The organism is Pseudomonas sp. NPDC089752, assembly GCF_044748725.1.
GTDB lineage: Bacteria > Pseudomonadota > Gammaproteobacteria > Pseudomonadales > Pseudomonadaceae > Aquipseudomonas.
The window spans coordinates 1-57,671 of record NZ_JBIVGP010000008.1; the positions used below are offsets into that span (position 1 = coordinate 1).

33 protein-coding genes and 1 pseudogene (1 of these 34 running past the window's edge) are annotated in these 57,671 nt (G+C 62.7%); 20 read left to right on the plus strand and 14 right to left on the minus strand.

The features are described from left to right. The 4 genes from ACIPZF_RS14920 to ACIPZF_RS14935 form a co-directional block, all read right to left on the minus strand. Positions 1-851, minus strand: an 851-nt coding sequence (locus ACIPZF_RS14920; protein ID WP_400800608.1) for a T6SS effector BTH_I2691 family protein, incomplete at its 3' end; no start/stop codon positions are given. A gap of 162 nt (positions 852-1,013) precedes the next feature. Beyond that, a complete protein-coding gene (galE, locus tag ACIPZF_RS14925; protein ID WP_400800611.1) occupies positions 1,014-2,006 on the minus strand; it encodes a UDP-glucose 4-epimerase GalE in 993 nt (330 codons plus the stop codon). A 75-nt stretch (positions 2,007-2,081) separates the two neighbouring features. Then, positions 2,082-4,682, minus strand: a complete 2,601-nt coding sequence (locus ACIPZF_RS14930) for a glycosyl hydrolase family 5 (RefSeq protein ID WP_400800614.1) — start codon at positions 4,680-4,682, stop codon at positions 2,082-2,084. A gap of 4 nt (positions 4,683-4,686) precedes the next feature. Beyond that, entirely contained in the window at positions 4,687-6,213 is a 1,527-nt protein-coding gene (locus ACIPZF_RS14935) for an O-antigen ligase family protein (protein ID WP_400800617.1), read from the minus strand. A 94-nt stretch (positions 6,214-6,307) separates the two neighbouring features. Here ACIPZF_RS14935 and ACIPZF_RS14940 point away from each other — a divergent pair, with 94 nt between their 5' ends. The 12 genes from ACIPZF_RS14940 to ACIPZF_RS14995 all read left to right on the plus strand — a co-directional run bounded on the left by ACIPZF_RS14940 (position 6,308) and on the right by ACIPZF_RS14995 (position 20,148). Then, entirely contained in the window at positions 6,308-7,684 is a 1,377-nt protein-coding gene (locus tag ACIPZF_RS14940; RefSeq protein WP_400800620.1) for an oligosaccharide flippase family protein, read from the plus strand. Between the two features lie 259 nt (positions 7,685-7,943). Beyond that, positions 7,944-9,410, plus strand: coding sequence for an FAD-dependent oxidoreductase (locus ACIPZF_RS14945; protein ID WP_400800623.1), 1,467 nt, complete (start codon positions 7,944-7,946; stop codon positions 9,408-9,410). Between the two features lie 110 nt (positions 9,411-9,520). After that, positions 9,521-10,138: an acyltransferase gene (locus ACIPZF_RS14950; protein WP_400800625.1), complete on the plus strand. Its 618-nt coding sequence runs from the start codon at positions 9,521-9,523 to the stop codon at positions 10,136-10,138. Then, the gene (locus tag ACIPZF_RS14955) at positions 10,131-11,087 is read left to right on the plus strand and encodes a glycosyltransferase family 2 protein (protein ID WP_400800627.1); all 957 of its coding nucleotides are present in this window, start codon (positions 10,131-10,133) and stop codon (positions 11,085-11,087) included. The genes ACIPZF_RS14950 and ACIPZF_RS14955 overlap by 8 nt, the downstream gene beginning before the upstream one ends. An 8-nt stretch (positions 11,088-11,095) precedes the next feature. Beyond that, positions 11,096-11,620 (plus strand): serine O-acetyltransferase, encoded by a 525-nt coding sequence (locus ACIPZF_RS14960; RefSeq protein ID WP_400800630.1) that lies wholly within the window; start codon positions 11,096-11,098, stop codon positions 11,618-11,620. A 62-nt stretch (positions 11,621-11,682) separates the two neighbouring features. Next, entirely contained in the window at positions 11,683-12,660 is a 978-nt protein-coding gene (locus tag ACIPZF_RS14965) for a glycosyltransferase family 2 protein (RefSeq protein ID WP_400800632.1), read from the plus strand. Positions 12,661-12,670: 10 nt separating this feature from the next. Beyond that, positions 12,671-13,651 carry a DUF535 family protein gene (locus tag ACIPZF_RS14970; RefSeq protein ID WP_400800635.1) on the plus strand — a complete coding sequence of 327 codons (981 nt, stop codon included), beginning with the start codon at positions 12,671-12,673 and terminating at the stop codon, positions 13,649-13,651. Between the two features lie 33 nt (positions 13,652-13,684). After that, positions 13,685-14,887, plus strand: coding sequence for a glycosyltransferase (locus ACIPZF_RS14975; protein ID WP_400800637.1), 1,203 nt, complete (start codon positions 13,685-13,687; stop codon positions 14,885-14,887). Then, positions 14,884-16,071 carry a glycosyltransferase family 2 protein gene (locus ACIPZF_RS14980; protein ID WP_400800640.1) on the plus strand — a complete coding sequence of 396 codons (1,188 nt, stop codon included), beginning with the start codon at positions 14,884-14,886 and terminating at the stop codon, positions 16,069-16,071. The genes ACIPZF_RS14975 and ACIPZF_RS14980 overlap by 4 nt, the downstream gene beginning before the upstream one ends. Further along, entirely contained in the window at positions 16,071-16,841 is a 771-nt protein-coding gene (locus ACIPZF_RS14985) for a WecB/TagA/CpsF family glycosyltransferase (RefSeq protein ID WP_400800643.1), read from the plus strand. Before ACIPZF_RS14980 ends, ACIPZF_RS14985 begins: the two co-directional genes overlap by 1 nt. A gap of 186 nt (positions 16,842-17,027) precedes the next feature. Next, positions 17,028-18,443, plus strand: a complete 1,416-nt coding sequence (locus ACIPZF_RS14990; RefSeq protein ID WP_400800646.1) for an undecaprenyl-phosphate glucose phosphotransferase — start codon at positions 17,028-17,030, stop codon at positions 18,441-18,443. Positions 18,444-18,486: 43 nt separating this feature from the next. Next, on the plus strand, positions 18,487-20,148 hold the full coding sequence (locus ACIPZF_RS14995; RefSeq protein ID WP_400800649.1) for a phosphoethanolamine transferase: 1,662 nt from the start codon (positions 18,487-18,489) through the stop codon (positions 20,146-20,148). Here the strand turns inward: ACIPZF_RS14995 and ACIPZF_RS15000 are convergent. After that, positions 20,126-21,097 carry a LysR substrate-binding domain-containing protein gene (locus tag ACIPZF_RS15000; RefSeq protein WP_400800651.1) on the minus strand — a complete coding sequence of 324 codons (972 nt, stop codon included), beginning with the start codon at positions 21,095-21,097 and terminating at the stop codon, positions 20,126-20,128. The two genes, ACIPZF_RS14995 and ACIPZF_RS15000, sit on opposite strands and share 23 nt — an antisense overlap. 146 nt (positions 21,098-21,243) lie before the next feature. Between ACIPZF_RS15000 and ACIPZF_RS15005 the strand changes: the two genes are divergently transcribed. Beyond that, positions 21,244-22,620: an L-serine ammonia-lyase gene (locus tag ACIPZF_RS15005; protein ID WP_400800653.1), complete on the plus strand. Its 1,377-nt coding sequence runs from the start codon at positions 21,244-21,246 to the stop codon at positions 22,618-22,620. A gap of 45 nt (positions 22,621-22,665) precedes the next feature. On the opposite strand, the gene ACIPZF_RS15010 is transcribed toward ACIPZF_RS15005, so the two are convergent. After that, positions 22,666-23,121, minus strand: coding sequence for a DUF1842 domain-containing protein (locus ACIPZF_RS15010; RefSeq protein ID WP_400800655.1), 456 nt, complete (start codon positions 23,119-23,121; stop codon positions 22,666-22,668). An 18-nt stretch (positions 23,122-23,139) separates the two neighbouring features. Further along, positions 23,140-23,733 carry a DUF1842 domain-containing protein gene (locus tag ACIPZF_RS15015; protein WP_400800658.1) on the minus strand — a complete coding sequence of 198 codons (594 nt, stop codon included), beginning with the start codon at positions 23,731-23,733 and terminating at the stop codon, positions 23,140-23,142. A gap of 316 nt (positions 23,734-24,049) precedes the next feature. Between ACIPZF_RS15015 and ACIPZF_RS15020 the strand changes: the two are divergent. Further along, positions 24,050-24,157: pseudogene (locus ACIPZF_RS15020) on the plus strand (helix-turn-helix domain-containing protein); the annotation flags it as partial. A 126-nt stretch (positions 24,158-24,283) separates the two neighbouring features. Here the strand turns inward: ACIPZF_RS15020 and ACIPZF_RS15025 are convergent. The 3 genes from ACIPZF_RS15025 to ACIPZF_RS15035 form a co-directional block, all read right to left on the minus strand. Further along, positions 24,284-25,579: an NAD(P)/FAD-dependent oxidoreductase gene (locus ACIPZF_RS15025; protein ID WP_400800660.1), complete on the minus strand. Its 1,296-nt coding sequence runs from the start codon at positions 25,577-25,579 to the stop codon at positions 24,284-24,286. 14 nt (positions 25,580-25,593) lie between these two features. After that, positions 25,594-26,682, minus strand: a complete 1,089-nt coding sequence (locus ACIPZF_RS15030; protein WP_400800663.1) for a polyamine ABC transporter substrate-binding protein — start codon at positions 26,680-26,682, stop codon at positions 25,594-25,596. 66 nt (positions 26,683-26,748) lie between these two features. Further along, a complete protein-coding gene (locus ACIPZF_RS15035) occupies positions 26,749-28,107 on the minus strand; it encodes a glutamine synthetase family protein (protein ID WP_400800666.1) in 1,359 nt (452 codons plus the stop codon). Between the two features lie 184 nt (positions 28,108-28,291). On the opposite strand from ACIPZF_RS15035, the gene ACIPZF_RS15040 reads away from it, so the two are divergent. After that, the gene (locus ACIPZF_RS15040) at positions 28,292-29,191 is read left to right on the plus strand and encodes a helix-turn-helix domain-containing protein (protein ID WP_400800669.1); all 900 of its coding nucleotides are present in this window, start codon (positions 28,292-28,294) and stop codon (positions 29,189-29,191) included. A gap of 40 nt (positions 29,192-29,231) precedes the next feature. Next, positions 29,232-31,139, plus strand: a complete 1,908-nt coding sequence (locus tag ACIPZF_RS15045; RefSeq protein ID WP_400800672.1) for a hypothetical protein — start codon at positions 29,232-29,234, stop codon at positions 31,137-31,139. Between the two features lie 36 nt (positions 31,140-31,175). Here ACIPZF_RS15045 and ACIPZF_RS15050 read toward each other — a convergent pair whose 3' ends face one another. Beyond that, positions 31,176-32,561, minus strand: a complete 1,386-nt coding sequence (locus ACIPZF_RS15050) for an aldehyde dehydrogenase family protein (protein ID WP_400800673.1) — start codon at positions 32,559-32,561, stop codon at positions 31,176-31,178. Between the two features lie 105 nt (positions 32,562-32,666). Here ACIPZF_RS15050 and ACIPZF_RS15055 point away from each other — a divergent pair, with 105 nt between their 5' ends. Further along, the gene (locus ACIPZF_RS15055) at positions 32,667-33,533 is read left to right on the plus strand and encodes a LysR family transcriptional regulator (RefSeq protein ID WP_400801242.1); all 867 of its coding nucleotides are present in this window, start codon (positions 32,667-32,669) and stop codon (positions 33,531-33,533) included. A 442-nt stretch (positions 33,534-33,975) separates the two neighbouring features. Then, entirely contained in the window at positions 33,976-34,497 is a 522-nt protein-coding gene (locus ACIPZF_RS15060) for an acyloxyacyl hydrolase (RefSeq protein ID WP_400800676.1), read from the plus strand. Positions 34,498-34,566: 69 nt separating this feature from the next. On the opposite strand, the gene ACIPZF_RS15065 is transcribed toward ACIPZF_RS15060, so the two are convergent. The 3 genes from ACIPZF_RS15065 to ACIPZF_RS15075 all read right to left on the minus strand — a co-directional run bounded on the left by ACIPZF_RS15065 (position 34,567) and on the right by ACIPZF_RS15075 (position 37,746). After that, positions 34,567-35,457, minus strand: coding sequence for a universal stress protein (locus ACIPZF_RS15065; RefSeq protein WP_400800678.1), 891 nt, complete (start codon positions 35,455-35,457; stop codon positions 34,567-34,569). 91 nt (positions 35,458-35,548) lie between these two features. Next, entirely contained in the window at positions 35,549-36,964 is a 1,416-nt protein-coding gene (locus tag ACIPZF_RS15070) for an efflux transporter outer membrane subunit (RefSeq protein WP_400800680.1), read from the minus strand. Between the two features lie 17 nt (positions 36,965-36,981). After that, positions 36,982-37,746: a helix-turn-helix transcriptional regulator gene (locus ACIPZF_RS15075; protein ID WP_400800682.1), complete on the minus strand. Its 765-nt coding sequence runs from the start codon at positions 37,744-37,746 to the stop codon at positions 36,982-36,984. Between the two features lie 390 nt (positions 37,747-38,136). Here ACIPZF_RS15075 and ACIPZF_RS15080 point away from each other — a divergent pair, with 390 nt between their 5' ends. Together ACIPZF_RS15080 and ACIPZF_RS15085 are read left to right on the plus strand one after the other, a co-directional pair. Continuing rightward, positions 38,137-44,514 carry an amino acid adenylation domain-containing protein gene (locus ACIPZF_RS15080; protein ID WP_400800685.1) on the plus strand — a complete coding sequence of 2,126 codons (6,378 nt, stop codon included), beginning with the start codon at positions 38,137-38,139 and terminating at the stop codon, positions 44,512-44,514. Positions 44,515-44,867: 353 nt separating this feature from the next. Continuing rightward, on the plus strand, positions 44,868-57,671 hold the 5' portion of the coding sequence (locus ACIPZF_RS15085) for a non-ribosomal peptide synthase/polyketide synthase (protein WP_400800688.1). 9,459 nt of this gene lie beyond the right edge of the window; 12,804 of the gene's 22,263 nt are visible here — the first part of the coding sequence; its start codon is at positions 44,868-44,870; the stop codon falls past the right edge of the window.

Genomic DNA, 57,671 nt, shown 5'->3' on the forward strand with positions numbered 1-57,671 from the left:
GAGGTGAAATAGTCGAAGTGGCGCTGGGGTTCGGCGCGCCATTCCTGCAGGGCCTGGAACCAGGCCGTGCGTTGCGCATTGCACTCCATGACCATACCGACCGGGTCCGGCAGGGTCAGGGCGAGTACGCCCTTGGGCAACTGCTCCTGGGCGATGATGGCGCGCACATGCGTGTGGGTGACGAACAAACGGCTGATGCGCGGGTAGAAGCCGTGCACGCTGGAATACTTGCCGGGGTAATGGCTGGCATATTCGAGGACGTCGTCGAGGCCCAGGTCAGCATCGGTCATGGCGATGCCGACGCTGGCGGGGTCGTTGCGGGCGACGTTGAGGTCCAGCTCGACGAAACGGCCGCTGCAGTCTGGCGTATTGCTGGCAATCCCGTCGCGGTAGAAGTCCAGCACCTCACGCGGCCAAGGGTCGTTGGCGAAGGCGATCCAGGCCTTGCTGTAGAGCAGGGTGTTGATGTTGATGAAGGCGGCGATCACGTCGTGGCACTGCGTGGCGCAATGCTCAGGCAGCGGTTTGCCCGGTGACAGCGGCGGTTGTAGCGGTGAGAACTGGCGCAGTGCGCCTTCAGGCGTGACCTGGTAGGCCTGCCAGATCTGCTGGTCGAGCAGGACGTAGATATAGCCCTGGCGCAGGGTGCGCAACTGCTCGGTGCGCATGGGCAGGTGAGTGATTTCGCTGTCGACGGCCAGGCGGTAGGACTGGGTTTTGCTCGGGTGCGGCGCGTAGGCGGTTCGCAACAGCAGAATGGGCAGGCCGGAGCGTCGGCAGGTGTTGCAGGTCAGCTGTGGATTGGGGATGGCCTGGCGCGTGGCGAGGTCGATGGCGCTGCGGATGCTCATGTGTGAATATCCTCGCTACCCGTTGGCGCTTTCAGGCCAGCGAGTGGTTCTAGGTGTCAGATACACAGTCAGCTACTTGCTTCGGCTGTGGTCCTGAACACTAGCGAGGAACCAATTCTCGGGGGAGGTTGCAGTTTCCTAAAACAATGTGGGAATTTTCTACTATCGTTCCATTTGAAGCGCTTTCACGACTTGACGCCAGGGATATTTGAGCTCCCATTCCCAAGCATGCCGCACAATCTGCTCCAACGAATCAAACCGCGGCTCCCACCCCAACACCAACCTGGCCCTGGCAGCATCCGCCACCAACCTGGCCGGATCACCATCGCGTCGGGCTGCTTCGATCACTTCAATCTTTCGCCCTGTCACAACGCGTGCGGTATCGATCACTTCCTGCACCGAAAACCCCAGCCCATTACCCAGGTTGAAGGCCGTAGTGGCGCCGCCCTTCATCAAATACTCCACCGCCAACTCATGCGCCGACGCCAGGTCGGCAACATGCACGTAATCCCGAATACAACTGCCATCCGGCGTATCGTAATCGTGGCCAAAGACCGTGATGGCTTCACGTCTCCCAGAAGCGGCCTGGAGGATCAACGGAATCAGGTGGGTTTCCGGCTCATGACACTCACCCAACGAACCCTCGGGGTCGGCGCCCGCCGCATTGAAGTAACGCAGGCACACTGACTTCAACCCATAGGCTCGGTCGAAGTCCTGGAGGATCTGTTCGACCATCCACTTGCTACGGCCATAGGGGTTGATCGGCACCTTGGGATGCTGCTCATCGATAGGCACGTATTGCGGATCGCCATAAACGGCAGCGGTGGAGGAGAAGATCAGATGCCTGATCCCGGCCCGCACCATCGCGTTCAACAGGGTCAGCGTGGCCGCGACGTTGTTCTGGTAGTACTTGCCAGGGTCGGTGACCGACTCAGCCACCTGAATGAAAGAGGCAAAATGAAAGACTGCATCGAAGTGGCATTCGCTGAACAACGTATCCAGCGCGTGGCCGTTGGCGATATCCAACTCGACCCATTCGATCTCCGGCCCAGCGGCGGCGGTATCCGCCACCACCACCTCATGCCCGGCGCGCATCAGGTGCTTGACCATGTGCGAACCGATATACCCTGAACCCCCGACCACCAAGTACTTCATCCAATCCTCCTGGAACAGACGCAGCGTCGAATGCCTGGAATTCAGGTCTGAATTGACTCTAGATGGCGATATGCCCTATTTCAAGAAAAGCCAGTTGGTCATGGTCTGGCCGTCGAATGTGATCTGGTAGCGGCCATCCTTGTAGCTAGAAACCAAAGTCTTTTCCTGGCCGTCGCTGCTGCGGCTGTAGAGCTTCAACCCTGCAGGTGCCTTGATGCTCAACGTGCCTTCGAGTGGTTCGACGTGGAACGGCGTCATGTCGTCAGGCCGCGGTACGGCGCGGGTGCCCAATGAGATCAGCAGGCTGCGCGACTGAGTAAGCGGTTTGGCATCGAGGCTTTGCACCGCGACGCTGGCATACGCGGTTTTCAGTTGCAGCTTCAAGTCACCCATCTCCAGTGATTGGCCTCCCAGCCAGCCGGTCGCGGCCTGGGTCAATGGCGTGTCGATGGTGTAAACGCCCTGTTGCCAGTTGCGGCGCAGTTCACCGGTATCGGTGGTCGATTCGCTGGCGTTGGCATCCAGCAAGGATTGATCGGGATCGTGCAGCACTTGGGCATCGGCAGGAATGGCGCCGGCCTGCAGCCAAGGCAATTGGGTCGTTTGGGGGAGGGCGATCTGCAGCCTGCCTTTTTCCAAAGCGGTGCGCAGCAGCACCGAGGTGTTGGGTGTGATCTGTTTGTTGAACAAGGTGTCGGGCGTAGGCGCGAACACGTAGCGGGTTTTGGCCAGCTGCACGTCTTCACGGCGGTAGAGCAGGGCGGCAGCGGGCATAGTGGCCATCAGCCCGGGGTCGTTGTAGGCATTCCAGTTATCGGCACGGCGCCATTGGCTGAGGAACGCCTGCTGGCTGTAGGCATACTGCATGATCGCGTCCCAGCCCTGGTGGCTGGCGGTGGCGGCCACATACAAAGGCAGCGAGTGGCGATCGGGCAGCGGGAAGGGTTCGGCGTTCCACTCGGTGACGGTCATCGGCAAACCCAGCACCTGGGCAGCGCCAAGCCAGTTGATCATGCCGTCGCTGGTCAGTGGGTTCTTCTCCAGCTGGCCGATGCCGCCATAGCTGTGGGCGTCGATCACGTCACCTGTGGTCAGCGAGGGCAGTGAGGACAGGCCGTTGCCACCCCAGGTGCTGGTGGTGGCGATAGGTACCTTGACCCCGAGGTCGCGCAGGTCCTTGATCATGTCGACAAAGACGCGATGCTCCAGGTCGTTAAGGAACAGTTTCGAAGGGCCTTGCTCCCAGGCGCGCCAGGTTTTGTCCGCCGGCAGGTCCTGGCGAGCGGCAAATGCCCTGGCTTCATCCATGAACAGCTTGCTGTGTTTGGGCACGCCTTTGTCCGGCAACAGGGCGTTGCCAAAGTGGTGGGTGATATCGTTCTCGTTGGTGATCAGGATGGCCGCGATGGCCGGGTCGTCCTTGTAAGCCAGCCCGGTATAGGTGTTGACGTGGCTCATGTACTGCTGGGCGAACCGCTTCATGGCCTGCTGCAGGGTGACGTTGACGTAGGCATAGCCCTTGAGGCCGGCGACATCATGCTCCTTGGGCAACTCATCGAAGCCATAAATGTTGTCGTTGGCGGTCAGTACCCGCGACACATTCATGTCCAGCCACACATAGATGCCTTCGTCCTTGAGGCACTTGATCCACCAGTCGATCTTCTTCAGCGCTTCGGCGTCTAGTCGCTGGGTATCCTTCAGCTGGGTCAGGTCGCCGAAGACATTCGGGCTCACCCAGGGTGAGTCATGGTGGTGCAGCCTGACCAGGTTGAAGCCCAGGGCGGAAAGCCGCTTGGCCTGCGCCTTGATCTCCTCGTCGGGTGTTTTGAACAGGGCATAAGCCGACAGGTTGGTGCCCCAGAAACGTACCGGGGTGTTGTCGGCGAACACCAGCTGTTCACCGGCAGCCTTGACGAAGCCGCGCTTGCCTGCGGGCTTTTCCGCGGCATTGAGGAACGACAAGTCCACCGGCGACGCGCGCCAGTCGAGCTTGTCATCCGGCCATTGCATGGGGTCGGCAAGGCCGAAGCGTTCGCTCGGGGTTGGGCCGAGGGTGATGTCGCCGGTGACATTCAGCACGGCCTTGATCTGTTTGCGACCAGGGCGGATCGGATCGGTAAAGAAGAACGTGCGGATCTGCCGGGTGTCGCCCCGTTCGAAATAGACCTTGGCCAACGGCGGGTCGAAACGCATTTCCACGCGTGGCCCTTGCGCGTTCTTGCCCCATGCCCAGCCGCGATTGTCTGGCAGCAGCACCGGGTCTCCCATCTCCCCGGCGATCAGCGCCGGGTCGAAGTCCCAGACGATACCGCCCCCCATGACGTCGGCCTGCTTGCTATGGGCTTGCAGGTCGAAATTCCAGGTCAAGGTTTGTGCCTGATCCTTGTTGATATCAGCTTTGAGATCGAAGTCCAGGTCCTTGTTCTGGCCTGTCAGGGTGTAGTGGTAAGGGCCTTCGACCTTGAGCGTCGGATAAAAGCCGGTCCAACTCCAGTTATCCCCCCAGAAGTTGAAACTGGACGCCATCGCCGGGCCGCCGCCGCGGGTCAGGCCTGGCAAGCCATTCTGCTCATTGACGCTAAGCACCCATTCCGAGGCCCAGGCCGCCAGCGGCAGTGTCAGCAGGCCAAAGAGCGCCGTTGCCCAGGTGAAAGGGCTGAGGACTTTACGCAGCATCGGATTACCTCGGTTGCAGGCTGGCGTTGGCGGGTTGTGTGGCATCGACATGGGCGAGCCTGCGGACCATCTGGATGTAGGCAATCCCCAGCCCACCGATCGACCAGTAGATCACCGGGATCACCGTGATGCTGCTGACCGTGAATATGGTCACCAGGATGCCGATCAAGGTGGCCAGCAGCACCCGACCGAGTTCGCGATACGGGTCATCCCTGTCGGTGAAGGTACGCAGGGTTTTGCGGATGCCCAGCAACACGCAGGCGAAGAACCCCACGAACAGCGACAGCCCGACCAGGCCGATGCGCAGCGCCAGGTTGATGTAGGTATTGACGATGTCGATGATGCCCTCGCCCTGGATCATCGATTGCATTTCCGGGGTATTGCGGAAGTCGAACGAACCGAACAGTGGGTAGCGCTGAATGACGATCCACGAGTTGTCCAGCAGGCGCTCGCGGTAGGTGATGTTCTCGTTGTCGACGCTGCCGATGAACGGCAGCAGGTCAAGCACTTTTTCGCCACCGGGCATGATGCTCAGCAAGGGAATGCTCAGCAGCCCGGCCAGGCCCAGCAAGGCCAGGCGGCTGACCGCGCGCCGGCCCATGGCGATGTACACGACGATCAGTACCACAGCGCCCACCCAAGGGCCACGGGACAGCGGCGCGAACAGCCCGGCGGCCAACAGCAAGGCGCCGAGGTAGCGTTGCATCTTGTTGCGCACGAAACCCTGGACGAACAGGAACAACCCGATGGCCACTGTGATGACATAGCCCAGGGCAATGGCCTGGCCGGTGGTGACACTGGCGCGCAGTGCACCGCCGCGGCTCAGGTAGCTTTTCATGCTCCATTCCACGCCGAGGGCATCGAGCAGGGCGTTGTACAGCAGCCAGTGGCGCACATATTCGGCCACCGCCAGCAGCGACAGCACGAACGCGGCAATGACGAAAGCCAGCATGACATCCTTGAAATCGCTGATTTCCCGTATTCCCCGGCTGGCGACGTAATACGGCAGGAACACGTCGACATACAGGTAGACGCCTTGGCGCAGGGTGTCAGTGACCGTGGTTTCGCGTAGATACAGCAGGGCCATCAAGATCAGGCTGGCGGCCAGCAGCTTGTCGGCCAAAAGGCGGCCGAAGCGCAAGGTGTCGGTTTGCTTGCTCAGTACCAGCGCTGCGGGCAGCAGCACGCACAGGGCCAGAATGCGCTGATGATTCAATTCGATCAGGTAATTGACCACACCAAACCCGGGCACTTCGATCGATGCCGGCGGGATGACGAACAACAGCATGAAGAACAACGCCATTGGATTGCGCTCGCGGCGCCTGGCCGTGAGCAGGATGACGGCGGCGACTGCGCTGTAGATCCAGTAGCTGTGGGCAAAGAACGCCACGAGGGTCAGGGCGAACCACAAATTGCGCCGGCGCTTGTAGTCACCCTCGGGAATCAGGTCGGTTGCTGGGCTGCGGACCATGAAAAACACCACGCAGGCCACAAACAGAATGACGATCAGCGCACGAATATGTTCTGGCATCGAGGAGGTCACCTGTCCCTGTGTGGGTGGGCACTAGCATCATGGCTAATTGAAACTATAGTGACTTCTAGCCAATCAGTCAGAGATTGAAGTCATGCCGTCGATTGATGTGCAAGCCTCTTCCAGTCTGCGCAAGCGCGCCTTGGGTGCCGGGGCATGGAACCTGGTCTCGCTGGTCGCCTCGCAGGTGCTGCGCCTTGGCGGCAACCTGATCATGGCCCGATTGCTGCTGCCGGAAATGTTCGGCGTGATGGTCATCGCCACCACCGTTTCAGTGCTGCTTCACCTGTTGTCCGATGTTGGCTTGCGCCAGAACATCATTCAGAGCCACCGTGGCGACGATCCGCTGTTTCTCAATACCGCCTGGACCGTGCAGATCGTGCGCGGTTTCACGCTGTTTGCCTTGACGCTGTTGTTGGCCTTTGGCGCCTGGGTCGCGCAAGTGGCTGATCTGTGGCCAGCGCATTCCACCTACGCAGCGCCCGAGCTGCCGATGGTGCTGGCGGTGACCGGCCTGTCGGCGATCATCTGGGGCTTCCAATCGACCAAGATAGACGTCGCGGTACGAACTTTCCAACAGAAGCGCGTGGTTTTGGTGGACATTGCCTCGCAGGTCGTCGGTTTGATCACGATGCTGCTGATTGGCTATTTCACCCGGTCCATCTGGTCACTGGTGATCGCCGGGCTGACCTCTGCCCTGGCCGGCACACTGCTGGGGCACCTGGCCCTGCAAGGGCCGCGCAACCGCCTGCAATGGGACCGTGAGGCGCTGACCGAACTGATTGTCTTCGGCCGCTGGATCCTGCTGTCGTCGATGGTCGGCGTGCTGGCCATGTACGGCGACCGCATCTGGTTCGGCGGCACCATGACGGTGGCGCAACTGGGCGTGTATTCGATTGCCGTGCTGATTCTGAGCTCGCTGCAGACCGGCCTGCTGAAACTGTTCGGCTCTGTGGCGCTGCCGGCGTTCAGCGAAGCGGCGAGGAGTGGTGACAAAGCCCGCCTGCAAAGGCTCTACTTCCACTTCAAGTTGATTGTGGACCTGGTGATGCTGTTCCTGTGTGGCGGATTCCTGACGGGCAGCCCGCTGCTGATCGGCTGGTTGTACGACGCGCGTTATGCCGACGCGGGCCCGATGTTGGCTATCCTGTCGTTATCGTTCTTCACCTTGCGCTACACCCTGTCGCACCAACTGTGGATCGCCCTGGGCCATACCAAGTACCAGGCGATGGACAACATTATCCGGCTCATCTCGTTGTGGAGCCTGATCCCGCTGTTGCTGGCCATTGGCGGGGTGAAGTATGCGATCTGGGGCGCTGCGCTGCATACCTTCCCAACGCTGATCCTGATCATTTACGTCAATTGCAAGCTAGACATATTCAGTGTGAAACGTGAACTAGTGGTACTGCCGATGATGGCGGTCGGCGCGCTGTGCGGGTATTTGCTCACGCGTTTGTTCGCCTGGCTTTGAAGCCCTCTCGGTAGGTTGCGCATAACTATAACGGGCTCAATACAATCAATGGCATAGGTCTTGTGATCATGGGGAAGCTGCAGTTTTTTACTCGGCAGTCGGGTCGTAGGGGCTTTCTTCGCAATTGTGTCTTGTTGGGTGCTGGTGTTGCCGTGTTCGGGGGCGCGTACACGGTAGCGCGCAAAGCTGCGCCGACCGGCGAATTTGTCGTGATCAATGGTTGGGTGTTGCCTTCCGAGTACTTCAAGGACGGGCGAGCATGATCAAGGACTATGAGTCTGAGAAAACGCTACGAAAGGCGTACGACGTCTGTATCGTGGGCGCTGGCCCGGCCGGAATCACCCTGGCCTTGCGCCTGGCCGAAGCGGGCTGGAGCGTGGTATTGCTCGAGGCCGGCGGGCATGAATATACGCCACGCTCTCAAGCATTCTACACATGCACCTCGACCGGCCTTGAGTTGTATGCAGAAGAAACGCGGCTGCGCTACCTGGGGGGCACTTCCAATCACTGGGCGGGTCGCTGCCGCCCATTCACGGCATCCGATTTCTCGGTTGCGCCACCTGTGGACTTGCCCGGCTGGCCCATTACCTATGCCGAAGTCGAGCATTACCTGCCGGCGGCCATGGAAATCGTCGATTTGCCGCAGGGCGCCGACTTCAGGGCAATGAACACGGGGCTCGGCGGCGGCGATTTCGACGCTGACTGTTTTTTGCTCAGCCCGCCCACGCGCTTTGCGCAGAAGTACGCCGCCGCGCTCAAGGACACGGCCGGGCTTGAGGTCTTCATCAACTGCAACTGCGTCGACTTGGAGTTCGATCAGGCTTCCGGCCAGTTGAAAGCCGTGGTGGTGTCCGACTACGACCATCACCGTGATCGCGTCAGGGCCAGGCAGTACATATTGGCAACCGGTGCCATTGAGAATGCCCGGCAGTTACTCAACAGCACTTCACTGGTAGCGGCGGGGGTTGTGAAGAAGGATGGCCTTACCGGGCGTTGCCTGATGGAGCACCTGAACATCGACATGGGCACGTTCATCTTGAAAGATGGGCAGGGTATCGAGCCACGCCAGTACTACACCACCGATGCCTTTGTCGCCGATTACCGAGCCGGTAAAGGCAATGTGTCCGCAACAGTGCTTTCCGATGTCCAGACCTACGGAAGGACGGCGGAGGTGAAGCACTTTCTGGAAAACCTCGCCTGCGACATGGGGTGGGCCAGCAAGATTGATTTCGTGGCCAAATTCAGTTGCCCGGGAGATGGCGTCATCAGCACGATGATCGAGCAGTTTCCCAATGCACAGAGCCGCATTTCATTGATCGATGAAAAAGATGAACTCGGCGTTGCCAAAGTCAACGTCAATTGGGCGCTGACGGCCACCGACCGGCATACCATCAAGTGCATCGGTGCTGAACTGGCTAAGCAGTTTGCCGAGTCGGGGCTTGGTTTCGTCAAATTGAACGATTACGTCTACGACAGCGAACTGCCCCTGAAGATGTCGCCTCATGCGCATCACATGGGCACCACGCGGATGGCGGCGTCAGCCGAGTTCGGTGTGGTCGATGTCGATTGCAAGGTTTTTGGCACGGACAACTTGTTCGTCGCCGGCAGCAGCATCTTTGCCACAGGAGGCGCCTCGAATCCAACGATGCCGCTGTTGCAGTTCGCGCTCCGGCTGGCCGACCACCTCGACACAAAGTTGAAGGCGGCCAGTGGTGCGCGGGTTTGAAGGAATGAAATAACGAATAAAGGGTTGAGAGCGTTGCGGTCAGCACATAGAAGAACGAGACCGGTTCGCCTCAGGGACAGTCCAGGAGTTTGACGTGCGAGGCTAGCAGTATGAAGGGATGGATACGGAACGCCATGACGCAGTACTTTCACTCGACGGGGCGAGGCAGCTCGGCCTACAAGAAGTTTTGCAATCCAACGCCCTTGGAGTGGGGCACTTACCTGGCGCGATGGGGCAAGTTTCATTCGGTGGGCAGTAATGTCTACATCAACTGCGGTTGCAATGTGACAGACCCGACATTGGTGCGCATCGGCAGCAATGTCGGCCTGTCGGACTGCACACTGATCGGCCACGATGGTGTGGTGGCGTTGATCGAGATCTGTTACGGCAAACACCTGGATTCGGTCGGCTACATTGATATCAAGGACAACAGCTTTGTCGGGCATGGCGCGATCGTCATGCCGCGGGTAACCATCGGGCCGGACTCGATCGTCGCTGCTGGCGCTGTGGTCACCAAGGATGTGCCACCCGGTACCGTGGTCGGCGGCAACCCGGCCAAATTCATCTGCACCACGGAAGATTTGATCAAGCGGGTCGAGGAGCGCTGCAACGCCTATCCTTGGATCGAGACGGTGAAAAACCGCAAGGGCGCCTACGACCCCACGGTTGAGCCCGCGCTGGCTCGTCAGCGCAGCGAGTATTTTTTCGGGGACGGTAGCCATGGATAGAAAACCCGTCGATGTGATGGTGGTCAACTTCAATACCGCATCGTTGCTGCAGCCGATGTTCGATGCGCTGCGCCAGGCCGGCAGCGAACGGCTGGCCAGCTACCTGGTAGTGGATAACGCCTCCGTCGACGACTCGGTGCAGCGGATGGCCGAGGTCTGCCCCGAAGCGGTCTTGCTCAGCAACAAGCTCAATGTGGGTTTTGGCCGTGCCAACAACCAGCTGTTGGCGCATCTGCAGGGCAAATATGCACTGCTGCTCAATACCGACGCCTTCGTCGCCGAGGACAGCCTGCAAAAAACCGTCGAATACATGGACGCGCACCCGGAATGCGGCATCCTCGGCGTGCGTCTGGTGGGGCGCGATGGTGACCTGCAACCCAGTTGCCGGTATTTCCCGACACCGTTGAACGTGTTCGTCGCACGGACCGGGCTCGGGCGCTTTTTCCCCGGTTTGAAGATGGTCGACGAGATGAACTGGGACCATGGCTCGGTGCGTGAATGTGACTGGTTGCCCGGCTGCTTTTACCTGGTGCGCCGAGAAGTGCTCGACCAGGTGGGGCTGTTCGACCCGCGTTACTTCCTTTATTACGAGGAGGTCGACCATTGCAAGCGGGTCAAGCAGGCCGGCTGGAAAGTGGTGTTCTACCCGCATACGACCGTCGTGCATATCGGCGGTGAAAGCTCCAAGTCGGTCGCCGAGCTGGAAGCGGCGAGCCGGCAGATCTCCAGCTACCAGATCGAAAGCGAGCTGCTGTACTTTCGCAAGCATCACGGTGTGTCGGGGTTGATCCTGCACATGCTGCTGGTGAGCCTGGGTGACCTGGTGCTTGCACTCAAGGCGCTGCTCAAGGGGCGCGGTTGGGGTGCGATAAAGGCCTGCTGGCGGCACACCCAGGCCACCTGGTCGCTGCTGTTCAAGACCCAGTTCGCAAGCCAACCCACACGTTAGGTGAAGCCATGTTCGATAACATTCGCGCGGACTTGCGTGCACACGGTGGCGATTGGGGCGCTCAGGGTTTCTGGGTGCTGGTGGTGTACCGCTTTGGCCGTTGGCGTTATGGCGTGCGACCTGCTTTTTTGCGCAAGATCCTGTCGTTTGTCTACAAGGTGCTCTTCAAGTTCGTGCAGATCATTACCGGCGTCGAGTTGCCTTGCGAAGTGGTGATAGGTCGCAACTTCGTCATCGATCATTTCGGCGGCATCGTCATCAGCGGCTATGCTCGATTCGGCGATGACTGCCGGATTCGCAACGGCGTGGTGGTCGGCCTGAAGAACGTCGACGAACCGATTGCGCCGGTGTTTGGCAACAACGTCGATATTGGCGCGGGCGCCAAGGTGCTGGGCAACATCCGCATTGGCAACAATGTTGCGATCGGCTCCAACGCCGTGGTGTTGATCGATGTGCCGGACAATTCATTGGCCGTCGGCGTGCCTGCGACCATCAAGGCCAGAAAGCACAGCGAAGCGATGGAGTGCACGTGATCCAGCCAATGAGTGGCCGCGGAAAAAAGGTGGTTCCGTTCAGCGCTGTCGAGTGAGGCCCCATGGTGACAGGCATTGGAGTTGTGGTTATCGGCCGTAATGAGGGCCTACGCCTTGAGCGTTGCCTGGCGTCGTTGGCCGGGCGCGCGGACAAGGTGGTCTACGTCGATTCGGGCTCCACTGACGGTTCGCTGGCGCGGGCCGCTGCGCTCGGCGTCGAAGTGCTGGCCCTGGACATGACCCTTCCGTTCACGGCCGCACGCGCCCGCAACGAAGGGTTTGCCTGCCTGCAACAACACCTGCCCTCGGTCCGCCACGTACAGTTCGTCGATGGCGACTGCGAGGTGAATGCCGACTGGCTGGCCAAGGCGCAAGTGTTTCTCGATGCGCACCCGCAGGTGGCGGTGGTCTGCGGGCGACGCCGCGAGCGCTTCCCCCAGCACTCGGTCTATAACTTGCTGTGTGATCTGGAATGGGATACGCCGTTGGGCGAAGCCAAGGCCTGCGGCGGTGACGCACTGATGCGGGTCGATGCCTTCGTGGCGGTGGCCGGTTATCGCCCCGAACTCATTGCCGGTGAGGAGCCCGAACTGTGTGTTCGGCTGCGAGCGGCTGGCTGGAAGGTCTGGCGCCTGGGCGCTGAGATGACCTTGCACGATGCCGCCATGACCCGCTTCGGCCAGTGGTGGCGGCGCAGCCTGCGTGCAGGCTATGCCTATGCCGAAGGCGCATCGTTGCACGGGGCGCCACCTGAACGGCATTGGCTGCGCGAATCGCGGCGTGCCTGGTTGTGGGGTTTGGGCATCCCGCTGTCTATCGTTCTGGCGGCCGTGCTCCTGGGGCCGTGGTGGCTGCTGTTGCTGTTGATCTACCCACTGCAGGCTGCGCGTCTGGCGCGGCGCGGCAGCCGATCGGCGCGTGAGAACTGGTTGCAGGCGGTATTTCTGGTACTGGGCAAATTTCCTGAAATGTTCGGCCAGGTGAAATTCCTGCTGAACAAATTCGCGGCCGGCAAGCCGGTGCTGATCGAGTACAAATGAGATGCCCAAGATGCTTGGATCATTAGCCAAAAGTGTGCTCATCCTGCAACCCGGCTACTCGTTGCGCGCATTGAACAACAAGCGCAAGTTGGCGCTTGCGATGTACCAGCAGTGGCCGGACCTGCGCGGGTTCATTCAACGCATGTCGAGTGCCTTGGGCCAGGAACGCTTTGCCAGGTTGGGGGTGGACTGCATCGGTATGGTGCAGTGGCCCTACATCAGCAAGGTCTGGGATGCCCCTGAGCGGTTCGAGGTGGTGGCTTCGCATTACGAAGTGGTCGCCAGAGACTACCCCACGTTGTTGCTGTTTGGGCGTGATGAAAGCCGGGTGGTCTGCGACCTCGCCACGTATTCCAAAGGCTGCACCCTGGTGCTGGATCGCCCCATCTGGTTCAAGCGCGAAGGGGAGTTGGTGCTCAACCTGTTCCAGGGCGACCTGCGCGTGGCGTCCATAGCATTCACGCTGGCTCGCAGCAAAGGCGAACTGGAGCTGTTCATCGGGGCGGTGCAGGGCATTCACAAGGGCATCGACAGCGAGACGTCGTTGAACATCTATCGCGATCTGACCAAGGATTTCGAAGGGCTACGCCCAAGAAGCTTCCTGATCGAGGCCCTCAAGTGTATTGCCAGAGCGATTGGCGTGGCACGCATCTATGCTGTCAGTGACGCGTGTCGGCACCACCGCCACCCCTATTTTGGCGTCGACAAGGCCCAGGACCTGGCCGCCAACTATGATGTGATATGGCAGGAGAATGGCGCTGATGCCTCGTTGCGTGAAGATTTCTTCGCGCTTGGGCTGGCGCCGGCAAAGCGGACCCTGGAGGAGGTCGCGCCGAAGAAGCGCGCCATGTACCGCAGGCGTAATGAACTGCTGGACGCTGTATTTGCCCAGATAGAAGCAGCATTGCCTGGCACCGCTGGGCAACAAGAGCTGCCGCTGCAGCCAGTGACGAACAGCAAGAAGGGTCAGGGCATCGCGGAGTCGACTTGACCATTGAGTAAACGGACTTCGATTTGGGGGCGTATGCGCATTGCTTATTTCATCAATCAGTATCCGAAGGTCAGTCACAGCTTCATACGGCGTGAAATCCTTGCGTTGGAACGCCAGGGCATCGAGGTTCAGCGCATCGCCCTGCGTGGTTGGGATGCCGAGCTGCAGGACAGCGACGATCTGACTGAGCGAGGTAGAACGCGGTATGTGCTGCAAGACGGGGTCAGGGGGCTGCTCAAGCCCGTGGTGCAAGTACTGCGCGCCCAGCCACGAAGGTTTTTCGCCGCGCTGAGCCTGGCGCTGCGCATGGGCCTGCGGGCCGATCGGGCCTGGCCCTATCATCTGGTCTATCTGGCCGAAGCGTGCCGCGTCGTGCAGTGGCTGGAAGCTTTTGGCGCCGAACACGTCCATGCACATTTCGGCACCAACTCAACCGAAGTGGTGATGCTGGCCAACGCGCTCGGCGGGCCGAGCTACAGCTTCACGGTGCATGGGCCGGAAGAATTCGATAAACCACAGTTCCTGCACATGGGGGAAAAGGTCCGCCGCGCCGCCTTCGTCGCGGCGGTCAGTTCGTACGGGCGCAGCCAGTTGTTTCGTTGGGTCGCCCATGAGCATTGGGTAAAGGTCAAGGTAGTGCATTGTGGGTTGGAGCGGGGCTTTCACGAGGGCGCCGCGGTTGCGCCACCGGCTGCGCCGAGGCTGGTTTGCGTGGGACGCTTGTGTGAACAGAAGGGGCAGCTGCTACTGCTTGAAGCCGCGCGGATCCTGATGGCCCAGGGCATCGCGTTCGAAATGGTGCTGGCCGGTGACGGTGAAATGCGCGAGCAGATCGACGCGCTGATTGCCCGCCATGGCTTGCAAGCCCAGATACGCGTCACCGGCTGGATCAGCAGTGCCCAGGTGCGCGAAGAAATCCTCGCCGCCCGTGCGCTGGTATTACCCAGCTTCGCTGAAGGATTGCCCGTGGTGATCATGGAAGCGATGGCCCTGCGTCGCCCTGTGCTCACCACCTATGTCGCCGGTATCCCCGAACTGGTTCGTCAGGGCGAAAACGGCTGGCTATTCCCGGCAGGCGCCGTCGAAGAGCTGGCGGCGGCGATGGCCGACTGCCTGGCGCAACCTGCCGATGCCCTGCAGCGAATGGGTGATGCTGCCTATGAGCGCGTGTTGCAGCGCCACGACATCGACACCGAAGCGGCCAGGCTGGTCGGCTATTTCAAGGCAATTGCATGATGACTTTACTGAGTTGGCTACTGGGCACATTGGCATTGCTGGTGCTGTTGCCGGTGCTGGTGTTGTTGATCCAAGTGCTGCTGGCGTGCCTGCCGGCGCGGCCCGCGCCGATGCTCAAAGGCGCAAGACCACGGGTGGCGGTGTTGGTACCCGCGCACAACGAGGCATCGGTGATTGCCTCGGCGCTGGCCACCATCCGACCGCAGTTGGTCGAGGGCGATCGGCTGTTGGTGGTGGCGGACAACTGCAGCGACGACACCGCTGTATTGGCACGCGCCGCCGGTGCAGAGGTGATCGAGCGGCAAGATGCGCATCTGCGCGGCAAGGGTTATGCGCTGGATCATGGCGTGAAGCATCTGGCCGCAGACCCGCCCCAGGTGGTGCTGATCATCGATGCGGATTGCCAGGTGTCAGCGGGTGCGATTGAACGCCTGGCCCACTGCTGTATCGAGTCTGGGCGGCCTGTCCAGTCGCTCTACCTGATGCACGCGCCGGCAGGTGCGGGGCTGAAGGTACAGGTCGCCGAGTTTGCCTGGCGCGTGAAGAACCTGGTGCGTCCACGCGGTTGGACGAGGGCCGGCCTGCCGTGCCAGTTGATGGGGGCAGGCATGGCGTTCAGTTGGCAGGACGTGACCGCCGCCAATTTGGCGACAGGCCACCTGGTCGAGGACATCAAGCTTGGCCTGGAGCTCTGCCGTGACGGCAAGCCTGCTTTGTTCTGCCCGGCGGCGCAGGTCACCAGCCAGTTCCCGACCAGCCAGGAGGGCCTGAGCAGCCAGCGCAAACGCTGGGAACATGGGCATTTGGGCCTGGTGCTGGCAGAGGGGCCGGGCTTGATCGGCCGTGCGCTGAAGCAGGGCAACTGGCCCTTGCTGGCCATGACCATCGACCTGCTGGTACCACCGCTGGCGTTGCTATCGTTGGCCATGATGGTGGTTTTCGCCCTGGCCTGGTCGGCGTTTCTGTTATTTGGCGTTCTGACGCCCGCGTTGATTGCCACAGCCAACCTGGCCTTGCTGGGCGCTGCCGTCCTGCTAGCCTGGTGGCGTTTTTCGCGCGAGCTGATCCCGTTTTCTGTCTTGCTGTATGCCCCTTTTTACGCGGCGAAGAAGATTCCCCTGTACCTCGGTTTTCTGCTCAAGCGCCAAGTGGAATGGGTGCGCTCGAAACGGGATGACAACTAATGGACGACTGGGCTTGGCTGAAGCGCTGGAAGGCGATCATCGGCAAATTGCGCGTGGTCAGTGACCCTGCTGACGAACAGAAAGTGCTGCAGGCTCTGTGCGCACCACAGGCGGCGACTGTGCTGGGTTTCGTCAATGCCCATGCCATGAACCTGGTGGCCGCCGACGCTCATTACGGCGAGGCCCTGGCCGCCGCTGACGTACTGCTGCGTGATGGTTCCGGTATCGCGATACTGTACCGCCGTCTCGGGCTGGCACCTGGGCTGAACATGAATGGCACCGACTTCATTCCCGAGCTGCTGGCCGCCTTCAGCGGCAGGCGGGTGGCATTCTGGGGCACCCAGGAGCCGTATCTGAGCCAGGCAGCGCAACGCAGTGAAGCCCTTTACGGGGTGCAAGTCGTGTCGGTGCGCGATGGTTTTGCTGATGTCGACACCTACATCGAGCTTGCTCGGCAATTGCAGCCAGAACTGATCGTGCTGGGCATGGGCATGCCCAAGCAGGAAACCGTCGCGGCGAGACTGGCCGAGGTTGGCAGGCCCTGCCTGATCGTCTGCGGCGGGGCCATTTTGGATTTCATCGGCGGCAAAGTCACGCGCGCGCCGAACTGGTTACGTCGGCTGGGGGGGGAGTGGGTCTACAGGCTGCTCAGAGAACCCAAGCGCTTGTTCGTGCGCTATGTGGTGGGCAATCCCCTGTTTCTGCTTCGCGCCATGCTGTGCACGAAGACGACGCTTGCGCAGGCTTCGAGCAAGCGGCCGGCAGGGTGATTGCGCCAGAACGGACGGCGGGACGGAATCACGGCCGCACTGCTGGCCGGGTGCTGCTACAGTTAAGCTAACGGCGTGGGGTGCCGGGGTCGAAACTTAATGATTTTGTATTAAATCTAAGGTTGGTTTTATCGCATTGGTGTAATGGATATGCGTTCGTCGCGCATTTATAAATGAGGCCTCATAATGGTATTCGAGCCTAGAAGTAGCCGTTCCCTGCTGCAGCGCAGAAGTAGCGTGAGTAACGCCATTCAGGCGGGCCTGGACGGGGTGGCTGTCACCGGAGTGGCGTGGTACCTGATTTATGACCGGTTTGGTTACATTACATCAGACTATGTAATCATGCTGTTGCTGTTGATCGGTGCACTGGCTGTCATTTACGACCATTACGCAATTTATCGGAGTAACGTCGGGCTTTCCGTAAAAGCCTTCAGGCTATTCAAGGCGTGGTCGGCAACATTCTGTTTTCTCGTGGTTATTGCCTTTGTGACCAAGCAAAGTGAAACGTACTCGCGCTTGTTGGTCGGGCAGTTATTTGTGATCGGTTATATTGTTCAGTTGACGCTGCATATCGTCATGCGTGAACTGCAAAAGCGTTTTACCGCTCGCGCGCGCCTGGACAACGCCTTGATTATTGGTGGGGGCGACCTGGCCAACTTCCTCTATCAGAAAATAAGCAACAACCCTTGGTTCGGCGAACGGGTGATGGGTTGCGTATTGATCGATGAAGCGGAGGGGCCGGATGCGGCAGGTGCGAAACTTAGGTTGCCTGTTCTGGGCCGCATCGGCGACCTGGATGAGATCATCGCCAAACAGGCGATCCGTACGGTGTATATCGTGACGCCGCTCGGTGGCTCGGAACTGATCAACGATGTCTACCTGAGGCTGCTGGACAAATGCATCGCGGTCAACTGGGTGCCGGATATCTTCTCCCTGCGCCTGATCAACCACAGCGTTCGTGAAATTGCCGGTATTCCGGTCCTGACCTTGTCCGAAACACCGCTGACTGGCATGAGCCTGTTCCTGAAAAACCTCGAAGACCGCGTGCTGGCGGCGTTCATCCTGCTGTGCGCTTCTCCGGTATTGCTGGTGGTCGCTGCGGTCATCAAGTTCGACAGCCCGGGGCCAGTGTTCTTCCGCCAGGAACGCACGGGCTGGACCGGTGAGTCGTTCCGTATCTGGAAGTTTCGCAGCATGCGCGTGCACCAGCCTGAAAGTGGCGTCGTGCAACAAGCGCAGAAGAACGACCCAAGGCTGACCCGAGTCGGCGCCTTCATCCGCCGCACCAGCCTGGATGAACTGCCGCAGCTGTTCAATGTGCTGACGGGCGAAATGTCCTTGGTCGGCCCGCGCCCGCATGCGCTGCAGCACGACACGCTGTATTCCCAGGACATCGTCGATTACTTCGCTCGCCACAATATCAAGCCTGGCATGACCGGCTTGGCACAAGTGCGCGGTCACCGCGGTGAAACCAAGGACATCGAGCAGATGATCCAGCGGGTGAACTCGGACATCGAGTACATCAACAACTGGTCGCTCTGGCTCGACTTCGTGATCCTGGTGCGGACCCTCAATGCCTTCACCGGCAAGCAGGCCTACTAGCGGATTGCGTTTGACCTGGCACTCAGACGAGAGTCATAAAATAATGAAAACCATGTCCTGGCTGGGTGAGGGTGCGTCAAAGGTTGCGAAAGCAGAGTGGCCGACCCTGCTGTTGTGGTCATTTCTGCTGTCGCCATTGATGGTCAGGTTGCTCGCTGACTGCCGGTGTTCGAAAACAGATTTGCTGGTTTTTTACACCCTCGCCATCTCATTGTTATGGCTGGTGGCGCTACGTTTCGTGTCTGCCAATCAGTTCAAGGTTCATGTGTTTTTACTGCCGTTCTATCTGGCAGCCAGCATTGATCTGTTTCTGGTGCTCAATTTCGGCTCACGGTTGACTGCGGCCTATCTTTTTATTGGTTTGACCAACTACAAGGAAGCCGGGGACTTCCTGGTGACCTATTGGCATTCAATCGCCATAGTGCTGCTGGTGTTTGCGCTGTGTTACGGTCTTGGCTTGGCCGGCCTTTACGGACGCCGACTTTACAAAAATAAAGCCGTGTTCTGTTTGGCCGTGGCGGCGTTGTTTGTGGGGTATGGTGCGTACTTTTACAAGACCGTTAAACTTAATTCGTTTGGAAAAAGCGCGGTCCTGGATCTTGTTGCCAAAGACCAAAGCACACCAATGGGCTACTTGTCACAAATCGGTCTGACGCTGAGCTTGTACACGGAATCGAAAATCTACATAAAGCAACGCCTGGAATCCGAAGTAAAAATAACCGCGATATCTAAAGATGCCGAATTAGAAACCTTGGTATTCGTGATCGGTGAATCATCACGTCCGCATAATTGGTCGCTGTTCGGTTACCACAATGAAACCACACCGAATCTTGACAAGGCGTCAGGCGTGTTCAAGTTCAACAGCATGTGCACGACTGCGCCTTATACGTCGGTTGCAGTGCCCTCACTGCTCAGCCTGGAGCCCATCAAAAACTGGGACCTGATCGCCTCGACCAAGTCCCTGGTGGGTATCTATCGCGCGGCCGGCTACAAGACCTACTGGTTGTCATCGCAGGAGGTCGACAGCTTTGGCGGGATCATTCCGCAAATGGCGGCAGAGGCGGAAAATCGTCAGTACTTCGAGCGCAGCTACGATGGCGCACTGATCTCGGAGTACGAAAAAATCATCCAGCAAGGCGGCGCACAGAAGCAGGCGATCTTCATCCATATCAAAGGCAGCCACTTTGAGTATGCGCGTCGCTACCCGAGTGAGTTTGCCAAGTTCAAGCCAGCCACCGACAGCACGAAGGACAGAATCACCGCCGACTACGATAACTCCGTGCTGTACACCGACTGGCTGCTGGGGGTGCTCATCGATCAGCTGAAAGCCAGCCAGCGCAAGTCGTTGCTGGTGTACGCGTCGGATCATGGTGAGAATTTGCTGGACGACAACCGCAACCTGCTCGGCCATGGCATGGGCAACGAGTATGACCTTTCGGTCGCGGCGTTCATCTGGGGGTCCGATAACTGGTCCAAACCGCAGTGGCAGAAGCTGCAGAAGCTGAAGGGCAGGGAAGGGCAGCGCGCCAGTATTTCTTCGCTGCCGCATACGCTGTTGAATATTTCCGGCATTTCGATGCCGGGGTATGACAGTACCCAAGACCTTTTGAGCAACGATTTCGTCTCGTCGAGGTGCCCGCACCAGCTCGCCTCGGGCTACGTGCCGTCGTTCGATTTCGACGTCAAACGGGTTGCGGCGGATTGATCGCGGCCGTGCTGGTTTGAAGGGGGTGTTGCGTAAGGAAACTCTTCGCTTCTTCCACCAGCCAGTCATGCACGGCACGCGCCCCCGGTTGGTTCAGCCCGCCCGGTGGGTAATGCACCACATAGCGCTTGTGGTTGGCGATGGGTACGCCGAACGGCACGATCAACGCACCGCGCTCCAGTTCGTCGTTGAGCAAGGTGCGCCGGGCGATCGCCACGCCAACACCGGCAATCGCCGCCTCGATGGTCAGGTGGTTGCGGTTGAACGTATGCCCTCGCCGTACATCCAGCCCAGATGCGCCGATACCCTCCAAATAGAACTCCCACTCGGTAAAGTCAGAGCTGCCGCGCCAGGCGGTGATGTCGTGCAGCAGCGGATAGTGCGCCAGGTCCGCCGGACCGTGCAGTGGCGGTCGGCCACGCAGCAGTGCAGGCGAGCAGACCGGGAAAATCTGTTCGTCCAGTAAGGGTGTGGAGTGCATCCCTGGGTAACTGCCATCGTTCAGGTCGATGGCCAGGTCGAAGTCACCCGGGTGCAGTGCGTGAGCGCTGTCTTCGGCGACCAGGCGCAACTCGATATCCGGGTAACGTTGCTGAAACCTTGGCAAGCGGGGCGTTAGCCATTTGGCCAGGAAGGATGGAATCGAGCGCAGGCGCAGCGTGCCGCGGATTTCGCCAGCATCCAGGCGCAGCAGCTCGGCTTCGATGCTGCCATAGGCTTCGGCCACCGTCTGCGCCAGGCGCTGGCCTTCGGCGCTCAACTCCACGCCGCGGGCCCGGCGCTGAAACAGACGATAGCCAAGGCGTTCTTCCAGCTGGCGCATCTGCTGGCTGACCGCTCCGGGGGTGATGTGCAACTCCTCGGCGCAGCGGGTGAACGACAGGTGCCGGGCCGCGCAGGAAAAAACATGCAGCCAGACGAACATCTGGCCATTGAGTTGTCGTCGCATTGTTTAGTACCGCTAAAGCCTTGCTTAGGAAGTTTCGTTGGTCATCAACGCTTGAGCGGCGCAGTATCGCGCCAATCCGCAGTTGCGTTCAATTTCTTCAGATAACCGCGTGTCGGCATTTCAGCCGAGCGTGGTCAGGCATTAGCATGGCTATCAGTGTTTTCGACCTTTTCAAAATCGGCATCGGCCCCTCCAGCTCCCACACGGTAGGCCCGATGCGGGCAGCGGCGACCTTTGCCCGGGCCTTGCGAGCCCAGGGTTTGCTGGAGCAGGTAGAACGCGTCGAAGTGCGCTTGTACGGTTCGTTGTCTGCCACTGGCGTAGGCCACGCAACTGACCGCGCCTGCTTGCTCGGCCTGATGGGGCAATGGCCGGACCGTATCGACCCGGCCACCATCGAGTCGCGCATCGGCCAAGTGATACAGGAGCAGTGCCTGATGCTCGATGGCAGCCAGCCGCTGAACTTCGTCTACAGCCGCGACATGCTATTGCTGGATGAGAGCCTGCCGTATCACCCCAACGCCATGGCCCTGGAAGCGTTTGATGGCCAGGACAGCCTGTTCAGCCAGACCTACTATTCCGTCGGTGGCGGGTTCATTGTCGAGCAAGGCGAAATCGATGCACCCCAACAGCAGGCCGATGCTGTCACCCTCCCTTACGAATTCTCCAGTGGCGCCCAGTTGCTGGCGCTGTGCAAGGCTCACCAGCTGAGCGTGGCCCAGTTGATGATGGCCAACGAATGCGCCTGGCGCCCCGAAACCGAAGTGCGTGAAGGTTTGCTGCGCATCTGGGCGGCGATGCGCGAGTGCGTTGTCAATGGCTTGCACAACGAAGGCATCCTGCCGGGCGGGCTGGGCGTCAAGCGCCGCGCCGCGCGCCTGCACCGCAGCCTGCAGGAGCTGGGCAAGCCGAACGTGATCGGCTCGACCTTGAGCGCCATGGAGTGGGTCAACCTGTTCGCCCTGGCGGTCAATGAGGAAAACGCCGCCGGCGGGCGCATGGTGACCGCACCTACCAACGGCGCGGCGGGCATCATCCCTGCGGTGCTGCACTACTACATGAAATTCAACCCCGAAGCGTGCGACGACGATGTGGTGGCATTCATGCTGGCGGCCGCCGCTGTCGGCATCCTGTGCAAGAAAAATGCTTCCATCTCCGGTGCCGAAGTGGGCTGCCAGGGCGAGGTCGGTTCTGCCTGCTCGATGGCCGCCGCCGGCCTTGCGCAAGTGCTGGGTGCGACGCCACCGCAGTTGGAAAACGCCGCCGAGATTGCCCTGGAGCACAACCTGGGCCTGACCTGCGACCCAGTAGGAGGGCTGGTTCAGGTGCCGTGCATCGAGCGCAACGCGATTGCCGCAGTCAAGGCGATCAATGCCGTGCAAATGGCGCTGCGGGGGGATGGTGAGCACTTCATTTCGCTGGATCGAGTGATCCGTACCATGCGCGACACCGGTGCGGACATGCACGCCAATTACAAGGAAACCTCGCGCGGCGGACTGGCAGTAGCATTCGTTGAGTGTTGATCAAGGTGTTTGCCGGCAAGCCAACTTGCCGGCAAACACTGGGGACTACGCGCCTTGTAACTGGCCGATCGCCGCCTTCAAGCGCTGCGCCAGTTGCGGCCGGTCCTGGTGGGTGATATCCGGCGCCTTGCGTACCCGGCCGTGCTGATCGATCCAGTGGCCGTTGCTCAGGTAGCGGTAACTGGCCGAACCTGCGTTCCATTCAGCATCCAGCAGGCCGTGCAGGTGGAAGGTCTGCGCAATCTGGCTGAAGCGACCACTGGGGCTGCCGTCCAGGCTCAGCACGATCGAAGGCGCGCCGGTCGGGGCAAATTGCAGCTCGCTGTAGTCACCCCAGACATTTGCCTGGAACACCTGTGGCGGGTAGGTGGTCTGCGAGGCTCGCGCCTTGCCGGTGACTTTCTTGGTAACGGTGTTCACCAGCAGGTCGAGGGTCAAGGCCGGCGCCCCGAGCAAGCCGTTGCTGACATTCAACCGGGTGTGAAAGAGTCCGATAGCCATTTGTAGCTCCTTGCCTGCTCAGGCTTTCTTGGCGGCCTTGGTGGCCGGGCTGGTGGTCGATTCGATCGCCTGATGCAGGGCCTTGCCGACGGCGCTGCCGGCCAGTCCCTTGAGCTGCGCCCCATCACCGGTGGCGATGACTGCCTCCAGCGTTGCGTTGTGCAACTCGGTCTGCAGGTCGACGTTGGCCAGCTGCTTGATACGCTGGCCTTCCAGCACCACCGGTACATTGTCCACGTTTACCCAGCGCTGGCCATTGAAGTACTGATAGTTGGCCACGCCACGCTGCCAGTCATGCTCAAGCAGCACCTGCAGCTTGAGCAGCAGCGGTGAATTGGCATGCGCGCCACCCTGGTTGCCTTGCACCGTAAGCAGGATCTTGCCTTCGCTCGGAGGCTGCACGGTCAGGTAGCTATAGCTGCCCCAAGTGTCCAACTGCAGGTCCAGGGGCGGATTGGTGGTTTGGGTGACTTGCGCGTGGCCAGTCAGGCTGCGGTCCGGGGTGTACACCAGCAAGTCCAGCTGCAGACGCTGGGCACCGGGCGCGTTATTGCCGATCTGATAGGAGACCGGGAACAGTCCGGCCGAGGGTGCGAGCAGTGATTCAGACATGATTGCCTCCATTGCATCCGATGAATGACAAACTCATACATGGCTGCGCAGGCGGGCGAGAAAACGAGGAAAGAGGAAGGTGAGCGCAACGGCCCAGTGCGAGCGGCTGTTGTCAGCCGTCTTGTGCAGCCATCCTTGGTGTACGGTGCCGCCTGCCTGGCAGCCCGCTTGAGTAAAGCAGGGCGGCGAAGCGGTGATGGCCTTTTTGCATTATCTCCGACAGGCGGCTTGGAGCACCTCTAAGGAGGCTCTGAACGGATCTGGACGAATCCTAAATTCCAGCAAGAGTTTGGTGCCTTTATTTTTGCGGCCGATGAGTGCATCGACAGTCCGCAAATGAGAGCAGGGGGAGACGCGCCCGGCTGGGCCGGCGTTGAAGCTGTTGAACGTCATCGCAAGCAAAGGGTTGCAGGCGATTCTCTGAGTACTTAATGTTGTTTCTAGCTTTTCTTCAATTTTACTTATTTATCAATTAGATAAACTTTTAACCTCAGGTGTATTATCAAGTGCCAAGGGCTCGATGCGCGCCCCTGGCGACTGGCAGGAGCTGTTAGCCCAGCACCTCCCGCAACCGATACCACAACATCCCCAACGCCAGCAGCGGCGAGCGCAGCGCCTTGCCGCCCGGGAAAGTCAGGTGCGGTACGGCACTAAACACATCCAATTCCTGGCTGTGCCCGGCTGCGATACCTTCTGCCAGCAGCTTCGCCGTCCAGTGCGTAACGTTCAGGCCGTGCCCGGAATAGCCCTGGGCGTAATACACGTTAGGGTACTGGCTCAGCCGTCCGACCTGTGGGAAGCGGTTGGCGGTGATGCCGATCATGCCGCCCCATTGGTAGTCGATGCGCACGTTGGCCAGTTGCGGGAATACCTTGAGCACCTTGGGCCGCATGTACGCGCCGATATCCTTGGGATCGCGCCCTGAATAGTGACAGGCGCCGCCAAACAGCAAGCGACGGTCGGCGGTCAGGCGGTAGTAATCCAGGCCGACTTTCTGGTCGCACATGGCCATGTTCTGCGGGATCAGCGCTTTGGCTACGGCCTCGGACAGTGGTTCGGTGGCGACCACGTAACTGCCGGCTGGTAGCACTTTGCCGCTCAGGCGTGGCTCCAGTTCTTCGAGGTGCGCATTGCAGCCGAGCACCAGGCTCTGCGCCCTGACCCTGCCGCGTGCGGTGTGCAAGGTCACCGTGGCGCCATGTTCGATGCGCAACACCGGGCTCTGCTCGAAGATGCGCACGCCCAGGCCGTGGGCCGCACGCGCTTCGCCCTGGACCAGGTCAAGCGGGTGCAGATGGCCTGACCCCATGTCCACCAGGCCACCGGCATACTGGTCGCTGGCAACGATTTCGTGCAGGCGATCAGTGCCGACCAGACGCGTCTCGTGGCGATAGCCGAGCTCGGCCAACTCCGCCTGTTCGTCCTTGAAAGCGGCGAACTGAGCCGGTGTATTGGCCAGCTCACAGAAGCCCCAGCGCAGGTCGCAGGCAATGTCGTACTGCTCGATCCGCTTGGCCACCAGCGCGACTGAATCGATGCCGGCCTGTTTGAGGTAGCGCACACCGTCCTGGCCGACGTAGCGGGCAAAGCCGTTGACGTCATGGCCTATGCCACGGATCAGTTGGCCGCCGTTGCGCCCGCTGGCGCCCCAGCCGATGCGCCGGCCTTCCAGCAGGATCACCGACAGACCACGCTCGGCCAGTTCAAGCGCGGTGTTGACCCCGGTGAGGCCACCGCCGACCACACAGACGTCGGCACTCAGTTCGCCATCGAGGCTGGGGTAGGGTGCGGTATGACGCGCGGTGGCGGCGTAGTACGACGCAGTGTGTTGGGTATCGAAAGGCATGGCGCGTTCTCGGCTCAGCGGTTGGACTTGATCTTGCTCCAGGAGCGGGTCATTTGCCGCAGGATCGGCGGGCTCTGCATGGTGGAGACATAGAGTTTGTCCAGCACATCTTGAGGTGGATAGATTTCAGGGTTGTTCACCAGGGCCGGATCCATGTCGGCCTTGGCATCCGGGTTGGCGTTGGCGTAACCGACCGTGGCGCTGACCTTGGCGATCACCTTCGGGTCAAGCAGGTAGTTGATGAACGCCAGCGCCTGCTCGGGGTTTTTGGAATCCTTGGGAATGGCCAGCAGGTCGAACCATAGATTGCTGCCTTCCTTGGGAATGCTATAGGCGATCTTGACGCCGTTGCCGGCTTCTTCGGCTCGGTGCGCAGCCTGCAGCACGTCGCCGGAGTAACCGAAGGCCACGCAGACATCTCCGTTGGCCAGGTCAGAAACGTATTTGGAAGAGTGGAAGTAGGTGATGTAGGGGCGCAGCTGCAGCAGCCGGGCTTCGGCCTTCTTGTAGTCGTCGGCCTTCTCGCTGCGTGGATTCATCCCCATGTAGTTGAGGATGGCCGGGAACAACTCGTCGGGAGAATCCATGAACGCCACGCCGCATTGCTTGAGTTTTTTCAGGTTCTCGGGCTCGAACAGCACCGCCCAGGAATCGATGCGCTCGATCCCCAGCACCGCCTTGACCTTCTCGACGTTATAGCCGATGCCGTTGGTGCCCCACAGGTACGGCACCGCGTACTGGTTGCCGGGGTCGTTCTGTTCAAGCTGCTCGAGCAGCTTGGGGTCCAGGTGCTTCCAGTTCGGCAGCTTGCTGCGGTCCAGTGGCAGGAAGGCGCCGGCCTGGGCCTGGCGAGCGAGGAAATGGTTCGAGGGCACGACCACGTCGTAGCCGGTGCGGCCGGCGAGTAGCTTGCCTTCAAGGGTTTCGTTGGAATCGAACACGTCATACACGACCTTGATCCCGCTGGCGGCCTGGAAGTCGGCCAGCGTCGTGTCACCTATATAGTCGGTCCAGTTGTACACGCTGACGGTGGGCTGGGCCTGGGCGGCTGCACCGAACAGCAGGGTGAATGCTGCGGGAATCAGGGTTTGCAGATGACGCATGTCGACACCTCTTTGGTCTTGTTCTTCGAGTTCGGTGTAGGAGGGGCGCACATGCGCCCCAGGCGATCAGACGCTGAGCAGTAGGAATTCACGCTCCCACGAACTGATCACACGCTTGAAGTTTTCATGCTCGGCACGCTTGACTGCCACGTAGCCCTGGACGAACTGCTTGCCCAGGTACTGCTGCACGGTCTCGCAATCTTCCATGTGCTGCAGGGCGTCCTCGATGGTGATCGGCAGGCGCAGGTTGCGCCGTTCGTAGGCGCGGCCCTGCACCGGCGCACTTGGGTCAATCTTCTCGACCATGCCCAGGTAGCCGCACAGCAGGCTCGCGGCGATCGCCAGGTAAGGGTTGGCGTCGGCGCCCGGCAGGCGGTTTTCCACGCGCATCGCCTCGGGACTGGAAGTCGGTACTCGTAAACCGGCGGTACGGTTTTCCTCGCCCCACTCGACGTTGACCGGTGCTGAGGTGTCCGGCAGGAAGCGGCGGAACGAGTTGACGTTGGGTGCGAACATCGGCAGCAGCTTGGGGATGTACTTCTGCAGGCCGCCGATATGGTGCAGGAACAGCTCGCTCATGCTGCCATCGTCATTGGCGAACACCGGCTTGCCGGTGGCAATGTCGACCACGCTCTGGTGCAGGTGCATGGCGCTGCCCGGCTCATCGGTGATCGGCTTGGCCATGAAGGTGGCGGTGACGTTGTGCTTGAGCGCTGCTTCGCGCATGGTGCGCTTGAACACGGTGATCTGGTCGGCCAGATCCAGCGCGTCGCCGTGGCGGAAGTTGATCTCCATCTGCGCCGGGCCGTCTTCGTGGATCAGCGTGTCGAGGTCCAGGCCTTGCAGTTCGCACCAGTCGTAAACGTCTTCGAACAGCGGATCGAATTCGTTGGCGGCGTCGATCGAGAACGACTGACGCCCGCTTTCAGCGCGGCCCGAGCGGCCCAGCGGTACTTGCAGCGGCAAGTCCGGGTCTTCGCAGCGCTGGGTCAGGTAGAACTCCATCTCCGGCGCGACGATTGGCTGCCAGCCCTTGTCGGCATACAGCTTGAGCACCTTCTTCAGCACGTTGCGCGGCGACAGCTCGATCGGGTTGCCCTGTTTGTCGAAGGTGTCGTGAATGACGATCGCGGTAGGTTCGATGGCCCAGGGGATCTGGTACACCGCCGTGGGGTCGGGGCGGCAGACCATGTCGATGTCGGCGGCATCGAGCAGGCTGTAGTAGATATCGTCATCGACGTAGTCGCCGGTAACGGTCTGCAGCAGCACGCTTTCTGGCAGGCGCATGCCACGCTCGTGGAGGAACTTGGCGGTCGGCGCAATCTTGCCGCGGGCGATGCCGGTCAGGTCGCTGATCACGCATTCGACTTCGGTGATCCGGTGTTCTTTCAGCCAGGTGGAGAGCTGATCGAAGGGGGCGTTCATACAGACCTCTTGGTTGGGTTTTATTGTGGGAGCGGGCTTGCCCGCGAAGGCCGTTACTGGCATTCGAAATAGTCAGCCCTTCCCAGGTGATGCGCTGGCGACTATCTTGGTCGCAGCCCCCCGGGGCGATCTATCCATTTTCTTCGGCAATGAATGCACCAAAAGAGTGCAAATAGGACAAAGCGTGACAACGCCCAACGCCTTGCAGGTCCAGGCTTTCCACACCACCGATGTGACCGAGCAGGTGCGTGCCACCCCCGGTTGGCAACAGCAGTACCGGCAGATGTCGCCAGGGCATTTCAGCGGCGAGCTGCGATGTCTGGGGCTCGATGGCGTGGAGGTGTACGAAGAACGCCTGAACACCCGGGTCGAACAGTTCTTCCGCGCCCCAAGCGGTTCGCTGGCGTTCTGCTTCGACCGCAGCGAGAACAGCCTGTACCTGCTCAACGAGCAGAGTCGCAACATCTGGATCACACCGGAGAATTACCAGGAAGTCGCTGTGGTGTTCGACCAGGCCTTCCTGGCGCGCCATGGGCTTGACCCGCAACGCCTCGAAGGCCTGTTCATGGTGCCGCTGGGCAGTGGCCAGAACGCGCTGTTCGGCAGTTGGCTCAGTGCCACTCTGACCCGGCTTGGCCAGGCCGACTGCCCGCTGGAAGGGCAGGCGCTGGCCGAGCAGCTGCTTGAGGACTGCCTGTTCATCCTGGATAACGCCTGCCAGCGGCTGAAAGGTGGTGCACTGGGGCGTCGCGGGGAGGAGCGGGCGATCATGCAGCGGGTCAGCGAGTGGGCCGCTGATTGCCCGGAAGAAACACTGAATTTGATGGAGTTGGCCGATGTTGCGGGCGTTTCTCTGCGCCAGTTGCAACAGGCATTCAAGGCCTTTACCGGCATGCCGCCAGCGCAATGGTTGCGATTACGCCGCCTCAACGGTGCCCGGCGTGACCTGCTGCGCGGTGGCGAAATAACCGTGGCCGAAATCGCCATGCGTTGGTCGTTCTGGCATTTGGGGAGGTTTTCAGAGAGTTACAGGCAATTGTTCAAGGAATTTCCGAGCGAGACGCTGCGGCGCAGACGGGCCTGAAACCTGCTATCGTGCCAGGCAGTTTCCACCCGAGGTTGCGATGTTCTACCTGCCTTTGCCCAGCGACCAGGCCGACCGCCTGGCCAGCGAACCCACTGACTTCTTTCACACCGCCAGCCTGACCGAGGCTGCTGCGGTGTTGTTCGTGCAGAACCTGCCACGGCAACCTGGCAACGTCTCTGCCGATGCGCAAGAGCGGCGTTTTGCAGAAATCGTGCGCATTGCCAATGAAGTGCAACTGGCTGCCCCTGGGCGTTTCCAAGGCCAGGTGGCACAGCATTTCGACCGCGAGGCGTTCGCCATGGGGCTCGGTATGCTGGGCGAGAACGGGGTAGCGCTGGTCTCGCCAGAGGTCGAATACACGGCAGATGAGTTCCAGGATGCCGAGGGGCAATGGAATTTCCAGTTCGCCGACAGTTACCGCCAGCGGGTAACGCCGTTGCACCCGGTGTACCTGCCCTCACTGGCAAGCGATCTGCTGCTCAGTGATCAGCAGAACCGGCTGTTGCGCGAGTTTCTCTCGGGTGTGGACGAATCAGTGGCGGTGCAGGGCTTTGCCGGCACTGGCAAGACCTTCCTGATCCACCAGTTCGCACGCCTGCTCGATCCGCAGCGCACCTTGCTGCTGGCCCTCACCGAAGGCCAGCTGCGAGCTCTGCAGGCGCGGGTCAAGGATGCTGCGGCGTATACGGCGATGACTTTCGGCCAGTTGGCCGACCAGATCCTCAACCGCGACCTGACCAGCAACGGCTGGCGCCTGCGCGACCCTTACCGCACCAAGCTGTCGTGGCGCCCGCAGGAAGCACAGGTGGTGAAATGGCTCGCCATCCCCGACATCGGCCCACTGGCCGCGCGCGATGTGGTGGCCCTGTGCATCAAGGCCGTGCGCAGCTTCTGCCGCAGCGGTGACAGCCAATTGCAGCTGCACCATCTGCCCTGGGCCGGCCCCGGTACCTCGCCGCTGGACCAGCAAGTGCTGCTGGAGAAGGCCCGCCTGTATTGGCAGGAGCTGATCCGCCCTTCATCGCGTGAGGTGCAGCTGCCCGTGCGCGATTACCATCGGGTCAAGCTGCTGTCGCTGACGGCGGAGCTGATCGACAGCCGTTACACCCACGTGATCGTCGACGAGGCCCATGAGCTGTCGGCGCCGATGCTCAGTGTGCTCGACCGCAGCCCGCAGTCGGTCATCGCCCTGGGTGACGAACTGCAGAACCTCAATGGCCTGAGCCCCCACCATGGCGGTTTCATCCGCCAGCGCTACATCGACCATTCGCTGCGGGCCGGGCCGGCCATGGACAGCGTGCTGAATCCCTTGATCCAGGCGCACCCGGCGGCTATCCAGGCCGCCTTCAGCGGCAGTGCCGAGCATTACACCCGGGTCAGCTTCTTCGACACCGTGACGGTACCCTCGCAGCCTACCGCGTTGATCGTCGATGACGAGTGGGGGCTGTTCGGCTGGTTCCAGCGCCTGACCCACCAGGGCGTGCCGTTCGTGCTGCTGAAAAGCGCGCGCAAGGACTTCGAGCTGTTCGTCGAGGATTGCATCGAGTTGTACCGTCACGGTACGCGACCACGTCACCCGATGCTGTTCCGCTACCCCAGCTGGCAGGCACTGGAGCAGGACAAGGGCGATGACAAGGCCTTCGTCGCCGTGGCCAACATGCTGCGCAAGGGCTATACGCCGGAGCACTTCGCCAAGGCCAAGAGCCGTTACCGCTGGGACAAGGCGCCCAAGCTGTTCCTGGGCCGCGTACGGGATGTGAAGAACATGGAGTTCGCCCGGGTGATGGTGTCGCCGGAGCTGATGGTCGCGCCGGTAACGGCGGGTAATCGCAATGAACGGGCGAGGATGCTGGCGGGGTTGTATACCGCGTGTTCGCGGGCGCGGCATGAGTTGATCGTGCCGGGCGGGATGCTGGACTGGGTCAAGGACCAGGTCCGCGATTGAGATTTTTGGGGCTGCTTTGCAGCCCCAGCAATGCAATCAGTTACGATCCAGCCACACCGTCTGCGCATTGGTGAACTCCCGCACCCCAAAGTGCGACAGCTCGCGCCCGAAACCACTCTTCTTCACCCCACCGAAGGCCACACGGGGGTCGGAGGCGCAGTAACCATTGATGAACACGCCACCGGTATCCAACGCTGCGGTCATGCGCTCGGCCAGGGCGTAGTCTGCGGTGTAGATGGTCGCCGCCAGGCCGAATTCGCTGTCGTTGGCCAGGTCCACGGCATGTTCGGCATCGCGGGCGGTGATGATCGCCGCTACCGGGCCGAACAGCTCCTGCTTGAATGCGGTCATTTCCGGGGTGACGTTGGCGAACACGGTCGGTGCATAGAAGTTGCCCACGCCCTCGATCTTGTTGCCGCCCAGCAGTAGCGTGGCACCTTCGGCCAAGGTCGCCTGGACCTGGCCATCGAGCTCGTCGCGCAAGTCATAGCGGGCCATCGGGCCGATGTAGGTGTCATCTTCCAGCGGGTTGCCGACTTTCAGCTGGCGCGTCGCCTCGACGAACTTGCTGGTGAATGCTTCGGCGATGCTTTCTTCGACGATCAGGCGCTTGGCGGCGGCGCAAACTTGCCCGGTGTTCTGGTAACGGCCAATCACGGCAGCCTTGACCGCCGCATCCAGGTCGGCGTCGGCCAGCACGATGAACGGGTCGGAGCCGCCGAGTTCGAGTACGCACTTCTTCAGTGCGGCGCCGGCCTGGGCACCGATGGCCATACCGGCGCGCACACTGCCGGTGAGGGTCACGGCGGCGATGCGTGGATCGTTGATGGCGCGGGTGACGCCCTCCGGGGTGACGTTGAGCACCTCGAACACGCCTTCAGGCAGTCCGGCGTCCTTGAACAGCTCGCCCAGCAGGTAGGCGCTGCCCATCACGTTTGGCGCGTGCTTGAGCACATAGGTGTTACCGGCCAGGATCGCCGGCACGGCGCCCCGCAGTACTTGCCAGATCGGGAAGTTCCACGGCATCACCGCCAGAATCGGGCCCAGTGGGCGGTATTCGATGCGTGCTTTTTCAACCTGGGTCGGTTCAGCGGCGAGCATTGCCGGGCCGTGCTCGGCATACCACTGGCACAGGCCGACGCACTTGCTCACTTCGCCACGGGCCTGGCTGATCGGCTTGCCGATTTCCCGGCTGATCATTTGCGCGAATGTTTCGGCCTTGGCCTGCAGGGTGTCGGCCAGGGCCATCAGGAACTCGCTGCGCTGACCCAGCGACACCTGGCGCCACTGGCGATAGCCAGCCTTGGCACGTTGCAGCGCCGCTTCCAATGCGGCGTTGGTGTCGAACGGGTAGCTGCCGATCTGCTCGCCGCTGTGCGGGTCGAGGGAGATGGCGTGGGTCAGGCTGCTGATCTGGCTCATGGCTGGATACTCGTTGTTGTTAATCAGTGAGGCCAGACTAGTGGGCTAGGGGTTTAATGAAAACTGAATAATAATGAGCGAAACATTCACGTTTGGAGAATGACTGTGGACCTGGTGCAACTGGAGATCTTCAAGGCCGTGGCCGAGCAGGGGAGCATCAGCGCCGCTGCCCAGCATATTCATCGGGTACCGTCCAACCTGACCACGCGCATCAAGCAACTGGAAGAAGACCTTGGCGTCGAGCTGTTCATCCGCGAGAAGAGCCGCCTGCGCCTGTCGCCCGCTGGCTGGAACTTCCTCGAATACACCCGGCGCATTCTCGACCTGGTGCATGAGGCGCGGTTGACGGTGGCCGGCGAAGACCCGCAGGGCACCTTCGCTCTGGGGTCACTGGAGAGTACGGCGGCAGTGCGCATCCCGGCATTGTTGGCGGCCTACAACCAGCGTTACCCCAAGGTCGACCTCGACCTGTCCACCGGCCCGTCCGGGACCATGCTCGAAGGCGTGTTGTCCGGGCGCCTGGTAGCGGCTTTCGTCGATGGCCCGCTGTTGCACCCGACGCTCGAAGGCATGCCGGTGTTCGAAGAAGAGATGGTGGTCATCTCGCCGCTCAACCACGCCCCGGTAAGCCGTGCCCAGGACGTCAATGGCGCGAGCATCTACGCCTTCCGCGCCAACTGCTCGTACCGCCACCATTTCGAGAACTGGTTCGTCCAGGACCAGGCAGTGCCTGGCAAGATCCACGAGATGGAGTCGTACCACGGCATGCTTGCCTGCGTCAGCGCCGGGGCAGGGCTGGCCATGTTGCCGCGCAGCATGCTCGACAACATGCCAGGTTGCAGCACGGTCAGCGCCTGGCCGATGTCGGAGGATTTCCGATACCTCAAGACCTGGCTGGTGTGGCGCCGGGGGACGGTGTCGCGCAGCCTGAGCATGTTCGTGAAACTGCTTGAGGAGCGGCGCGCGGGGTGACCATTAGGTATACCATGAGGTCTGCTGCGCCTATGAGATCGAGCGCCGCCCGCGCGGCGCATCGCGAGCAACGCTCGCTCCTACGTTTGTTTCGAGCCAATTTGACCAGTGACATTTGCGCGCGAACGCTTTGTCGCATGGCGCGGTATCGCGTCGTACCAACAAAGCGGCCGCGCGCGCCTGTCACTGACGTTACTGGCCCGAAACAAACGTAGGAGCGAGCGTTGCTCGCGATGCGCCGCGCGGGCGGCGCTCGATCTAAAGGGCGCTAGAACTTCAAAACCAGGCAGATGAGAGCCATTTAACTTTCAACTTTCTGTTTATCTAGTCAATAATCAGAAAAGTATTACCTCGTGTGACCGATTGGATGCATCGGCCACCGTAAAAATCGAGAGGCGAAAAGCCTCCGCTTGCCCGTGTTGACCATCAGGAGAAGTCATCGATGAAAACCCGTCTCGCCACTGCACTGGCGGCTGCCGTATTGGCTTTTGCCGGGGCCAACCTGGCCCAGGCCGCACAGATTTCGGGCGCCGTGGGCGCTACTGGTCAAGGGGATATGACCTACCGTATCGGCTTGGCTTTCGACTGGAACAAGAAGTGGCTGGAAAGTAGCACTGGCTATGTGAGCGGCTATTGGGATGCTGCCTACACCTACTGGGAAGGCGGTGACGCCAGCGGAGCCCATTCGCTGTCGTTCAGCCCGGTGTTCACCTACGAGTTCAGCGGCTTTACCTACACCCCGTACATCGAGGCCGGTATCGGCCTGGCGGCATTCTCCAAGACCGACGTCGGCGATCAGCGCATGGGCTCGGCATTCAACTTCGAGGACCGTATCGGCTTTGGCCTGAAGTTGCCAGGGGAGCAAAAAGTCGGCATTCGCGCGATGCACTACTCGAATGCCGGTATCAAGCAGCCAAACGACGGCATCGAGTCTTACTCGCTGTTCTACAGCAGGGCTTTCTGAACTCGGGTTGCATAGCCGGGATCGAGCGGCGTTCCCCTGTCGCTCGATCTTACCGGCGCAAATGAAGCGTCAGCCCAGCCCTTTGATCGCCAGCACGTTACATAGCGGATGCTCCACGACATGCGCCGTGGTCCCACCGAGGAAGGTTTGCATGGCGTCATGCCGGTGGCTGCCCATCACGATCACATCCACCCGGCTATGGCTGACGAACTGGGCAATCGCCCGAATGGCGCCCCCTTCCAGGAAGTGCCGACGCTCCAGGGGGATTTGATGATGGTCGCCCAGGCGATTGAATGCCGCCCGTTGCGAGGTGCGCACGCTGCTTTCGAAACCGGGCATGGTCACCGTGCCGGCGCCGAAGTCGGCGATGTGGGTCTTTGCCGCATCGCACACATGCATCAGATGCAGCTCGGCGTTGCATTGCAGGGCCAGGGCATGGGCGCAGTGAATCACCTGCTCGTCGAGGTGTTCGCCAGCACCCACGCTGTTGAGGTCTACCGCCGCCGCGATCTGCCGTGGCAGCGGCAGGCGGATGTCGCTGACCAGGTGCACGGCCACCGGGCTGTCCTTGAGCAGCTGCCAGTCCAGTGGCGTGACCAGCAGGCGCTTGAGTACCGGCTCGTGCTGCACGTCCTTGACCAGCAGGTCGCAGCCCTGTTGCTCGATTCGCTCTATCACGCTGCCCAGCGGGTCGCGCGTCAGCAGCAGCTCGGTAGACACATCCAGGCCGGCATTGCGCAACTGCTCGGTGGCGTCGGCCAGCCATTGGCGGTTGTCGGCCAGTAGCCGCTCGCGTTCGCGGCCGTCGCTCATCAAACCAAACGTGTCGACGTCGTCGACGAACACATTGATATCCAGCAGTGCGCCGCTGGATTCAGCCAAAGCCGCCGCGCGCTGCAGCGCTGGCGTGTAACGCATCTGCGGGCCGAGCATGACGAACAAACGCTTGAACTGGCTCATCGCACACCTCCACGTGTGGGCAGCCCCCCGGTTCATGCCTGTTGATCTTGTCAGTTCAGTCTAGACCCGTAACGGCAGGCACTGCGGCCCATCACATCGACGTGCTGGAGACCTCGGCTTCCTGCCACCCCCCACCCAACGCTGCATACAGGTTCACCTCCGCCACCAATTGTGCCAGCCGATCGCCGATCAACCCCTGCTGCGCGCTGAACAGTGAACGTTGCGCATCAAGGAACGTCAGGCTGCTGTCCACGCCAATGCGGTAACGGTGCTCGGCCAGGTTGTAGTAACGCTGGTTGGACGCCACCAGCTCGCGCTGGGCCTGCAATTGGCGTTGGTAGGTCGCGCGTGCCGCCAGCCCGTCGGCGACTTCCTGAAACGCGCCCTGGATGGCCTTTTCGTATTGGGCCACCTGGATATCCTTCTGCAGCTGCGCATAGTCCAGGCTCGCGCTCAGGCTCCCGGCGGTGAAGATCGGCAGGCTGATCTGGGGTTGGAACAGCCAGGTACCAGTGCCCGCGTCGAACAGGCCATCGAGCTGCGGGCTGGTGGTGCCGGCGTTGGCGGTCAGGCTGATGCTGGGGAAGAACGCCGCCCGCGCTGCACCGATGTTGGCATTGGCCGCTTGCAGCTGAAATTCGGCCTGGAGAATGTCCGGGCGGCGGTGCAGCAGGTCCGAGGGCAGGCCAGCGGGCAGGCCGGCGATCTGCTCGGCGGCCAGGGGCAGGGCGGCCAGGCTGTCGTCTACGGGCGCGCCCACCAGCAAGGTCAATTGATTGAGGTCTTCGGCCACCTGACGTTTGTAGCGCGCCACCGCAGCGCGGGTGCTATCGACACTGGTGCGTGCCTGAATCTGGTCCAGCGCCGAAACCGTACCCGCACGGCGCTGATTGACGGTGAGGCGCAGGCTGCGTTCATCGGCGGCCAGGGTATCCAGCGACAGCGTGAGCAGCTCCTGGTCGGCGCGCCAGGTCAGATAAACGCTGGCCACGCTCGCCACCAGGCTCAATTGTGTACTGCGCCGCGCCTGATCGCTGGCCAGGTAGGTGAGCAGCGCCTGATCGCTGAGGCTGCGTAGCCGGCCGAACAGATCGAGTTCGTAAGCGCTGACGCCCAAGGTCGCTGCGTAGGTCGAAGAGATCACGCCCTGGTCGGTGCCGGTCATGCTGCGCGGCAGGTATTGACGCTTGCCTTGGGCGTCGGCGCTGACCTTGGGCAGCAGGTCGGCGCGCTGGATACGGTATTGCGCCCGGTAGGCCTCGACGTTCAACGCCGCCGTGCGCAGGTCGCGGTTATTGGCCAGGGCGCTGTCAATCAGCTGGCGCAGCACCGGGTCCTGAAACACCTGTCGCCAGTCCTGAGCCGGCCTGCGCGCCCGCAGGTCGCCCTGATACCCCGGCCCTTGCGGGAACTGCTCGCTGACCGGTGCCGCCGGGCGCTGGTAGTCGGGCACAAGAGAACAGCCGCCCAGCAAGGCGGCGCAGAGGATAAGGGCATGTCGGGGCATCACCGGTTCTCGCACGGTCAGGCGCCTGCCATCCATTTAGTCAGGCCGTGGCGGCCACTGACCCTCAGTTTGGCGGTGGCACGCTTGAGGTAGGTTTCGATCGAGCTGTTCTTCACGTTCAAGCGTTGTGCCATCTCGGGCACAGTGCCGCCGGTAAGCAGGCCCAGGCAGACTTCCTGTTCTCGGCTGGACAGCTTCACCGCCTCCTGGGCCAGACGTTCGGCAAAGGATTGGCGCAGCGATCCGGTGTCCGGCTCCGAAGCGGGCGCGCCGCTGCGGGGGGGACTCTGACCCAGCCGCTGGCCATGGTGCTCGACCAGCGGCAGCAAGGTGTCGGAAAGGGTCTTGAGCTGGGACAGTTCGGCCAGGGTAAAGCCCCGTTGGGTGGGCAGGCGATGGAAGCAAATGACCCAGCGGCGGTCGCCACTGCGCGACACCAGGTGGCATTGGTGGGCACTGTGGGCGTCCGACGGCGCCTTGAACTCGATCAACAGGGGGTCTTGCATCTGCATGATGCTGCGCAGCAACGGGTGGCGCAGCGTGTTCTCACTTGGCGGTGGCTCAGCCCCGGCGCTGCCAAGCAGCTTGATACGCCGGATACTGGCCTGACGTGGGTCGAGGGTCCATTCGCTGAGGTCGAGCCTGTGGATCGGCACTTGGGCGTCGACCAGGTGAAACATCTGCTCTGCAAATCCATCGGCACCGCTGCTGGCGATCAATTCACCCAGTTGCAGGTACAGCTGAGGGTCAGGGCGGTGTTCGAGGCTGGCGGTCAGCTTCATAGTCCTTTTCGTCCTTGATTCAATACGTTACGGCGGGTGGTCTCGCGTTCGAGTTCTCCGAGGGGTGGGCGGTGTGATGGCGCTATTCAATCTCGACCGGGTTGTTGAGTCTGTAGTGGAAAACCGGGACAGAAAATGCCAGCAATCACTGTAGGACACAGCGGCATATGGGCAGCGGCACCAAGGCTGTTTCGGCAGCTAGCCAGTGAATTGATGCCATAAACCGGTCAGTTCGCGGTGGATCCCGAAGGATCGAGCCGAGCGTAGGCCATCCTCGGCTGCTGACAATGGCAAATCTCCTACATGTTTTTAAGCTGGCGGGGATGAGCCTGCGGGGTGTCCGGGTTTCAGGGGCCATACAGGGTAGGGTGGCAGTGCTTGAATCCGCGGATGATCAACCAGAAGGACCTGCCCCTCATGCCCGCCGCCGAAACCTTTGCCCTGACCGTTGCCCAGCGCGATATCTGGCTCGACCAGATCAGCCACGGGGACTCGCCGCTGTACAACATAGGCGCTTATGTCGAACTGCAAGGGGCGGTGGATGTGGCGCGGCTGCGTGCGGCCCTGACGCACCTGGTGGCAGTGCATGACGGCTTGCGCACGGTGCTGGTCGGCGGGCAGGGAGTGCCACGCCAGCGCTTTGCCGACGACCTGCAAGTTGCATTGAGCGAACATGACCTTCGAGGCACCGACGCCCCATGGGACGCTGCCCGCAGCTTGCTCAAGGATCGGATGCAAGAGGTATTTCCCCTGGAGGGCGGCCCCTTGTGGGGTGCCCAGTTGATCTGGCTGGAAGATCAGCGCTGTCTGTTGGCCCTGCAGGCGCACCACCTGATTCTCGACGGCTGGGGCGTGGACCTTTGGTTCAAGCAGATCGCCGATGCCTATGAGCTGCTCGGCCAAGGCCTGCCATTACCCGCCTGCGCGCCGTCCTATCGTGAGTTCATCGACGACGATGCGCAGTATCAGGCCTCGCCTCGCCATGGCCGTGACCGCGACTACTGGCTGGCTAAATACCAGCAACTGCCCGACGCACTGCTGGTACCGCGCGAGCGTGGTGCGGTGCTGAGCGATGACCCAAGTGCCGCTCTCGAACAACCCTTCGAGGCCGATTTGCTCGCGCGTATGCGGCATTTGGGGGCGGACCTGCAGGCCTCGGCCTTTCACGTGCTGCTGGCGGCCATGCACGTGTGCTGCGCGCGTACCTGGCAGCGCGACGAATGGGTGGTCGGCCTGCCGGTGCGCAACCGTGGCAATGCCCGTTTGAAGTCGACGATGGGGCTGTTCACCCAGGTCAGCGCCCTGCGGATGGATTTCGGCCGCAGCCGCACATTCGCCGAGCTGGTGCAGGGGATCCGTGATGCCCTGAAGCAGGATTTTCGCCATCAGCGTTTCGCCCTGAGCGAGTTGAACCGGGCCCTCGGCGCCCTGCGTGAGGAACGCCCGCAGCTGTTCGAGCTGATGGTGTCGTTCGAGGAGGACGACAACTCCCTGCGCATGGGCGATAGCAGCGGCCACACCGTGATGGTCTGCAACGGCCACGAACCCACGCCGCTGAGCGTGCATTTGCGCAGCAACAGTCACAGCGACAAGGCTCGCCTGCACCTGGTGTACAGCCGTGCCTGGTTCAGCGCCGAGGAGGTCGACGCTCTGGCCGCTCGGTTGGTGCATGTAATTGAGCAAGGGTTGCAGCAGCCGGGCTTGAGCATTGGCGCCTTCGACCTGCCAACTGTCAGTGAACACGCACAATTGCACCAGTGGAACAGCGCGGCCCTGATGGCGCAGCATGATGAACTGCTGATCCACCGCCGCATCGAGGCCCACGCCAAGGCTATGCCCCAGGCCGTCGCCGCTCGGCATGAAGGCGACAGCCTGAGCTACGGCGAGCTCGATCGACGGGCCAACGGCCTGGCGCGGCAGTTGATCGCGTTGGGTGTCGGGCCAGATCTGCGGGTTGCTGTGATCGCCCAGCGTGGCCTGGATACCCTGGTCGGCTTGTTGGCGACACTCAAGGCGGGCGCCGCCTACGTTCCAATCGACCCCGCTTACCCGCAAGAGCGCCTGGCCTACCTGCTTGAAGACAGCGCGCCATGGGTGGTGCTGACCCAATCGCGGTTGACCGGCCGGCTGCCTGCCCATGGCCTGCCGCAGATCGAGCTGGACCGCCTGTCATGGGCCGAGGCAACCGATGACGCACCTGAAGTGGCCCAGCTTGCGCCGCACAACCTGGTCTATGTGATCTATACCTCGGGCTCCACCGGCCTGCCCAAGGGCGTGATGGTGGAGCACCGGATGCTGGCCAACCTGGTCGATTGGCACTGCAAACGTTTCGATCTGGGGCCTGGTCGTCACCAGTCGAGTCTGGCCGGATTCGGTTTCGACGCCATGGCCTGGGAAGTCTGGCCGGCCTTGTGCAGTGGCGCGACCCTGGACCTGGCACCCGTGCGCGACGGTGCCGAGGATATCGACGCCTTGCTGCGCTGGTGGCGGGCGCAGCCGCTGGATGTCAGCTTCCTGCCGACCCCGGTGGCCGAACATGCCTTCGCCCAGGGCGAACTGCACCCGACCCTGCACACCCTGTTGATCGGCGGTGACCGCCTGCGCCGCCTGGCACGTGAACGCCGCTACCAGGTGGTCAACAACTATGGCCCCACGGAAGCCACGGTGGTGGCCACCTCGGGCGTGGTCGAAGCGGGCCGGCCACTGCATATCGGTGGGCCAGTCGCCAATACCCGCCTGTATGTGCTCGATGAACAACGCCAGCTGTTGCCGATCGGTGCAGCTGGCGAGCTGTACATCGGCGGCAGCGGCGTGGCGCGTGGCTATCTGAACCGGCCGGAACAGACCGCCGAACGCTTTCTCGACGACCCCTACAGCCCAGCGCCCGGTGCCCGCATGTACCGTAGCGGCGACCTGGTCCGCTGGCTGCCTGACGGCACCCTGGAGTACCTCGGTCGCAACGACGATCAGGTGAAAATACGTGGTGTGCGTGTCGAGCTGGCCGAGATCGAGGCCGCCCTCGCCAGTCATGGGGCGCTGCGTGAATGCGTGGTGCTGCTGCGTGAAGGCCAACTGCAGGCGTGGTTTATCGCCAAGGCGCCGGTGACGCCCCGTGAACTGCATGAGCATGTGCGTGACCTGCTGCCCGCCGCCTTGCTGCCAACCGCCTATGTCAGCCTGGCCAAATGGCCGCTCACCGCCAACGGCAAGCTCGACCGCCGCGCCTTGCCTGCAGCGGATGAGGCGGCCAAGGTGCGCCGCGAACACGAAGCGCCGGTTGGTGAAATCGAGCAGCGACTGGCGCTGTTGTGGGCCGAATTGCTGCAGGTCGAGCGGGTAGGGCGCCAGGACCATTTCTTCGAGCTGGGCGGCCATTCGCTGTTGGCGGTGCAACTGGTCGAGCGCATGCGCCAGCTCGGCCTGCAAGCCAATGTGCAGGTGTTGTTCGGCCAGTCGACCCTGGCCAGCCTGGCGGCTGCCGTGGTCGTAGGCGAAGCTGCAACGGTGCCTGGCAATGGTGTGCCGCCAGGGTGCCAGCAGATTACCCCTGCAATGCTCAAACTCACCGAGTTGGACCCGGCGGCCATCGAGCGCATCGTCGCAACTGTGCCGGGCGGTGCAGGCAATGTGCAGGAAATCTACCCGCTCGCCCCCTTGCAGCAAGGCCTGTTGTACCACCATGTCACGGATGCCCGAGACCCCTATCAGCAGCAGGCGCTGTTTGCCTTTGCCGATCGCGCGCAGCTGCAAGCCTTTGCCGATGCCTTGCAGCGGGTGATCGAGCGGCATGACATATTGCGCACCAGCCTGCTCTGGGATGGGCTGGATTCGCCGCAACAAGTCGTCTGGCGCCAGGCGCGCCTGCCGATAGACAGCTGGGTGGCCGAGCGGCCCGGGGCTGAGACGGCGGCGCAGTTGTGCGCGGCCTATGATCCTCAAGAGCGTCCGCTGGACCTGCGCCAGGCACCGATGATGGCCTTGGTCACTGCCGAAGATACTGACCATGGGCGCTGGCTGGGACTGTTGCGCTTCCACCATCTGGTCAACGATGCGGTGTCACTGCAGGTGCTGCTCGGCGAACTGCAAGCCTTTATGCACGAGCAGGGCGAGCAGTTACCGCCTCCGGTGCCGTACCGCGACTATGTGGCGCTCAGCGGCGCTGCCGAGCGCCAGGCCAGTCATGAGGCATTCTTTCGTGAGCAACTGGCCGGGGTAGAGCCCCCTGCGCCTGTGGCCGGGCTGGGGGGGGTGGCGGTTGACGAGCACGACTTGCAGACCCATGCCGTGACACTCGAAGACGGGCTGGCTGATCGCCTGCGTACTCAGGCGCGGCACAACGGGGCGAGCCTCGCCAGCCTGCTGCACCTGGCCTGGGCCCAGGTAATGGGCAGCCTGTCGGGCCGTGACGAGGTAGTGATCGGCACCGTGTTGCTGGGCCGGGCCACGGCCGGCAAGGGCGCCGACCGTGCCATGGGCATGTTCATCAACAGCTTGCCGTTGCGCGTCAGCCTGGCTGGCCCTTCGCTGAGCCAAGCCTTGGCGCTGACCCATGCACGCCTGGCCGATCTGCTCGGGCACGAAGACGCCCCGTTGTTGCTTGCCCAGCGCTGCAGTGGCCTGCCAGCCGCCACGCCGCTCTTCAACAGCCTGATCAACTACCGCCAGGGTGCCTTGCCACAGGGGCAGGTGCTCCCCGGGGTCGAATTGGTCGCGGCCAGTGAGGTCGTGAGCCACGGCCTGGTGCTGACCGTGGATGACGACGGGGCGGCGCTGCAGTTAGCCTTGCGCGCCCCGCGTGCAGTCGGCGCACCACGGGTGCTGGGCTATTTGCTGACGACCTTGCGTCAGTTCGCAGAGACCGAAGCTCAAAGCCAGTCGCTGCACGCCTTGTGCAGTGTGCCAGCCGATGAGTTGCAGCGACTGCTGCACACCTTCAACCAGACCGAAGACCGACAAAGCCCGCTGGACACCACGCTGCCCGCGCTGTTCGAGGCACAGGTCAGGCTTACGCCCCTGGCCATCGCGCTGCAGGCCGATGACGCCAGCCTCGATTACCAGACGCTCAATGCCCAGGCCAACCGGCTGGCTCATCGCCTGATTGCCCTGGGCGTAGGCCCTGACCTGCGTGTCGCCATTTGCGTGGAACGCGGCGTTTCGATGTTGGTAGCACTGCTCGGCGTGCTCAAGGCCGGTGGCGCCTACGTGCCACTGGACCCTGGCCATCCGGCCGAGCGCCTGCGGTTCATGCTTGAGGACAGCGCCCCGACCGTGCTGCTGGTGCATGGCGCCACCCTCGGCCTGTTCGACGCGGCATCGCTCCCGATCCTCGATCTGGACCGTGATGATTGGCAGGCCTGCAGCGCTGAAAACCCGACAGTGCCGGGCCTGGGCCCTGCGCAACTGGCCTATGTGATGTACACCTCCGGCTCCACCGGTACGCCCAAGGGTGTGATGATCGAACACCGTGGCCTGTGCAACCTGATGCACTGGGGCTCGCAGATCTGCCCGCCGCAGCCTGGGGATGCGCTGTTGCAACGCGCGCCGTTCAGTTTCGACGGCTCGGTATGGGAGCTGTTCTGGCCCCTGTGCGCGGGCCTGCGCCTGGTCCTGGCACGCCCCGACGGCCACCGCGACCCGGCGTACCTGGTCGCGTTGATCCAGGCGCGGCAGGTCACCACGATGAAATTCGTGCCAGCGCTGTTGCACCAGTTCCTCGAGCAGCCCGGTGTCGAGCGCTGCACCAGTTTGACCGATATCTTCTGCGGCGGCGGCGAGCTGACCCTGGCACTGCTGCGCAGCGTGCGCGAGCGCCTGCCCAAGGTGCGCGTGCACAACGTCTACGGCCCCACCGAGGCGACAGTGGACAGCACCGCCTGGACCCTGCAGGTGCATGAGCCGCTGCCTGCGCTGGCACCGCCGATTGGCCGACCCATCGCCAACACCCGCCTTTACCTGCTTGACGAGCACGATCGCCCGGTGCCGCTGGGCGCAGTGGGGCAGTTGCACATTGGCGGTGTCGGTGTTGCTCGTGGCTACCTGGGGTTGCCGGCGCTGCAGGCCGAACGCTTCATACCCAGCCCCTTCGTCGAGGGCGATCGCCTTTACCGTACCGGTGACCTGGTGCGCTACCGCCAGGACGGTGAGCTGGACTTCGTCGGCCGTAACGACTTCCAGGTCAAGCTGCGCGGGTTGCGGGTCGAACTGGGCGAGATCGAAGCGGCGCTGGCGGCGCACCCGGCCATCGGGCAAAGCGTGGTACTGATGCGCGAAGAGCGCCTGGTGGCCTATTTCACCTGTCGCGACACCCGTCCTGCACCTGCGCTTGAGGTGCTGCGCAGCCACCTGCTGGCACGCATGCCCGAGTACATGGTGCCCCAGGCGTTCGTCGCCCTGGCGCAGTTGCCGTTGAGCCCCAACGGCAAGGTCGACCGCCGGGCACTGCCGGCACCGGGGCTGGACGCGGTGATCAGCCGTGACTACCAGGCGCCGCAGGGGGAGCTGGAAGCGGCGCTGGCAGGCATCTGGACCGAGGTGCTGAAAATCGAACGGGTCGGGCGGGAAGACAATTTCTTTGAGCTGGGGGGGCATTCGCTGCTGGCGGTCAGCCTGGTGGCGCGTATGCGCCAGGCAGGGTTGCACGTCGATGCGCGCACCTTGTTCAGTCAGCCGACCCTGGCGGGGTTGGCGGCTAGCACCCGGCGCGAGCGGGTTGAAGTGGTGATACCGCAGACCACCATTCCTAGCTTGGGTAAGCGTAGGAGGATTTGAAGGGTTAGCCTTGGTTTTTGGGGTGAGGCTGAAATCGAGCGCCGCCCGCGCGGCGCTTCGCGGGCAAGCCCGCTCCCACTGTCTACCTTTGGCCAGTTATGCCAGTGACATCTTCAGTGTGCGCCCTGTTTGCCCGACTCGATATCGAGGCGAGGCTGTCAGTGGAGATATCGCTGACATAACTTGTGGGAGCGGGCTTGCCCCGCGAAGCGCCGCGCGGGCGGCGCTCGATTTCCGCCGCACCGAATCCCCCAAGGCGAGCCCCTGTCCCCACTTCCCATGTCAGACCGACCGGTCACGATCCATTAGCGTTTCCCCGATCCCTATTTCCAGGCAAAGCAGGATGCTTACCGATGCTCTTCAGCGAACTGATGGCTGCTCTTTCCACCCGTGCAATCCGACTCCAGCGTGAAGACCAGGACCTGATCGTCCTGGGTGACGACGAAACCCTGGACGATAACCTGTGGGAGGCGCTGTCACGGCACAAGCCGGCCTTGCTGGAGATGCTTGCCGAACGCGATGACGACTGGCTCAGCCCGGCGTTTCAGATCACCCCCGACATGTTGCCACTGGTGACCCTCGACCAGTCGGCCATCGACCGCATCGTCGCCAGCGTGCCGGGCGGCGCGGCCAACGTGCAGGACATCTACCCCTTGGCGCCGCTGCAGCAGGGCATGCTGTACCAGCACCTGGCGGCCAGCGACGGCGACCCGTACCTGGCTCAAGTGCAGCTGCGCTTCAGCAGCAAGGCGCACCTGGAAGCCTTCGCCGAGGCCCTGCAATGGGTGATCCAGCGCCACGACATCCTGCGCACGGCGCTGCATTGGGAATACCTGGACGAGCCGGTGCAAGTGGTGTGGCGAGAGGCGACACTGGTTCGCGAGGCCATCGCGGTCGACGGCGGCGAAGCGCTGGCCCGCCTGTGCGAACGTTTCGACCCCCGGCACTATCGCCTCGACTTGCAGCAGGCCCCCCTGATGCAGTTGATGCACGCCCGCGGCGAAGGCGAAACATGGGTCGCCTTGCTGATGTTCCACCACGTGGTCATGGACCATACCGCCCTGGACATCGTGCGCCGCGAGATCCAGGCGCACCTGGCCGGCGAATCGGCGCAATTGCCGGCGCCGATGCCGTTTCGCAATGTGCTGGCCGCCGCGCGCCTGGCGCTGGACGAGCAGGCCCATGAGCGCTTCTTCCGCGACATGCTGGAAGACATCGACGAGCCGACCCTGGCCTTCGGCCTGCAGGAAAAAGGTGACCCGTTGCTGGAGCAGGCGCGCCTGACCTTGCCGGCGGCCCTCAGCCAACGCCTGCGCAGCCAGGCCCGGCTACTCGGCGTGAGCCCGGCGAGCGTGCTGCATTTGGGTTTTGCGCGCCTGGTCGGGCAATTGTCGGGGCGTCAGGCGGTGGTGTTCGGCAGCGTCCTGCTCGGCCGCATGACCACCGGGGATGGCAGCGAGCAAGCACTTGGCATGTTCATCAACACCCTGCCGCTGCGCATCGACCTCGGCCAGCAGGGTGTGCGCAATGCGTTGCTGGCCACCCACCGGCGCCTCACGGCCTTGCTCGGCCATGAGCAGGCGTCACTGGCCCTGGCCCAGCGCTGCAGCGGTGTCGCTGCGCCAGCGCCGCTGTTCAACAGCATGCTCAACTATCGCCACAGCGCTGCAGGCGATGCCGCCGACGTCATCCCGGTGGCGCCGGGCATCGATATCGTCGGCGCCGAAGAACGCACCGACTACCCGCTGACCGTCAGCGTCGATGACCTGGGCGACGACCTTCGCCTGACCGTGCAGAGCCTGCCGCAGTGGGGCGCGGCGCGCGTGTGCGGGCAGTTCGAGCAGGTGCTCGACAGCCTGGTGGACGCGCTGGAGCAAAACCCAGCCGCGCCCGTGCAAAGCCTGGCCGTGTTGCCGCCGCTTGAGCGCGAGCAGGTGCTGCGGCTGTTCAACCAGACCACACAGGTCTGCCCGCAAGGCCAGACCGTCCACGCTTTGGTGGAGGCCCAGGCCGACCGTTCACCGCAGGCTCCGGCAGTGATACAGGCAGAGGCAGTGCTGAGTTACGGCGAACTGAACCGGCGCGCCAACCAGCTGGCTCATAAGGTGATCGGGCAGGGCGTAAAGGTCGGTGACCGCGTCGCCCTGTGCTTGCCGCGCACCGCCGAGCGCCTGATCGCTCTGCTGGCGGTATTGAAAGCGGGTGCCGCCTATGTGCCGGTGGACCCGACGTACCCGGCCGAGCGCATCGCTTACCTGTTGGCAGACAGTGCGCCAACTTTGGTACTGGCGACGACCGCAATCGAAAACCTGCCGAACGTACCCCGACTGAATCTGGATCTACCCGGGGCGTTCGCGGCGGATGACAGCAACCCTATAGTGTCGGCTGTCGACGCGCAGCAACTGGCCTACCTGGTCTACACCTCTGGCTCTACTGGCCAGCCCAAGGGCGTGATGATCGAACATCAGGCACTGACCAACCTGGTGCATTGGCACTGCCAGGCCTTCGAACTGGTCTCTGGGTCGCACAACTCCAGTGTCGCTGGCTTCGGTTTCGACGCCATGGCCTGGGAAGTCTGGCCAACTTTGTGTGCCGGCGCCACGCTGCACCTGCCACCCGCGCACATCGGCAACGAGCATGTCGACGAATTGCTCGACTGGTGGCTGCAGCAGCCCCTGCAGGTCAGTTTCCTGCCGACTCCAGTGGCCGAGCAGGCCCTGCGCCGCGACCGCCAGCACCCGACCCTGCGCACGCTGTTGATCGGTGGCGACCGCCTGCGCCAATTCGATCGCGACCCCGGCTTTGCCGTGGTCAACAACTACGGCCCGACTGAAACCACCGTCGTCGCTACGGCCGGACAGCTCAGCCCAGGCGGCAGCCTGCATATTGGCCAACCCATCGCCAACACCCGCGTGTATGTGCTCGATGAAGGCCTGCAACCCGTGCCAGTGGGCGTTTCTGGCGAGCTCTACATCGGCGGCGCGCAGGTTGCTCGCGGCTATTTCAACCGCCCCGAACTCACCGAACAACGCTTCCTCGCCGACCCTTTCAGCGAGGTGGCCCACGCCCGCATGTACCGCAGCGGCGACCTGGTGCGCTGGAACGCCGACGGCACGCTCGACTACCTTGGCCGCAACGACGACCAGGTGAAAGTCCGAGGCGTGCGAGTGGAACTGGGCGAGATCGAAGCCGCCCTGGCCCTGCAACCCGGCATCGCAGACGCCGTCGTGCTGGTGCGCGAAGGGCGCCTGCTGGCCTGGTTCACCGAGACGGTGCCGGTCGACCTCGATCAGTTGCGCCTGGCCGTGCAGGCCCGCTTGCCGGGGCAACTGGTGCCCCAAGCGTTCATCCGCCTGGAACAATGGCCGCTGACCAGCCACGGCAAGCTCGACCGCCGCGCGCTGCCCGATCCTGACAGCAGCCTGATGGTTGGCCAGGCTTACGTAGCTCCGCAAAGTGCCACCGAAGTGACCATGGCGGCGATCTGGGCCGAAGTGCTGGGCGCCGAACGAGTAGGGCGGCACGACAATTTCTTCGAGCTGGGAGGCCATTCGTTGCTGGCCGTGACCCTGGTCGAGCGCCTGCGCAAGGCCGGCCTGGTGATCGATGTGCGCGTGCTGTTCGCCCAGCCGACCGTGGCAGCCCTCGCCAGTGCGGCTGGGCTTGCCCAGGCGGCAAGCGTTCCGGGCAATCGTGTGCCGCCAGGCGCCGAGCACATTGACCCTGACATGCTCAGCCTGATTTCGCTGGACCAGCCCACGATCGACGCAGTTGTCGCCACAGTGCCCGGCGGCGCTGCCAACGTGCAGGAAATCTACCCGCTGGCGCCCTTGCAGGAAGGCATCCTTTACCATCACCTGAGTGCCGAGCAGGGCGACCCGTACCTGTTGCAGACCCGCCTGGCGTTCGACAGCGTCGAGCGCCTGCTGGCGTGGGCCGGCGCGCTGCAGCAGGTCATCGACCGCCACGACATGCTGCGCACGTCGGTGCTCTGGCAGGGCCTGACGCAGCCGCTGCAAGTGGTCTGGCGCAAGGCAGACCTGGTAGTCAGCGAAATCGATGACCTGGTCGATGAGCCAGGTATCGAACGCATCGAACAACTGCACGCCCGCTTCGATGCCCGGCACCATCGCCTGGACCTGTCCCAGGCCCCGCTCACTCGCCTGTACTACAGCCTCGACCCCGCCAACCACCAGGTTGTGGCGATCCTTTTGTTCCACCACCTGACCCTCGACCACACCGCCATGGACGTGGTCGCCCGCGAGATGCGCGCACTGCTGTTCGGTCAGGCCCAGAGCCTGCCGGCGGCGGTGCCGTACCGCAACTACGTGGCCCAGGCGCGGCTGGCGGATCAGGCTGGTCATGAGGCGTTCTTCCGCGAGATGCTGGTGGATGTCGACGAGCCGACCTTGCCGCTGGGCTTCGCCGATGTGCAAGGCGATGGTCGCGCCATCGAGTCGGCCTTCCAGGCGCTGGACGTCGACCTCTGCCGACGCCTGCGCGGCCAGGCCCGCCAGCTTGGCGTCAGCGCTGCGAGCCTGATGCACCTGGCCTGGGCCCGGGTGCTGGGAGCGCTCGCGAACCGCCACGACGTGGTGTTCGGCACGGTGCTGATGGGCCGCATGCAGGGTGGCGAAGGTGCCGACCGGGCACTGGGCATGTTCATCAACACCTTGCCGCTGCGCGTCGATACACGTGCCTCGGCGCAAGCAGCCGTGCGTGCCACCCACCGCAGTCTGTCGGCACTGCTCGGCCATGAGCACGCGCCGCTGGCGCTGGCTCAACGCTGCAGTGGCGTAGCGGCCTCCGTGCCGCTGTTCAGCGCCTTGCTCAACTACCGCCACAGTGCCGCCGACGCGCCTCGCGAAGGCGAGGGCATCTGGGAAGGCGTGCGCCTGCTTGGCGGCGAAGAACGCAGCAATTACCCGCTGACCTTGAGCGTCAACGACTTGGGCGAAGGGTTCAGTTTCAGCGTGTTGGCGCTAGAGGGTATTGGCGCGGCCAGGGTGATCGAATGGATGGCTGCAGCGGTGGGGCAGTTGCTGCAGGCACTGGAGCAGGGGCATCACACCCCGGTGGAAAGCCTGTCGATCCTCAGCGACGCGGCCCGTCAACAACTGCTCGGCGGTTTCAACGACACTGCCCACGGGTTCCCACAAGGGCAGACCGTGCACGCCCTGGTCGAAGCCCAGGCCGCCCGTACACCCGATGCCTCGGCGCTTTGCCAGGCAGGGCTAGCCCTGAGCTACGCCGAGCTGAACCTGCGCGCCAACCGCCTGGCACATCGCCTGATCGAGCGTGGCGTACAGCGTGGCGACCGAGTTGCGCTGTGCCTGCCGCGCAGCATCGAGCGGGTGATCGGCCTGTTGGCCGTGCTCAAGGCCGGTGCTGCCTATGTGCCGGTAGACCCTGGCTACCCGGCTTATCGCATCGCGTATCTGCTCAGCGACAGCGCGCCAGCGTTGCTGCTGGCCGAGTCCGGCCAAACCGGCCTGCCAGCAGCAGTGCCCCGCCTGGACCTCGACCAGCCCGCTGCCGGGCACGCGCTCGACAATAACCCGCAAGTGGCCGGGCTGGACGCCCACCACCTGGCCTACGTGGTCTACACCTCCGGATCCACCGGCCAGCCCAAGGGCGTGATGATCGAACACCAGACCCTGGCCAACCTGGTGCACTGGCACTGCCAGGCCTTCGCCCTGGATGCTGGCGAGCGCACGTCGAGCGTCGCCGGCTTCGGCTTCGACGCCATGGCCTGGGAGGTCTGGCCGGCCTTGTGTGCCGGTGCCACGTTGCACCTGCCGCCTGCCCACATCGGCAACGAGCACGTCGATGAGTTGCTCGACTGGTGGCTGGAGCAGCCGCTTGCAGTCAGCTTCCTGCCCACCCCGGTGGCCGAGCAGGCGCTGCGCCGCGACCGCCAGCACCCGACCTTGCGCACCCTGCTGATTGGTGGCGACCGCCTGCGCCAGTTCGACCACGACCCCGGCTTCGAACTGGTCAACAACTATGGCCCGACCGAAACCACCGTCGTCGCCACCTCTGGCAAGGTAGTGCCTGGCGCCGCCCTGCATATTGGTCAGCCTATTGCCAACACGCGTGTCTACGTGCTCGACGAGCAACGCCAACCGGTGCCGATCGGAGTAACCGGTGAGCTTTTCATCGGCGGTGCTCAAATTGCCCGGGGCTACTTCAATCGGCCCGAACTGACCGCTGAGCGCTTCGTCGAAGACCCGTTCAGCCGTCTGCCCGCTGCACGCATGTACCGCAGCGGCGATCTGGTGCGTTGGAACGCCGACGGCACCCTGGACTACCTCGGCCGTAACGACGATCAGGTGAAGATCCGTGGCGTGCGGGTGGAGCTGGGCGAAATAGAGGCGGCCCTGCAGGCCCATCCAGGCATCGAGGATGCCGTGGTGCTGGTGCGTGGCGAGCGGCTGCTGGCCTGGTTCACCGAGGCCGCACCCGTGCAACTCGACCAGCTGCGCCAGGCCCTGCAGGCCAGATTGCCAGCGCACATGCTGCCGCAGGCCTTGATCCGCCTTGAGCAGCTGCCGCTGACCAGCCATGGCAAGCTCGACCGCCGAGCACTCCCGGAGCCTGATACCGCTGACTTGATCAGCCACGGCTATGAAGCACCGCTGGGCGAAACTGAAACGATCATGGCCGCGACCTGGGCCGACGTGCTGGGCGTCGAGCGGGTAGGGCGCTTTGATAACTTCTTCGAACTGGGCGGCCATTCGCTGCTGGCCGTGACCCTGATCGAGCGCCTGCGCCAGCAGGGGCTGCAGACCGACGTGCGGGTGCTGTTCGGCCAGCCGACAGTGGCCGCGCTGGCAGCGGCGTTGGGCAATGGCCGCCAGGTGACAGTGCCACAGAATCGCATCCCGGCGGGCTGCACGCAGATCACGCCGGACATGCTGCCGCTGATCGAGCTGGACCCGGCCAGCATCGAGCGGATCGTCGCCACGGTACCCGGCGGCGCCGCCAATGTGCAGGACATCTACCCGCTGGCCCCGCTGCAGGAAGGCATTCTCTACCATCACCTCAGCGCTACCGGCGAAGACCCGTACCTGCTGCAGTGGCGCATCGCGTTCGATAGCCCCGCGCGCCTGCAAGCTTTCGCCAACGCCCTGGACAAGGTCATCGCCCGCCACGACGTGCTGCGCACCGCCGTGCTCTGGGACGGCCTGCGCCAGCCCGTGCAAGTCGTCTGGCGCAACGCTGTGGTCTTGCCCCACGAAAGCCACACCTCAGCTCTCAACTTGAGCTCCGCTCCCCTGATCCGCCTACTGCACACCCACACCCCTGGCACGCAACGCATCGAAGCCACCCTACAGTTCCACCACATCGTCCTCGACCACACCGCCATGAAAGTGGTCCTCGAAGAAATCCGCGACCACCTGCGCGGCCACGCGCCGACCCAGCCCCCGGTGCCGTACCGCAACTACGTGGCCCAGGCGCGTCTGGCCATCAGCGAAGCCGAGCACGAAGCGTTCTTCCGCGCCGAACTGGCCGACATCACCGAACCGACGCTGCCGTACGGGCTGACCGATACCCAGGCCAGCGATTTCGACCTGGCCACCGTGCAACTGCAAACCACCCATTACCAACGCCTGCGCGAGCAGGCCCAGCAACTGGGCGTGAGTGCCGCGAGCCTGCTGCATCTGGCTTGGGCACGCCTGGTTTCGGCCACCAGTGGCAAGGACAGCGTGGTTTTCGGCACGGTCCTGCTGGGTCGTCTGCAAGGTGGCGCAGGTGCCGACCGTGGCCTGGGCATGTTCATCAACACCCTGCCGCTGCGCCTGGACCTCGATGGCCTCGGCGTGCGAGATGGCGTGCGCCTGGCGCACCAGCGCCTGGGGGCGCTGCTGGCCCATGAACATGCATCGCTTGCGTTGGCCCAGCGCTGCAGTGGCGTGGCCGCACCCTTGCCCTTGTTCAGCGCGATGCTCAACTACCGGCATGGCGCGAGTGCATCCGAACAGCAGGTGCAACGCGAGGCCCTCGAGGGCATCGAAGCGCTGCCCAGCGGCGGGCACGGTCACTATCCGTTGAGTGTCAATGTCGATGATCTGGGCGATGGCCTGCGTTTGACAGCGCAGGTCACGGCGCAGGTGGGGGCGCAGCGGATCTGTGAACAACTGGTTCAGGTCATTGTCGGCATGCTCGATGCGCTTGAACACCAGCCGCAACTGGCCGTGCAGCAGCTGCCCGTCTTGCCGGCGCAGGAACGTCAGCAACTGCTGGTCGAAGCCAATGCCACTGCGCGTGGGCATGACCTGCAGCAGCCACTGCACAGCCTGTTCGAAGCGCAGGTGCGTCATGCGCCCGATGCGCTGGCCTTGGTGGCTGACGAAGGTGAGCTGAGCTATCGGCAACTGGACGAGCAGGCCAACCGTCTGGCGCATCATTTGATCGCGCTTGGGGTGAAACCCGACGATCGTGTGGCGATCTGCGTCGAACGCGGGTTGTCACTGGTGGTCGGCCTCTTGGGCATTCTGAAGGCGGGCGGGGCCTATGTGCCGGTCGACCCGAGTTATCCGGCCGAGCGTATCCGCCACATGCTGGAGGACAGCGCGCCGCTGGCAGTGCTGGTGCACGCTGCAACCCGCGAGGTGGTGCCGTCTTCGGCAGCGCTGCTGATCGATCTGGATGCGCCGGTCTGGGGTGCCCAGCCGATCAGCAAACCCAGGGTGCCTGGACTGGCGGCGCATCACCTGGCTTACGTGATCTACACCTCCGGCTCCACCGGCGTGCCCAAGGGCGTCATGGTCGAGCACCGCAACGTGGTCAACCTGGTGCATTGGAGCCAGCGCCTGTGTGCTGGCAGCGTACTGCACAAGACTCCGGTCAGCTTCGACGCCTCGGTGTGGGAGCTGTTCTGGCCGCTGTGCAGCGGCCTGCGCCTGGTGCTGGCCCGCCCGGACGGCCAGCGTGACGCGCACTACCTGGCGCAGTTGATCCAGGCGCAGCAGGTGAATGTGGTGCAGTTCGTACCCGCGTTGCTGCAGCAGTTCCTTGAAGACCCGCAAAGCGCGGCGTGCAGCAGCCTCAGCGACATCGTCTGCGGTGGCGGCGAGCTGACCTCGGCCTTGGCCGCTCTGGTTCGCCAGCGCCTGCCGGGTGTGCGGCTGCACAACGTCTATGGGCCTACCGAGACGACTGTCGACTGCAGTGTCTGGACCCTGGAGCCGGGTGCGGCGCTGCCACAGACGGTACTGCCCATCGGACGCCCGATCGACAATACCCACCTTTATGTACTGGACAGCCGCGACCAGCCCGTCCCTTGGGGCGTAGCCGGCCACCTGCACATCGGCGGCGCCGGCGTCACCCGTGGCTACCTGGGCCTGCCCCAGCAACAGGCCGAACGCTTCATTGCCAGCCCATTCGTGGCTGGCGAACGCCTGTACCGCAGTGGCGACCTGGTGCGCCAGCGGGCCGACGGCAACCTCGAATTTCTGGGCCGCAATGACCACCAAGTGAAGATCCGCGGCCTGCGCATCGAGCCCGGTGAAATCGAAGCGTGCCTGACCCGCGTGGGCGATTTACGCGAAGCCGTGGTGCTGGCCATCGACGAACGCCTGGTGGCCTATTACACCGGCGCAGAGCAATCGGTGGACAACCTGCGCCAGGCGCTGCTGGCACAGCTGCCCGAGCACATGGTGCCAGGTCTGTACATCCAGTTGGACAGCCTGCCGCTGACCCCCAATGGCAAGCTCGACCGCAAAGCACTGCCGGCCCCGGATGCCGCCTCACAACAACGCCCATTCGAAGCGCCGCAGGGCAGCACTGAAATACTGCTGGCGGGTTTGTGGGCCGAACTGCTCGGTATCCCGCAAGTTGGCCGGCACGACAACTTCTTCGAACTGGGTGGCCACTCGCTGTTGGCCGTGAGCCTCACCGCACGCCTGCGCCTGGAAGGTCTGCAAGTCGATGTACGGACTTTATTCGGCCAACCGACCATTGCCGCACTGGCCGCGACCCTGGGGCAGAACCAACAGGTCGCGGTGCCGGCGAACCGCATCCCGGGCCACTGCACACACATCACCCCGGACCTGCTCAGCCTGATCGATCTCGACCAGGCGGCCATCGACCTGGTCGTCGCCAGCGTACCGGGCGGCGCCGCGAACGTGCAGGACATCTATCCGCTGGCACCGCTGCAGGAAGGTATCCTCTATCACCACCTGAGCGCCGCCGAGCACGATCCGTACGTGCTGTACTCGCGCTTGCGCTTCGACAACCTTGCACGCCTGCAAGCCTTCGCCAACGCGCTGGAGCAGGTGATCGCCCGTCACGATGTGCTGCGCACCGCCGTGCTTTGGGACGGCCTGCCGCAACCGTTGCAAGTGGTCTGGCGCAAGGCGCCGCTCGCTGTCTTCGAAGGGCTAGCCAGCCAAAGTCTCGACCTAAGCCAGGCCCCGCTGATCCGGTTGTTCTACGTCCAGACCAAAGCAGGCATCGAAGCCACTCTGCAATTCCACCACATTGTCCTCGACCATACCGCCCTCGAAGTCATCGGCGAAGAACTGGTCGCCCTCCTTCAAGGCAAACCGATCCCTGGGCATGCACCTGCGCCTTACCGCAACTACGTCGCCCAGGCCCGGTTGGGCATCAGCCAGGCCGAACACGAAGTGTTCTTCCGCACCCAGCTGGCCGATGTCGAAGAGCCGACCCTGCCATTCGGCCTGAGCGATGTGCAGGGCGATGGTCGCGACATGCAGGAAGCCAAGCTGCCGTTGTCCGCCGAGCTCGCCGCTGACCTGCGTCGCCAGGCACGTGTACTGGGCATCAGCGTCGCCAGCCTGTTCCACCTGGCCTGGGCGCGCCTGCTGGCAGCCGCCAGTGGCAAGGACAGCGTGGTGTTCGGCACGGTGTTGCTCGGCCGCCTGCAAGGCGGTGAGGGCGCCGAACGGGCGCTGGGCATGTTCATCAACACCTTACCGCTGCGGGTCGATCTAGGCGGCGTCAGCTTGCGCGAGGCTGCCCATGCGACCCACCAGCGCCTCAGTGCGCTGCTCGCCCATGAGCATGCTTCCCTGGCACTGGCCCAGCGTTGCAGCGGTGTTGCGGCGCCGTTGCCGTTGTTCAGCGCGATGCTCAATTATCGCCATGGTGCTGCAAGCACGGCAGAGCAACGCCAGGCCTGGCAGGGCATCGAGGTGTTGGAAGGGCAAGAACGCACCAACTATCCGTTGAGCCTGAACGTGGATGATCTGGGCGATGGCTTCCGTCTGGTGGCCATGACCCCGGCCGACATAGGCGCAGCGCGGATCTGTGGGCAGATGAACCAGGTGCTGGAGGCCATGGTCACGGCCCTGGAGTATGAGCCGGAGCTGCCGTTGCAGCGGCTGCCCGTGCTGGAGCGAGAGGAACGCCAGCGTGTGCTGGTGGACTTTAACGATACGGCGGTGGGTTACGACCTTGAGCAAACCCTGCATGGGCTGATTGAAGCACAGGTCGAGCGTACGCCGGAGGCTGTGGCGGTGCGGGCTGAAGAGGGCGCGTTGAGCTATCTGGAGCTCAACGCGCAAGCCAACCGCTTGGCACATCACCTGATCAGTTTGGGGGTCAAACCCGATGATCGCGTGGCGATTTGCGTCGAGCGTGGGCTGTCGATGGTGGTCGGGCTGCTGGCCATTCTGAAAGCGGGCGGTGCTTATGTGCCGGTCGATCCGGACTACCCGGCCGAACGCGTGCGGCACATGCTGAGCGACAGTGCGCCGGTGGCGGTGCTGGTGCAGGCCGCAACCCGCCATGTGCCGGAAAGCGGGCACGTCATCGATCTGGACCAGCCGTCCTGGGGCGAGCAACCCGCGACTAACCCGGTCGTTACGGATCTGACGCCGCGTCATCTGGCCTACGTGATCTACACCTCCGGTTCGACCGGCCTGCCAAAGGGTGTGATGAACGAGCATGCCGGGGTGGTCAACCGCCTGCTGTGGATGCAGGACGCCTACGGCCTCGGTGCCGACGACGTGGTGCTGCAGAAAACCCCGTTCAGCTTCGATGTCTCGGTGTGGGAGTTCCTCTGGCCCCTGCAAACTGGTGCGCGCCTGATCATGGCACGCCCTGGCGGGCATCGTGATCCGGAATATCTGCGCGAGGTGATCCGCCGCGAAGGCGTCACCACCTTGCACTTCGTGCCGTCGATGCTGGATGTGTTCCTGGCGCACGGTGAAGCAAGCGCTGACCGCCTCAAACGCGTGCTGTGCAGTGGCGAGGCCCTGCCAGGCAGCCTGGTCCGGCGCTTCCACACGCAACTGCCAACGGTCGAACTGCACAACTTGTACGGCCCGACCGAAGCCGCGGTGGATGTCAGTGCCTGGCATTGCGTCACGGCACCGGACAACACCCCGATCGGCAAACCCATCGCCAACACCACGCTGTACGTCCTCGATGGCCAAGGCCAGCCGGTGCCGCAGGGCGTGGCGGGCGAGTTGTTCATCGGCGGCGTGCAGGTCGCCCGAGGCTACCTCAACCGCGCCGAACTGACCGCCGAACGCTTCATCGAAGACCCGTTCAGCACTAGAGCGGGCGCTCGTTTGTACCGCACCGGTGACCTGGCCCGCCATCTGCCCGACGGCAACATCGAATACCTGGGTCGTAACGACGACCAGGTGAAAATCCGTGGCCTGCGTATCGAGCTGGGTGAAATTCAGGCCGGCCTGACGGCTATCGATGGAATCAAGGAAGCCGTGGTGGTGGCGCGCGATCAACGCCTGATCGCGTACTACACAGGGGAGCCGCAAGCCACGGAAACCTTGCGCTCGCTGTTGCTCGCACACCTGCCCGAGTTCATGGTGCCCGCGCTGTTCATGCATCTCGAAGCGTTGCCGCTGAGTCCCAACGGCAAGCTAGACCGCAAGGCACTGCCTGAACCCGACGCCATCCAGGACCGTCCATTCGAAGCCCCGCAAGGCGAAACCGAAATCCTGCTGGCCACCCTCTGGGCTGAACTGCTGGGCGTGGAACGGGTCGGCCGCCACGACAACTTCTTCGAACTGGGCGGCCATTCGCTGCTGGCAGTCAGCCTGACTTCGCGCCTGCGCCAACAAGGCCTGCATGCCGATATCCGCGTGCTGTTCGGCCAGCCGACCCTGGCTGCGCTGGCGGCTGCCGTGGGCGGCGATACCCGCGTCAAGGTACCGAAAAATCGT

Coding starts and splice junctions, on each gene's coding strand:
- ACIPZF_RS14950 (WP_400800625.1), top strand. CDS start 9,521: ATGAAGGGATGGATACGGAACGCCATGACGCAGTACTTTCACTCGACG.
- ACIPZF_RS15080 (WP_400800685.1), top strand. CDS start 38,137: ATGATCAACCAGAAGGACCTGCCCCTCATGCCCGCCGCCGAAACCTTT.
- ACIPZF_RS15030 (WP_400800663.1), bottom strand. CDS start 26,682: ATGCGTCATCTGCAAACCCTGATTCCCGCAGCATTCACCCTGCTGTTC.
- ACIPZF_RS14985 (WP_400800643.1), top strand. CDS start 16,071: ATGGACGACTGGGCTTGGCTGAAGCGCTGGAAGGCGATCATCGGCAAA.
- ACIPZF_RS15045 (WP_400800672.1), top strand. CDS start 29,232: ATGTTCTACCTGCCTTTGCCCAGCGACCAGGCCGACCGCCTGGCCAGC.
- ACIPZF_RS15070 (WP_400800680.1), bottom strand. CDS start 36,964: ATGCCCCGACATGCCCTTATCCTCTGCGCCGCCTTGCTGGGCGGCTGT.
- ACIPZF_RS14935 (WP_400800617.1), bottom strand. CDS start 6,213: ATGCCAGAACATATTCGTGCGCTGATCGTCATTCTGTTTGTGGCCTGC.
- ACIPZF_RS15025 (WP_400800660.1), bottom strand. CDS start 25,579: ATGCCTTTCGATACCCAACACACTGCGTCGTACTACGCCGCCACCGCG.
- ACIPZF_RS15065 (WP_400800678.1), bottom strand. CDS start 35,457: ATGAGCCAGTTCAAGCGTTTGTTCGTCATGCTCGGCCCGCAGATGCGT.
- ACIPZF_RS15000 (WP_400800651.1), bottom strand. CDS start 21,097: ATGCGACGACAACTCAATGGCCAGATGTTCGTCTGGCTGCATGTTTTT.
- ACIPZF_RS14965 (WP_400800632.1), top strand. CDS start 11,683: ATGGTGACAGGCATTGGAGTTGTGGTTATCGGCCGTAATGAGGGCCTA.
- ACIPZF_RS14930 (WP_400800614.1), bottom strand. CDS start 4,682: ATGCTGCGTAAAGTCCTCAGCCCTTTCACCTGGGCAACGGCGCTCTTT.
- ACIPZF_RS15010 (WP_400800655.1), bottom strand. CDS start 23,121: ATGGCTATCGGACTCTTTCACACCCGGTTGAATGTCAGCAACGGCTTG.
- ACIPZF_RS14970 (WP_400800635.1), top strand. CDS start 12,671: ATGCTTGGATCATTAGCCAAAAGTGTGCTCATCCTGCAACCCGGCTAC.
- ACIPZF_RS15005 (WP_400800653.1), top strand. CDS start 21,244: ATGGCTATCAGTGTTTTCGACCTTTTCAAAATCGGCATCGGCCCCTCC.
- ACIPZF_RS15060 (WP_400800676.1), top strand. CDS start 33,976: ATGAAAACCCGTCTCGCCACTGCACTGGCGGCTGCCGTATTGGCTTTT.
- ACIPZF_RS14990 (WP_400800646.1), top strand. CDS start 17,028: ATGGTATTCGAGCCTAGAAGTAGCCGTTCCCTGCTGCAGCGCAGAAGT.
- ACIPZF_RS14960 (WP_400800630.1), top strand. CDS start 11,096: ATGTTCGATAACATTCGCGCGGACTTGCGTGCACACGGTGGCGATTGG.
- galE (WP_400800611.1), bottom strand. CDS start 2,006: ATGAAGTACTTGGTGGTCGGGGGTTCAGGGTATATCGGTTCGCACATG.
- ACIPZF_RS15050 (WP_400800673.1), bottom strand. CDS start 32,561: ATGAGCCAGATCAGCAGCCTGACCCACGCCATCTCCCTCGACCCGCAC.
- ACIPZF_RS15015 (WP_400800658.1), bottom strand. CDS start 23,733: ATGTCTGAATCACTGCTCGCACCCTCGGCCGGACTGTTCCCGGTCTCC.
- ACIPZF_RS14945 (WP_400800623.1), top strand. CDS start 7,944: ATGATCAAGGACTATGAGTCTGAGAAAACGCTACGAAAGGCGTACGAC.
- ACIPZF_RS14955 (WP_400800627.1), top strand. CDS start 10,131: ATGGATAGAAAACCCGTCGATGTGATGGTGGTCAACTTCAATACCGCA.
- ACIPZF_RS15075 (WP_400800682.1), bottom strand. CDS start 37,746: ATGAAGCTGACCGCCAGCCTCGAACACCGCCCTGACCCTCAGCTGTAC.
- ACIPZF_RS14975 (WP_400800637.1), top strand. CDS start 13,685: ATGCGCATTGCTTATTTCATCAATCAGTATCCGAAGGTCAGTCACAGC.
- ACIPZF_RS15035 (WP_400800666.1), bottom strand. CDS start 28,107: ATGAACGCCCCCTTCGATCAGCTCTCCACCTGGCTGAAAGAACACCGG.
- ACIPZF_RS14980 (WP_400800640.1), top strand. CDS start 14,884: ATGATGACTTTACTGAGTTGGCTACTGGGCACATTGGCATTGCTGGTG.
- ACIPZF_RS14940 (WP_400800620.1), top strand. CDS start 6,308: ATGCCGTCGATTGATGTGCAAGCCTCTTCCAGTCTGCGCAAGCGCGCC.
- ACIPZF_RS14995 (WP_400800649.1), top strand. CDS start 18,487: ATGAAAACCATGTCCTGGCTGGGTGAGGGTGCGTCAAAGGTTGCGAAA.